The sequence below is a fragment of the Vulcaniibacterium thermophilum genome, from assembly GCF_007923255.1.
GTDB lineage: Bacteria > Pseudomonadota > Gammaproteobacteria > Xanthomonadales > Xanthomonadaceae > Lysobacter_F > Lysobacter_F thermophilum.
Window position 1 is genome coordinate 54,627 of sequence record NZ_VOHJ01000002.1, and the last position, 55,334, is coordinate 109,960.

56 protein-coding genes and 1 pseudogene (2 of these 57 cut by a window edge) are annotated in these 55,334 nt (G+C 71.4%); 22 read left to right on the forward strand and 35 right to left on the reverse strand.

The window, feature by feature from the left end:
* The 11 genes from FQY64_RS01360 to FQY64_RS14980 form a co-directional block, all read right to left on the reverse strand.
* Positions 1-71, reverse strand: partial view of a DNA internalization-related competence protein ComEC/Rec2 gene (locus FQY64_RS01360; protein ID WP_146471912.1) — the 5' portion only. It extends 2,278 nt beyond the left edge of the window; the window shows 71 of its 2,349 coding nt (coding positions 1-71); the start codon lies at positions 69-71; its stop codon lies beyond the left edge, outside the window.
* A gap of 6 nt (positions 72-77) precedes the next feature.
* The gene (gene lolD / locus FQY64_RS01365; RefSeq protein WP_146471913.1) at positions 78-782 is read right to left on the reverse strand and encodes a lipoprotein-releasing ABC transporter ATP-binding protein LolD; all 705 of its coding nucleotides are present in this window, start codon (positions 780-782) and stop codon (positions 78-80) included.
* A complete protein-coding gene (locus FQY64_RS01370) occupies positions 775-2,019 on the reverse strand; it encodes a lipoprotein-releasing ABC transporter permease subunit (protein WP_146471914.1) in 1,245 nt (414 codons plus the stop codon). Before FQY64_RS01370 ends, lolD begins: the two co-directional genes overlap by 8 nt.
* A 23-nt stretch (positions 2,020-2,042) precedes the next feature.
* Positions 2,043-2,522, reverse strand: coding sequence for a hypothetical protein (locus FQY64_RS01375; RefSeq protein ID WP_244942397.1), 480 nt, complete (start codon positions 2,520-2,522; stop codon positions 2,043-2,045).
* Positions 2,458-2,706: an FAD assembly factor SdhE gene (locus tag FQY64_RS01380; RefSeq protein ID WP_146471915.1), complete on the reverse strand. Its 249-nt coding sequence runs from the start codon at positions 2,704-2,706 to the stop codon at positions 2,458-2,460. The genes FQY64_RS01375 and FQY64_RS01380 overlap by 65 nt, the downstream gene beginning before the upstream one ends.
* A complete protein-coding gene (locus FQY64_RS01385) occupies positions 2,703-3,122 on the reverse strand; it encodes an MAPEG family protein (RefSeq protein WP_186760820.1) in 420 nt (139 codons plus the stop codon). The genes FQY64_RS01380 and FQY64_RS01385 overlap by 4 nt, the downstream gene beginning before the upstream one ends.
* 240 nt (positions 3,123-3,362) lie before the next feature.
* Positions 3,363-4,148 carry a succinate dehydrogenase iron-sulfur subunit gene (locus FQY64_RS01390; RefSeq protein WP_146471917.1) on the reverse strand — a complete coding sequence of 262 codons (786 nt, stop codon included), beginning with the start codon at positions 4,146-4,148 and terminating at the stop codon, positions 3,363-3,365.
* A 72-nt stretch (positions 4,149-4,220) separates the two neighbouring features.
* On the reverse strand, positions 4,221-6,014 hold the full coding sequence (sdhA, locus tag FQY64_RS01395) for a succinate dehydrogenase flavoprotein subunit (protein ID WP_146471918.1): 1,794 nt from the start codon (positions 6,012-6,014) through the stop codon (positions 4,221-4,223).
* 3 nt (positions 6,015-6,017) lie between these two features.
* Positions 6,018-6,410 carry a succinate dehydrogenase, hydrophobic membrane anchor protein gene (sdhD, locus tag FQY64_RS01400; RefSeq protein WP_146471919.1) on the reverse strand — a complete coding sequence of 131 codons (393 nt, stop codon included), beginning with the start codon at positions 6,408-6,410 and terminating at the stop codon, positions 6,018-6,020.
* Positions 6,407-6,802, reverse strand: a complete 396-nt coding sequence (gene sdhC / locus FQY64_RS01405; protein ID WP_146471920.1) for a succinate dehydrogenase, cytochrome b556 subunit — start codon at positions 6,800-6,802, stop codon at positions 6,407-6,409. The genes sdhD and sdhC overlap by 4 nt, the downstream gene beginning before the upstream one ends.
* 130 nt (positions 6,803-6,932) lie before the next feature.
* Entirely contained in the window at positions 6,933-7,256 is a 324-nt protein-coding gene (locus tag FQY64_RS14980) for a DUF1674 domain-containing protein (protein WP_244942398.1), read from the reverse strand.
* Between FQY64_RS14980 and ygfZ the strand changes: the two genes are divergently transcribed.
* Complete coding sequence (gene ygfZ / locus FQY64_RS01415) at positions 7,137-8,030, forward strand: CAF17-like 4Fe-4S cluster assembly/insertion protein YgfZ (protein ID WP_146471921.1); 894 nt, start codon at positions 7,137-7,139, stop codon at positions 8,028-8,030. The genes FQY64_RS14980 and ygfZ overlap by 120 nt on opposite strands.
* A 45-nt stretch (positions 8,031-8,075) precedes the next feature.
* Here ygfZ and hisC read toward each other — a convergent pair whose 3' ends face one another.
* The 3 genes and pseudogenes from hisC to serC form a co-directional block, all read right to left on the reverse strand.
* Entirely contained in the window at positions 8,076-9,227 is a 1,152-nt protein-coding gene (gene hisC, locus FQY64_RS01420; protein ID WP_146471922.1) for a histidinol-phosphate transaminase, read from the reverse strand.
* Positions 9,224-10,291, reverse strand: a pseudogene (gene pheA, locus FQY64_RS01425) (prephenate dehydratase); the annotation flags it as partial. The gene hisC and the pseudogene pheA, both read right to left, overlap by 4 nt.
* A 104-nt stretch (positions 10,292-10,395) precedes the next feature.
* A complete protein-coding gene (serC, locus tag FQY64_RS01430) occupies positions 10,396-11,481 on the reverse strand; it encodes a 3-phosphoserine/phosphohydroxythreonine transaminase (RefSeq protein ID WP_146471924.1) in 1,086 nt (361 codons plus the stop codon).
* Positions 11,482-11,710: 229 nt separating this feature from the next.
* On the opposite strand from serC, the gene msrP reads away from it, so the two are divergent.
* Together msrP and FQY64_RS01440 are read left to right on the forward strand one after the other, a co-directional pair.
* On the forward strand, positions 11,711-12,691 hold the full coding sequence (msrP, locus tag FQY64_RS01435; protein ID WP_146471925.1) for a protein-methionine-sulfoxide reductase catalytic subunit MsrP: 981 nt from the start codon (positions 11,711-11,713) through the stop codon (positions 12,689-12,691).
* Positions 12,688-13,341 carry a protein-methionine-sulfoxide reductase heme-binding subunit MsrQ gene (locus FQY64_RS01440; protein WP_229814935.1) on the forward strand — a complete coding sequence of 218 codons (654 nt, stop codon included), beginning with the start codon at positions 12,688-12,690 and terminating at the stop codon, positions 13,339-13,341. Before msrP ends, FQY64_RS01440 begins: the two co-directional genes overlap by 4 nt.
* Here FQY64_RS01440 and FQY64_RS01445 read toward each other — a convergent pair.
* Entirely contained in the window at positions 13,326-14,060 is a 735-nt protein-coding gene (locus tag FQY64_RS01445; RefSeq protein ID WP_146471926.1) for an FHA domain-containing protein, read from the reverse strand. The genes FQY64_RS01440 and FQY64_RS01445 overlap by 16 nt on opposite strands.
* A 71-nt stretch (positions 14,061-14,131) precedes the next feature.
* On the opposite strand from FQY64_RS01445, the gene FQY64_RS01450 reads away from it, so the two are divergent.
* Positions 14,132-14,407, forward strand: a complete 276-nt coding sequence (locus tag FQY64_RS01450; RefSeq protein WP_146471927.1) for a polyhydroxyalkanoic acid system family protein — start codon at positions 14,132-14,134, stop codon at positions 14,405-14,407.
* Positions 14,408-14,411: 4 nt separating this feature from the next.
* Here FQY64_RS01450 and FQY64_RS01455 read toward each other — a convergent pair whose 3' ends face one another.
* Positions 14,412-15,128 (reverse strand): DUF8198 family protein, encoded by a 717-nt coding sequence (locus FQY64_RS01455; protein WP_146471928.1) that lies wholly within the window; start codon positions 15,126-15,128, stop codon positions 14,412-14,414.
* Between the two features lie 101 nt (positions 15,129-15,229).
* Here FQY64_RS01455 and FQY64_RS01460 point away from each other — a divergent pair, with 101 nt between their 5' ends.
* The 3 genes from FQY64_RS01460 (at position 15,230) to FQY64_RS01470 (ending at position 17,735) form a co-directional block, all read left to right on the forward strand.
* On the forward strand, positions 15,230-16,480 hold the full coding sequence (locus tag FQY64_RS01460) for a patatin-like phospholipase family protein (RefSeq protein WP_146471929.1): 1,251 nt from the start codon (positions 15,230-15,232) through the stop codon (positions 16,478-16,480).
* 56 nt (positions 16,481-16,536) lie between these two features.
* A complete protein-coding gene (locus tag FQY64_RS01465; RefSeq protein ID WP_146471930.1) occupies positions 16,537-17,094 on the forward strand; it encodes a phasin family protein in 558 nt (185 codons plus the stop codon).
* Positions 17,095-17,333: 239 nt separating this feature from the next.
* Entirely contained in the window at positions 17,334-17,735 is a 402-nt protein-coding gene (locus FQY64_RS01470; protein ID WP_146471931.1) for a hypothetical protein, read from the forward strand.
* 261 nt (positions 17,736-17,996) lie between these two features.
* Here the strand turns inward: FQY64_RS01470 and FQY64_RS01475 are convergent, their stop codons facing one another.
* Complete coding sequence (locus tag FQY64_RS01475; RefSeq protein ID WP_146471932.1) at positions 17,997-19,976, reverse strand: SDR family oxidoreductase; 1,980 nt, start codon at positions 19,974-19,976, stop codon at positions 17,997-17,999.
* 142 nt (positions 19,977-20,118) lie between these two features.
* Here FQY64_RS01475 and FQY64_RS01480 point away from each other — a divergent pair, with 142 nt between their 5' ends.
* From FQY64_RS01480 to FQY64_RS01490, 3 genes are all read left to right on the forward strand, one after another.
* Positions 20,119-20,376 (forward strand): acyl-CoA-binding protein, encoded by a 258-nt coding sequence (locus FQY64_RS01480; RefSeq protein ID WP_146471933.1) that lies wholly within the window; start codon positions 20,119-20,121, stop codon positions 20,374-20,376.
* A 10-nt stretch (positions 20,377-20,386) separates the two neighbouring features.
* Entirely contained in the window at positions 20,387-21,013 is a 627-nt protein-coding gene (locus FQY64_RS01485; protein WP_146471934.1) for a TetR/AcrR family transcriptional regulator, read from the forward strand.
* Positions 21,014-21,300: 287 nt separating this feature from the next.
* The gene (locus tag FQY64_RS01490; protein ID WP_146471935.1) at positions 21,301-22,272 is read left to right on the forward strand and encodes a tetratricopeptide repeat protein; all 972 of its coding nucleotides are present in this window, start codon (positions 21,301-21,303) and stop codon (positions 22,270-22,272) included.
* Positions 22,273-22,323: 51 nt separating this feature from the next.
* On the opposite strand, the gene FQY64_RS01495 is transcribed toward FQY64_RS01490, so the two are convergent.
* The 6 genes from FQY64_RS01495 to FQY64_RS01520 all read right to left on the reverse strand — a co-directional run bounded on the left by FQY64_RS01495 (position 22,324) and on the right by FQY64_RS01520 (position 30,404).
* Entirely contained in the window at positions 22,324-24,456 is a 2,133-nt protein-coding gene (locus FQY64_RS01495) for a M13 family metallopeptidase (RefSeq protein WP_229814931.1), read from the reverse strand.
* Between the two features lie 137 nt (positions 24,457-24,593).
* Positions 24,594-26,876, reverse strand: coding sequence for a thiamine pyrophosphate-dependent enzyme (locus tag FQY64_RS01500; protein ID WP_146471936.1), 2,283 nt, complete (start codon positions 26,874-26,876; stop codon positions 24,594-24,596).
* 78 nt (positions 26,877-26,954) lie between these two features.
* Positions 26,955-27,623: a glutathione S-transferase family protein gene (locus tag FQY64_RS01505; protein ID WP_146471937.1), complete on the reverse strand. Its 669-nt coding sequence runs from the start codon at positions 27,621-27,623 to the stop codon at positions 26,955-26,957.
* Positions 27,590-28,141, reverse strand: a complete 552-nt coding sequence (locus FQY64_RS01510) for a GNAT family N-acetyltransferase (protein WP_146471938.1) — start codon at positions 28,139-28,141, stop codon at positions 27,590-27,592. Before FQY64_RS01510 ends, FQY64_RS01505 begins: the two co-directional genes overlap by 34 nt.
* A 174-nt stretch (positions 28,142-28,315) precedes the next feature.
* A complete protein-coding gene (locus FQY64_RS01515; protein ID WP_146471939.1) occupies positions 28,316-29,479 on the reverse strand; it encodes an acyl-CoA dehydrogenase family protein in 1,164 nt (387 codons plus the stop codon).
* Positions 29,480-29,600: 121 nt separating this feature from the next.
* Positions 29,601-30,404 carry a glycine zipper 2TM domain-containing protein gene (locus FQY64_RS01520; protein WP_276508303.1) on the reverse strand — a complete coding sequence of 268 codons (804 nt, stop codon included), beginning with the start codon at positions 30,402-30,404 and terminating at the stop codon, positions 29,601-29,603.
* A gap of 161 nt (positions 30,405-30,565) precedes the next feature.
* On the opposite strand from FQY64_RS01520, the gene FQY64_RS01525 reads away from it, so the two are divergent.
* From FQY64_RS01525 to FQY64_RS01535, 3 genes are read left to right on the forward strand one after another with little or no spacing between them, the layout of a single operon-like run.
* The gene (locus FQY64_RS01525; RefSeq protein ID WP_146471940.1) at positions 30,566-30,784 is read left to right on the forward strand and encodes a DUF6116 family protein; all 219 of its coding nucleotides are present in this window, start codon (positions 30,566-30,568) and stop codon (positions 30,782-30,784) included.
* Complete coding sequence (locus tag FQY64_RS01530; protein ID WP_146471941.1) at positions 30,781-31,563, forward strand: TatD family hydrolase; 783 nt, start codon at positions 30,781-30,783, stop codon at positions 31,561-31,563. Before FQY64_RS01525 ends, FQY64_RS01530 begins: the two co-directional genes overlap by 4 nt.
* Positions 31,564-31,592: 29 nt before the next feature.
* Positions 31,593-32,306 (forward strand): hypothetical protein, encoded by a 714-nt coding sequence (locus tag FQY64_RS01535; RefSeq protein WP_146471942.1) that lies wholly within the window; start codon positions 31,593-31,595, stop codon positions 32,304-32,306.
* Here the strand turns inward: FQY64_RS01535 and FQY64_RS01540 are convergent.
* Complete coding sequence (locus FQY64_RS01540) at positions 32,298-33,098, reverse strand: DUF72 domain-containing protein (RefSeq protein ID WP_146471943.1); 801 nt, start codon at positions 33,096-33,098, stop codon at positions 32,298-32,300. The two genes, FQY64_RS01535 and FQY64_RS01540, sit on opposite strands and share 9 nt — an antisense overlap.
* A gap of 478 nt (positions 33,099-33,576) precedes the next feature.
* Here FQY64_RS01540 and FQY64_RS01545 point away from each other — a divergent pair, with 478 nt between their 5' ends.
* From FQY64_RS01545 to xth, 4 genes are all read left to right on the forward strand, one after another.
* Entirely contained in the window at positions 33,577-35,445 is a 1,869-nt protein-coding gene (locus FQY64_RS01545; RefSeq protein WP_186760821.1) for a peptide-N4-asparagine amidase, read from the forward strand.
* Positions 35,446-35,554: 109 nt separating this feature from the next.
* On the forward strand, positions 35,555-36,715 hold the full coding sequence (locus FQY64_RS01550; protein WP_146471945.1) for a DUF1615 domain-containing protein: 1,161 nt from the start codon (positions 35,555-35,557) through the stop codon (positions 36,713-36,715).
* Between the two features lie 283 nt (positions 36,716-36,998).
* Entirely contained in the window at positions 36,999-37,865 is an 867-nt protein-coding gene (locus FQY64_RS01555) for a GGDEF domain-containing protein (RefSeq protein ID WP_146471946.1), read from the forward strand.
* Positions 37,866-37,935: 70 nt separating this feature from the next.
* Entirely contained in the window at positions 37,936-38,835 is a 900-nt protein-coding gene (xth, locus tag FQY64_RS01560; protein WP_146471947.1) for an exodeoxyribonuclease III, read from the forward strand.
* Positions 38,836-39,283: 448 nt separating this feature from the next.
* Here xth and argH read toward each other — a convergent pair whose 3' ends face one another.
* From argH to FQY64_RS01600, 8 genes are all read right to left on the reverse strand, one after another.
* Positions 39,284-40,570: an argininosuccinate lyase gene (argH, locus tag FQY64_RS01565; RefSeq protein WP_146471948.1), complete on the reverse strand. Its 1,287-nt coding sequence runs from the start codon at positions 40,568-40,570 to the stop codon at positions 39,284-39,286.
* 107 nt (positions 40,571-40,677) lie between these two features.
* Positions 40,678-41,628, reverse strand: coding sequence for an N-acetyl-gamma-glutamyl-phosphate reductase (gene argC, locus FQY64_RS01570; protein ID WP_146471949.1), 951 nt, complete (start codon positions 41,626-41,628; stop codon positions 40,678-40,680).
* Positions 41,621-42,229, reverse strand: a complete 609-nt coding sequence (locus tag FQY64_RS01575) for a GNAT family N-acetyltransferase (protein WP_146471950.1) — start codon at positions 42,227-42,229, stop codon at positions 41,621-41,623. Before FQY64_RS01575 ends, argC begins: the two co-directional genes overlap by 8 nt.
* A gap of 2 nt (positions 42,230-42,231) precedes the next feature.
* A complete protein-coding gene (locus FQY64_RS01580; RefSeq protein ID WP_229814969.1) occupies positions 42,232-43,497 on the reverse strand; it encodes an acetylglutamate kinase in 1,266 nt (421 codons plus the stop codon).
* A 50-nt stretch (positions 43,498-43,547) separates the two neighbouring features.
* Entirely contained in the window at positions 43,548-44,639 is a 1,092-nt protein-coding gene (locus FQY64_RS01585; RefSeq protein ID WP_146471952.1) for an acetylornithine deacetylase, read from the reverse strand.
* A 363-nt stretch (positions 44,640-45,002) separates the two neighbouring features.
* On the reverse strand, positions 45,003-46,238 hold the full coding sequence (locus tag FQY64_RS01590; protein WP_146471953.1) for an argininosuccinate synthase: 1,236 nt from the start codon (positions 46,236-46,238) through the stop codon (positions 45,003-45,005).
* Positions 46,239-46,288: 50 nt separating this feature from the next.
* Positions 46,289-47,326 carry an N-acetylornithine carbamoyltransferase gene (locus tag FQY64_RS01595; RefSeq protein WP_146471954.1) on the reverse strand — a complete coding sequence of 346 codons (1,038 nt, stop codon included), beginning with the start codon at positions 47,324-47,326 and terminating at the stop codon, positions 46,289-46,291.
* Positions 47,327-47,581: 255 nt separating this feature from the next.
* A complete protein-coding gene (locus FQY64_RS01600; protein WP_229814967.1) occupies positions 47,582-48,013 on the reverse strand; it encodes a hypothetical protein in 432 nt (143 codons plus the stop codon).
* 116 nt (positions 48,014-48,129) lie between these two features.
* Here FQY64_RS01600 and cysS point away from each other — a divergent pair, with 116 nt between their 5' ends.
* From cysS to FQY64_RS01615, 3 genes are read left to right on the forward strand one after another with little or no spacing between them, the layout of a single operon-like run.
* The gene (gene cysS / locus FQY64_RS01605; RefSeq protein ID WP_146471955.1) at positions 48,130-49,515 is read left to right on the forward strand and encodes a cysteine--tRNA ligase; all 1,386 of its coding nucleotides are present in this window, start codon (positions 48,130-48,132) and stop codon (positions 49,513-49,515) included.
* A 29-nt stretch (positions 49,516-49,544) separates the two neighbouring features.
* Positions 49,545-49,982, forward strand: coding sequence for a SufE family protein (locus FQY64_RS01610; protein ID WP_146471956.1), 438 nt, complete (start codon positions 49,545-49,547; stop codon positions 49,980-49,982).
* The gene (locus tag FQY64_RS01615) at positions 49,979-51,223 is read left to right on the forward strand and encodes an MFS transporter (RefSeq protein ID WP_146471957.1); all 1,245 of its coding nucleotides are present in this window, start codon (positions 49,979-49,981) and stop codon (positions 51,221-51,223) included. Before FQY64_RS01610 ends, FQY64_RS01615 begins: the two co-directional genes overlap by 4 nt.
* Before the next feature lie 356 nt (positions 51,224-51,579).
* Here the strand turns inward: FQY64_RS01615 and dksA are convergent, their stop codons facing one another.
* On the reverse strand, positions 51,580-52,614 hold the full coding sequence (dksA, locus tag FQY64_RS01625) for an RNA polymerase-binding protein DksA (RefSeq protein ID WP_146471958.1): 1,035 nt from the start codon (positions 52,612-52,614) through the stop codon (positions 51,580-51,582).
* Between the two features lie 106 nt (positions 52,615-52,720).
* Between dksA and yidD the strand changes: the two genes are divergently transcribed.
* Together yidD and FQY64_RS01635 are read left to right on the forward strand one after the other, a co-directional pair.
* Complete coding sequence (gene yidD, locus FQY64_RS01630; protein WP_146471959.1) at positions 52,721-52,939, forward strand: membrane protein insertion efficiency factor YidD; 219 nt, start codon at positions 52,721-52,723, stop codon at positions 52,937-52,939.
* 153 nt (positions 52,940-53,092) lie between these two features.
* The gene (locus FQY64_RS01635) at positions 53,093-53,923 is read left to right on the forward strand and encodes a M23 family metallopeptidase (protein WP_146472010.1); all 831 of its coding nucleotides are present in this window, start codon (positions 53,093-53,095) and stop codon (positions 53,921-53,923) included.
* 13 nt (positions 53,924-53,936) lie between these two features.
* On the opposite strand, the gene FQY64_RS01640 is transcribed toward FQY64_RS01635, so the two are convergent.
* Together FQY64_RS01640 and FQY64_RS01645 are read right to left on the reverse strand one after the other, a co-directional pair.
* Positions 53,937-54,875: a hypothetical protein gene (locus tag FQY64_RS01640; RefSeq protein ID WP_229814966.1), complete on the reverse strand. Its 939-nt coding sequence runs from the start codon at positions 54,873-54,875 to the stop codon at positions 53,937-53,939.
* Positions 54,872-55,334, reverse strand: partial view of a GGDEF domain-containing protein gene (locus tag FQY64_RS01645; protein ID WP_186760823.1) — the 3' end only. 1,202 nt of this gene lie beyond the right edge of the window; the window shows 463 of its 1,665 coding nt (coding positions 1,203-1,665); the start codon falls outside the window, past its right edge — the gene reads right to left on this strand; its stop codon occupies positions 54,872-54,874. Before FQY64_RS01645 ends, FQY64_RS01640 begins: the two co-directional genes overlap by 4 nt.

Here is a 55,334-nt window from a genome sequence, read left to right on the forward strand (position 1 = left end):
GCGGTCGTGCCCGCCAGCAGCGCGGCGGCGGTGGCCGGTCCGATCAGCGGCGTCCCTGCCGCCCCCTGCATCGCCGGTTACACCTCGTCGGGCGCGAGCGGGCGCAGTCGCCCCTCGTGCAGCTCGAGCACGCGATCGAGCCGACGCGCGAGCCGCCGGTCGTGGGTGACCATCACCAGGCTCGTCCCATGATCCCGGTTGAGCGCGAGCATCAGCTCGAACACGGTGGCCGCGGTGCGCTCGTCGAGATTGCCGGTCGGCTCGTCGCCCAGCACGCAGGCCGGGCGGTTGACCAGCGCGCGCGCCACCGCCGCGCGCTGGCGCTCGCCGCCGGACAGCTCGCCGGGCTTGTGATCGAGCCGATGACCGAGCCCGACCGCCTCCAGCAGCGCCACCGCGCGCGTGCGCGCCTCGGCCTGCGGGGTGCCGGTCAGCAGCACCGGCAGCATCACGTTCTCCAGCGCGGTGAACTCCGGCAGCAGGTGGTGGAACTGGTAGACGAAGCCGAGCGCGCGGTTGCGCAGCAGGCCGCGCTCGGCGTCCGACAGCGCGCTCATCTTCTGCCCGGCGACGAACACCTCGCCCTCGGTGGGCGTGTCCAAACCGCCCAGCAGATGCAGCAGCGTGCTCTTGCCCACGCCCGAAGCGCCGACGATCGCCACCGTCTCGCCTGCCGCCACCGCGAACTCCAGCCCGGCGAACACCGGCGTGCGCAGCCGGCCTTCGGCGTAGGTCTTGCCCAGGCGTTCGCAGCGGATCACCGCGGCCGTCGTCTCATTCATAGCGCAGCGCCTCCGCCGGCGCGGTACGCGAGGCGCGCCAGGCCGGATACATGGTGGCGACGAACGCCATCCCCAGCGCCACCGCGGCGGTGGCGATCACATCGGCGGCCTGCAGCTCGGTCGGCAGGCCGGTGATGTAGTACACGTCCTCGGGCAGCAACTGCACGCCGAGCACGCGCTCGATCAGCCCGAGGATGCGTTCGAGGTTGAGCGTGAGCAGGATGCCGCCGACCACGCCGAGCCCGGTGCCGATCAGGCCGATCAGCGTGCCCTGCACCACGAACACCTGCATCACCCCGCGCGGGGTGAGCCCCAGCGTGCGCAGGATGGCGATGTCGGCCTGCTTGTCGGTGACCAGCATCACCTGCGAGTTGACCAGGTTGAATGCGCCCATGCCGATGATGAAGGCGAGCAGGATCGCCATCACCGTCTTCTCCATCCGCAACGCGCGGAACAGGTTGGCGTTCTCGCTGGTCCAGTCGCTGACCCGATGCGCGCCGCCGAGGTCGATCGCCAGGTCGCGCGCGACGTCGGCGGCCTGGTCCATGTCGTGCAGGCGCAGGCGCACGCCGGTGACGCCCTCGCCCATGCGCAGCACGCGCTGCAGGTCGGCCATGTGCACGATCGCCAGGCCCTTGTCGAACTCGTTGTAGCCGGCCTCGAAGATGCCGCTGACCACGAACCGCTTCAGCCGCGGCGACAGCCCCGCCGGCGTGCTGCGGAAATCGGACGTCGTCACCAGCACGCTGTCGCCCACCGAAACGCCCAGCCACAGCGCCAGCTCGCGGCCGAGCACGATGCGGTACGCGCCCGGCTGGAGGTCGTCGAGGCGGCCTTCGACCATCTTGTCGGCCAGCACCGACACCTTGCGCTCCTCGCCCGGCAGCACGCCGCGCACCAGCGCCGGCTGGTTGCGCGCGCCGGAGACCAGCGCCTCCTTCTCGACGTAGGGCGCGGCGCCGGCCACGCGCGGATCCTCCATCGCCATGCGCACCGCCCGCGGCCAGTCCGCCAACGGCTCGCCGAACGCGCTCACCGTGGCGTGCGCGGCCATCTGCAGCATGCGGTCGCGGATCTCGCGCTGGAAGCCGCCCATCACCGCCATCGTCGTGATCAGGATGGCAACGCCCAGCGCGATGCCGACGATCGACGCCAGCGAAATGAAGGAAATGAAGCCGTTGCGGCGCTTGGCGCGCAAATAGCGCAGGCCGATGGCGACGGGAACCGGTGAGAACATGGCGGTCGTCTGCGAAAGGTCCGCTATGGTGCCATCGCCGGCGTCGTTTCCGGACGCGAGGCATCCGGTGCCGCCAGCCGGAGTTCACGCCGCGATGCCGCATCCAGCGTGTCCGGCCACCACTGCAGACGTTGCGTGCGCCCGCTCACGCGGACCACCAGGGTCGCCAGCGGACCGCGCCAGCGCAGCGCGACCGCCTCGGCGGCGATGTCGTCGATCAGCACGCCGGTCGGCGCGAACACGATCCGCCTTGGCGGTCGCCGCGCTTCCCGCCACGCCAGCCGGCCGCCGCAGACGACGGCGGCCAGCGCCAGCGGCCAGGCGGCCGCGTCCGGCATCTCGCTGGCGAGCACCGCCCATGCCCCCAGCGGACCGAGCGCCGCGAGCGCCGCGACCAGCAGTCGCGAAGGCCGCCAGTCGATGCGGCAGACGCGCGCGTCAGGCGGACAGGCCGCGGATCCGTTCGACCAGGTGCTGGAGTTCGGCATCGGGAGCGGCCTCATGGCCGAGGAACCAGCGCCAGAGCCTATCGTCCTCGCAATCCAGAAGCCTTAGGAAAACGCCGCGCTCGCGCTCGGACGCCGCCGCCCAGCCGCGCTCGAGCCAGCGTTCGAGAAGCTGGTCCAGCTCGCGCATGCCGCGGCGGCAGCGCCACCGCAACCGTTTCAGTTCGGCCTCTTCTCTCATCCGCGCAGCAATCCGTATCCGAGCACGCCCCACAGCGCCCACAACGCCAGCCCGCCGGCGAGATAGGCATAGAAGCGGTGCATCACCTTGTTGTAGGTGCAGTGGATCGCGCTGTGCACCACGCGCAGCGCGACGAACAGCCACGCCAGCGCGAGCGTAGCGGCGTTCACCTGGCCGCTCAGGTGCGCCACCGTCAGCGCGAAGTAGAACAGCACCGGCAGCTCGAACAGGTTGCGGAAGTTGTCCGCGCGGTTCGATTCGGTCAGGCGCGCCGCCGCCTGGATGGAGGTCGCCACCGCCTGCGGATGGATGCGCTCGCGCTTCATCTGGCCGATGCGCTGGAAGTACATCGCCCACCACACCACGAAGGTGAGCGCGGCCATCGCCAGGCCAGGGAGGAGAATGGCGTGGTTCATGAGCGGCCTCCGTCGGGAACCCGCGCATGATCGCCGGTTCGCGCCGCGGGAGGAATGGGAGCTGAGCTGGGGGCGGCGGTGCGGCGGGCCGATGGGCCCGGCCTGCGCCGGGGCGACGGCGATGTGCAGCGGCGTCGCGATCCGTCGACGGGGCGGCTCGCCTTCCGGCTCGTCATCCCGAACGCCGGGATCCATGTCCTGGCCGCCCGCCCCGACAGCGGGCGCCGACCGCCGCCGCCCTCAGGCGCGCCGCGCCAGCATCAGCTTCTTGATCTCCGCGATCGCCTGCGCCGGGTTCAGGCCCTTCGGGCAGGTGCGCGCGCAGTTCATGATCGTGTGGCAGCGATACAGCTTGAACGGGTCCTCGAGGTCGTCCAGGCGCGCGCCGGTGTCCTCGTCGCGGCTGTCGACGATCCAGCGGTAGGCCTGCAGCAGGATCGCCGGACCCAGGTAGCGGTCGCCGTTCCACCAGTAGCTCGGGCAGCTCGTCGAGCAGCAGGCGCACAGGATGCACTCGTACAGGCCGTCGAGCTTCTTGCGGTCCTCCGGCGACTGCAGGCGCTCGCGGTCCGGCGGCGGCGCGCTCTGCGTGCGCAGCCAGGGCCGGATCGAGGCGTACTGCGCGTAGAAGTGCGTCAGGTCCGGCACCAGGTCCTTCACCACCGGCATGTGCGGCAGCGGGTAGATCGGCACTTCCGCCTTCTCGCACGAATCGATCGCCTTGGTGCAGGCGAGCGTATTGGTGCCGTCGATGTTCATCGCGCAACTGCCGCAGATGCCTTCGCGGCAGGAGCGCCGGAACGTCAGCGTCGGGTCGATCTCGTTCTTGATCTTGATCAGCGCGTCCAGAACCATCGGACCGCACGTCGCCAGATCGACCTCGTAGGTGTCCACGCGCGGGTTCATCCCGTCGTCGGGATTCCAGCGGTAGATCTTGAACACGCGCACCCGCTTGGCGCCCGCCGGCGCCGGGAAGTGACGGCCCTTCTGGATCTGCGAGTTCTTCGGGAGGGTGAATTCGGCCATGGCCTTCTTCCGGGAATCGGGAATGGGGAGTCGGGAATCGGAGACGGATCGCTGCGCGATTCCCGTATCCCGTCAGTACACGCGCGGCTTCGGCGGGATCACGCTCACCTCGTCGGTCAGCGTGTACAGATGCACCGGGCGGTAGTCGATGCGGGTATTGCCCGCCTCGTCCACCCAGCACAGGGTGTGCTTGAGCCAGTTCTGGTCGTCGCGCTCCGGGAAGTCCTCGCGCGCGTGCGCGCCGCGCGACTCGGTGCGGTTTTCCGCCGAGACGATCGTCGCCAGCGCCTGACCGAGCAGGTTGGACAGCTCGTAGGTCTCGATCAGGTCGGAGTTCCACACCAGCGAGCGGTCCGACACCCGCACGTCGGCGAACATGGCGTTGATCTCGCGCATCTTGCGCACGCCGTCGGCCAGCGTCTCGCCGGTGCGGAACACCGCCGCGTCGGCCTGCATGGTGCGCTGCATGCGATCGCGGATCACCGCGGTCGGGGTGCCGCCGTTGGCGTTGCGCAGGCGGTCCAGGCGCGCGAGCGCGGCATCGCAGGCGTCCGCGGCCAGCTTCGGATGCGGCAGGCCCGGGCGGATCTGCTCGGCGCAGCGGTTGGCGACCGCGCGGCCGAACACCACCAGGTCGAGCAGCGAGTTCGAACCGAGACGGTTGGCGCCGTGCACCGACACGCACGCCGCCTCGCCGATCGCGTACAGGCCCGGCACCACCGCGTCGGGATCGCCGTTGCGCAACTGCACGACCTCGCCGTGGTAGTTGGTCGGGATGCCGCCCATGTTGTAGTGGACGGTCGGAATGACCGGGATCGGCTCCTTGGTGACGTCCACGCCGGCGAAGATGCGCGCCGACTCGGCGATGCCCGGCAGCTTCTCGTGGATCACCTCGGGGCCGAGGTGGGTCAGGTCGAGCAGGATGTGGTCCTTGTGCTCGCCGACGCCGCGGCCTTCGCGGATTTCGATGGTCATCGAGCGCGAGACCACGTCGCGCGAGGCCAGATCCTTGTACTGCGGCGCGTAGCGCTCCATGAAGCGCTCGCCCAGCGAGTTGCGCAGGATGCCGCCCTCGCCGCGCACGCCCTCGGTGATCAGGCAGCCGGCGCCGTAGATGCCGGTCGGGTGGAACTGCACGAACTCCATGTCCTGCAGCGCCAGCCCGGCGCGCAGCGCCATGCCGCCGCCGTCGCCGGTGCAGGTGTGCGCCGAGGTCGCGGAGAAGTAGGCCCGGCCGTAGCCGCCGGTGGCCAGCACCACGCCGTGGGCGCGGAACAGGTGCAGCGTGCCCTCGGCCATGTCGAGCGCCAGCACGCCGCGGCAGACGCCGTCGGCGTCCATGATCAGGTCGAGCGCGAAGTACTCGATGAAGAAGCGCGCGTCGTGCGCCAGCGACTGCTGGTACAGCGTGTGCAGGATCGCATGTCCGGTGCGGTCGGCGGCGGCGCAGGTACGCTGCGCCGGCGGGCCCTCGCCGTAGCGGGTGGTCATGCCGCCGAACGGACGCTGGTAGATCTTGCCTTCCTCGGTGCGCGAGAACGGCACGCCGTAGTGCTCGAGCTCGATGATGGCCGGGATCGCCTCGCGGCACATGTACTCGATGGCGTCCTGGTCGCCGAGCCAGTCCGAGCCCTTGATGGTGTCGTAGAAGTGGTAGCGCCAGTCGTCCTCGCCCATGTTGGCGAGCGCGGCGGAGATGCCGCCCTGCGCGGCGACCGTATGCGAGCGGGTCGGGAACACCTTGGTGATGCACGCGGTGTTCAGGCCCTTGGCGGCGAGGCCGAAGGTGGCGCGCAGGCCGGCGCCGCCGGCGCCGACCACGACGACGTCGTACTTGTGTTCGGTGATCTTGTAGGCGGTCGGCATGGTTCAGTTCCCCAGCGCGATGCGGACGATGGCGAGCACGCTGGCGAGTGCCGCGAGGACGTTGACGAAGATGTTGAGCAGCTGCGCGACCACCGCGGTCCACGGCGTGTGCACGTAGTCCTCGATGATCACCTGCAGACCGAGCTTGGAGTGCCAGAACGCGGCGATCACGAACGCGGTCAGCAGGGTGGCGTGCAGCGGCTGCGCGACGGTCGCGCGGATGGTGGCGTAGTCGTCGCCGATCCACGACAGCACCAGTCCGACCACATAGACCGACAGGACGGCAAGCGCCACCGCGGTCACGCGCTGGGTGATGAAGTGCTCGGTGCCGCTCTTGGCCGAGCCGAGACCGCGCGCGGTCTTGAGCGGGTTGCGCAGGCGGAAGCGGACGCTCATGCCCCACCCCGCTGCGTCATCGCGATCAGGAACACCAGCGCGGTCAGCACCAGGCTGCCGATCACCGACGCCCAACTGCTGCGCACGAAGCTCTCGATGCGGTAGCCGAAGCCCGCATCCTGCAGCAGGTGGCGGATGCCGTTGCAGAGGTGGTAGGCGAGCGACCACACCCAGCCCAGCAGCACCAGGAAGCCGAGCGGCGAGCGGAAGAAAGCGACCGCCTTCGCCCACGCGTCGGGCCCGGCAGCGAGCGCGAGCAGCGCCCAGGCGACGAGCAGGGCGCCGAGGCTGAGGACGATGCCGGTGGCACGATGCAGGATCGAGGTCACCATCTGCACCTGCCAGCGGTAGACGCTCAGGTGCGGTGACAGGGGACGTTCGCGTGTCGCCATGGGCGGTGCGTGTCTCGGCTGGGCGGCGGAGCCGCGTGGCAGGGGATGTGGCTGGAATCCGCGCGCTTCCTGCGCGCCGCGCGCCCGGGGACCGGGCCCGCGGTCCCGACGTGCCGGTGACGGACGCGGGTCAAAAATCGATGCAGCGGCCGTTCTTCTCCCAGTCGCCGTAGCGCGTCGGCTCCGGACCGTCGCGGCCGCCGATTTCTTTCGGCAGCGGCGCGGCCGGCGGCGTCGGCGCGGGGCGGGCCTCCGGTTCCGGCGTGTCGGCGGAGGCGTCGTCGGGTGAGGTCTGGCCTATCATCACGACGTTAAATTGTAGGCTTCGCCGTCCATGCCCGACAACCCGCAAACGCGGCCGGACAACGGTTCCGCGTCGGCCGCCCCCTTCTTTCGCCTGCAGTCGGCGCGGATCCTCGCGCTCGCCGGGCGCGATGCGGTCGCCTTCGCCCACGCGCAGTTCATGAACGACGTCGAGGCGCTGCCCGACGGCCACTGGCAGTGGAACGGCTGGCTGACGCCGAAGGGGCGCGTGATCGCCCTGTTCGCGCTGCTGCGGCTGGAGGGCGAGACGCTGTGGGCGCTGCTGCCGGATGCGGACGCCTTCGCGCTCGCCGAACGGCTGCAGCGCTTCGTGTTCCGCCGCAAGGTCGCGATCGCGGTGCGCGAGGATCTGCAGGTCGCCGGCGCGTTCGCGGCGCCCCTGCAGGCGGAGGGCAGCCGCTGGGCCGGCACGCAGGCGGACGGCATCGAGCTCGACCTGGGCGGCGCCGGTGGGCCACGCACGCTGCGCATTGCGCCCTCCGCCGCCGCGGCCGTCGACGAGGACGCGGAGGCGCACTGGATCGCCGCCGACCTGCGGCACGGTCTGCCGCACCTGCCGGTCTCGCAGGCCGAGCACTGGACCCCGCAGCAGTTGTCGCTCGAGCGCCTGCGCGCCTTCAGCGTGAAGAAGGGCTGCTATCCGGGACAGGAAATCGTCGCCCGCACCCATTTCCTCGGTCAGGCCAAGCGCGGACTGGCGCTGTTCGAGGCCGACGCGCCGCTGGCGCCGGGGCACGAGGTGCGCGAGGACGACACCGTGTTCGGCACCGTCATCGCCACCGCGCGCGACGGCGCCGCGCACGTCGCGCTGGCGGTCGGACCGCTCGACCGCGAGCCGGCGCGGCCGCATTGCGAAGGCATTCCGCTGCGCCTGCAGGCGCTGCTGGGCGGACTCGCGCGCTGACCGCCGTCGCACGGCGATGGCAGTCGCCTCGCGCTGCCTACGTCCTCATCGGCGACCGCCGAGCACGTCGTCCAGCGTCCGCAGCAGCCGCCGGTTCTCCTCGGCGGTGCCGACCGTGATCCGCGAGCATCCGGGCAAGCCGTAGCCGCCCATCGGCCGCAGCACCACGCCCTGCTCCAGCAGCGCCGCCTCGATGCGCGCGGTCTCGGGACCGAGTTCCACCAGCAGGAAGTTGGTCTGCGACGGGAACACGAACAGGCCGCGCTCGCGCAGCGCCCGCGCGAGCATCGACCGCTGTTCCGCATTGCGCTCGGCCACCCAGCGCAGGTGGGCCTCGTCGCCCAGCGCCGCCTCGCAGGCGGCGAGCGCGGGGCCGTTGACGTTGAAGCTCTCGCGCACGCGTTCGAGCACGGCGACCAGCCCCGGCGCGCCGGCCAGATAGCCCACGCGCAGCCCCGCCAGCCCGTAGCCCTTGCTGAAGGTGCGGGTGACGACGAGGTTGGGATGGCAGGCGACCAGCGGCAGCGCGCTGCTCCACACCGCCGGATCCGCAAGCTCGGCGTAGGCCTCGTCGACCACGACCAGCACGTCCTCCGGCACGCGGCGCATGAACACCTGGAAGGCGTCGCCCGGGTACCAGGTGCCGGTCGGATTGTTCGGATTGGCGAGATAGACCAGCCGCGTGGCGGGCGTGATCGCGCGCGCGATCGCCTCCAGGTCGTGGCCGAGCGGCATCGCGGCGTCGCGTGGCAGCGGCTCGACCACGCGCGGGACCGCGCCGCTGGCCTGCGCGGCGATCGCGAACACCGCAAAGCCGTAGCGCGAAAACGCCACCTCGCTGCCCGGCCCCGCGAACACCTGCGCCAGCAGCATCAGCAGCTCGTGCGAGCCGTTGCCCAGCAGCAGCCGCTCCGGCGCCACGCCATGCCGTGCCGACAGCGCGCGCTTGAGGTCGCCGCCGCGCGGGTCCGGATAGCGGTGCAGCGCGTGCAGCTGGTCGAGGATCGCCGCGCGCGCATCCGCGGACGGTCCGTACGGATTCTCGTTGGACCCGAGCTCCACCAGCGCGTGCGCGCCGAAGCGCCGGCGCAGCGCCACCAGGTCGTGGCCCGGATCGTAGGCCCGCAGCCGCTGCACGCCGGCGACCGCGCGCGCGGCGAACCAGGCCTCGTCGTGCGTTGCGCCGGCCGCGCTCACGGAATCGCCACCGGATACGAGCCGAGCAGCTTGACGTCCTGCGCGAAGCCCGCCAGTTCCGCCAGCGCCTTCTGCATCGCCGCGTCCTGCGCGTGGCCCTCGACGTCGATGAAGAACGCGTACTGCCAACGGCCGGTGTAACTGGGGCGCGATTCGATGCGGTTCATCGACAGGCCGTGCCGCGCGAACGGCGCGAGCACGTCGTACAGCGCGCCCGGCTGGTCGCGGATGAACACCAGCAGCGACGTGCGGTCGTGGCCCGACGGCGTGAACAGCTCGCGGCCGAGCACCAGGAAGCGCGTGGTGTTGTCGGGCCGGTCCTCGATGGGACCGGCGACGATGCGCAGGCCGTACACGGTCGCCGCGCTCGCGCCGGCGATCGCCGCGGCGTCGTCGGCGTTGCGCGCGCGGCGCGCGGCCTCGGCGTTGCTCGCGACCGGGATGGTCTCGGCCTTCGGCAGATGCTGGCGCAGCCAGGCGCGGCACTGCGCGAACGACTGCGGATGCGAATACACGCGCTCGATGTCCTCCATCCGGCCGCTGCGCGACAGCAGGTGCTGGTGCACCCGCAATTCGACCTCGCCGCAGATCTTCACCTGCGAGGTCAGGAACATGTCGAGCGTCGACTGGATCGTGCCCTGGCTGGAGTTCTCCACCGGCACCACGCCGAAGTCGGCGTTGCCGGCCTCGACCTCCTGAAACACCTCCTCGATGCTCGACAGCGGCAGGCCGTGCACCGAGTGGCCGAAATGCTTGTACACGGCCTGCTGCGAATGCGTGCCTTCCGGGCCGAGGTAGCCGATCTTCAACGGCTCCTGCTGCGCCAGGCATGCCGACATGATCTCGCGGTACAGCCGCACCAGCACTTCGTCGCTGAGCGGGCCCTGGTTGCGGTCCACCACCCGGCGCAGCACCTGCGCCTCGCGCTCGGGCCGGTAGTAGTCGACGGCCGCGGCGAGCTTGCCCTTGGCGCGGCCGACCTGCCCCGCGTAACGCGCGCGCTCGGAGATCAGCTCCTGGATCCGCAGGTCGATCTCGTCGATGCGCGCGCGCAGCGTGGCCAGATCGAGCGGTTCGGTGTCGTTCGCGCTCACGTGCGCTCCCTGTTGGCTGTGCGTACCGTTGCTGTTGCGACCGCGAAGGTCCGATCGGCGCCGGACCTGCGCCTTCACCCGTGCCGGCGCTGGAAATCGCGCATGAACTCGGCCAGCGCGCGCACGCCCTCTTCCGGCATCGCGTTGTAGATCGACGCGCGCATGCCGCCGAGCGCGCGATGGCCCTTCAGCGCCAGCAGTCCGGCCGCCTTGGACTCGGCCAGGAACAGCTTGTCCAGCGCCTCCTCGCGCAGGAAGAACGGCACGTTCATGCGCGAGCGCGCGTGCGGGGCCACCTCGTTGCGGTAGAAGCCGCCGGAGCCGTCGATCACCTCGTACAGCATCGCCGCCTTGCGCGCGTTGCGGCGGGCGAATTCCTCCACGCCGCCCTCGTCGAGCATCCATTTCACCGTCAGGCCGAGCACGTACCAGTTCCAGGTCGGCGGCGTGTTGAGCATCGACTCGCTCCTGGCGTGCGAGCGGTAGTCGAAGATGTCGGCGCGCGGCTGGCCGGCGCGCTCCAGCAGATCGCGCCGCACGATCACCACGGTGATGCCGACCGGGCCGAGGTTCTTCTGGGCGCCGGCGTAGATCACGCCGTATCGCGAGACGTCGATCGGCTCGCTGGCGATCGAGGAGCTGAAATCGGCCACCAGCGGAACCTCGCCCACCTCGGGCGCGCCGCGGAACTCGACGCCGTGGATGGTCTCGTTGGCGGTGATGTGCACGTAGGCTGCGCCGGGCGTGAGCGTCCACGCCTCGCGCGGCGGGATGTCGCGGAAGCCGCCGGCCTCGCTGCTGGCGGCGATGCGCACGTCGACGTAGGGACGGGCCTGCTTGACCGCGGTCTTGCCCCAGTGGCCGCTCAGCACGTAATCGGCGGCCTGCCCAGGCTCTGCGAAGTTGAGCGGGATCAGTGCCTGCTGCGCGGTCGCACCGCCCTGCAGGAACAGCACGGCGTAGTCGGCGGGAATCGACAGCAGGCGGCGCAGGTCGGCCTCGGCCTGCTGCGCGACCTCGATGAACTCCGCGCCGCGGTGGCTCAGCTCGACCAGCGAAGCGCGCGCGTCGCGCCATTCGAGCATTTCCGCCTGGGCCTGCCGCAGCACGGGCTCGGGCAGGGTCGCGGGACCGGCGCTGAAGTTGAAGGCGCGGGACATGGAGGCTCCGTGCGAAGGGGTGAGCGGCGAGTATGCCGCAGCGCAGCATGCGCGACGCAAGCGCGGGCGCCGGAACGCCGCCGTTCCGCGGGCGCGGCGCACCCGCGCCGCCGGACCCGCCTGCCGGCTGAACCGGACCGGCCGGCGCCGGCATGGCATGCCCTGCGGCGCCTCCGCCCGCGCGGCGAGGGCGTACGCTCTCCCCGTCCGCCCTTCGCCGGAGTCCGCCATGTCCCTGCGCGACCTGCGTGCCGCCCTGCGCATCCCGACGGCGGAGATCACCGACGAAGCGGTCTGGCGTGAGCGCCGCCGGCTGCTCGCCGCGCTCGGCATCGCCCCCGCGCTCGCGCTCCCCGGCTGCGCCGGAGGCGAGCCTCCGCCGCCGCCCTCGGCCGCGCGCATCACGCCCGCGCAGGCGCGCGCCGGCTTCGCCACCACCGAAGCGCCGACCCGCTACGAGGACGTCACCGGCTACAACAACTTCTACGAGTTCGGCACCGGCAAGGCCGATCCCTCGCGGGCGGCGAAGACGCTGCGCACGCGGCCGTGGACGGTCGCGGTCGGCGGGCATTGCGCCAAACCGGGGCGGGTGTCGCTGGAGGATCTGCTCGCGGGCCTCGCGGCGGAGGAACGGGTGTACCGCCTGCGCTGCGTCGAGGGCTGGTCGATGGTGATCCCCTGGCTGGGCGTGCCGCTCGCGAGCGTGCTCGAGCGCTTCCAACCGACCAGCCGCGCGAAGTACGTCGCCTTCACCACCCTGGCCGACCCCGCGCAGATGCCCGGCGTCGCCCGCGGCATCCTCGACTGGCCCTACCGCGAAGGGCTGCGCATCGACGAGGCGATGCACCCGCTGACGCTGCTCGCCACCGGCCTCTACGGCAAGCCGCTGCCGCAGCAGAACGGCGCGCCGCTGCGGCTGGTGGTGCCGTGGAAGTACGGCTTCAAGAGCATCAAGTCGATCGTCGCGATCACCTTCGTGGAGCGCATGCCGTTCACGAGCTGGAACGACAGCCAGCCGGAGGAGTACGGCTTCTTCGCCAACGTCAACCCGGCCGTCGACCATCCGCGCTGGAGCCAGAAGACCGAACGCCGCATCGCCGGCAGCCGCGGCAAGTTGTTCGCCGATCGCATCCCGACCCGACCGTTCAACGGCTACGCCGACCAGGTGGCCGGCCTCTACGCCGGGATGGACCTGCGCACGTGGTTCTGAGCACGTCGCGCGGCGTGATCGCCGCGAAGGCCGCGATCCATCTGCTCGCGCTGTCGCCGCTGGGCTGGCTGCTGCTGCAGGTGTGGCGCGAGTGGCGGGCGGGCGCGAGCGCGCTCGGCGCCGATCCGGTGGCCGCCATCGAGCACTTCCTGGGCGAATGGGCGCTGCGGCTGCTGCTGGTCACGCTGGCGGTGACGCCGCTGCGGCAGCTCACCGGGCTCGCCGCGCTGGTGCGCTTCCGCCGCATGCTCGGCCTGTATGCGTTCGCCTACGCGACGTTGCACTTCGCCGCCTATCTGGCGCTCGACCTCGGCGGCTACTGGGCGCTGGTGTTCGAGGAAATCGCCGAGCGGCCCTACCTCACCGTGGGCTTCGCGGCCTGGGTGCTGCTGCTGCCGCTCGCGGCGACCTCGACGCAGGCCGCGATGCGCCGGCTCGGCCGGCGCTGGGGCCGCCTGCACCGACTGGTCTACGCGATCGCGGCGCTCGCCGTGCTCCATTTCTGGTGGGTCAAGAGCGCGAAGAACGACGTTGCCGAACCGGCCCTGTATGCCGGCATCGCGGCGTTGCTGCTCGGGTGGCGTGCCGTGCGCGCGCTGCGATCGCAGCGGCCGCGCCCGCAAGGGACGCCGCCTCAGCGGCCGCCGTAAAGCAGCAAGCCGGCCAGCGCGAGCGCCATCAGCAGGGCCGCCAGCAGCAGCCAGGGCACGCGGCGCGCGCCCGAATGGCGCGGCGCCGGTTCGACGCGCGCCGGAACGTCCGCCGGCGCGGCGCGCGCGGGCCCGGCATCCAGATGCCCCTCGACCACGTAGCGCCGCCCGTCGACGACGATCTGGTCGCCGGTCCTCAGCAGCGCGCGGTGCACCGCATGGCCGTTGACCTGCACGCCCTCGGTGCGCGCGGCATCCAGCATGATGCCGCCCTCCACCGCGGCCAGCCTGACGTCCGCTTCCGGCCACGCCGGCTGGCCTTCGACGGCGGCGCCGAGCGCGAAGCAGCGACCGTGATGCTCGCCGCCCACGCTGCGCAGCCGCACGCCGTCGGCGGCGATCGTGCGGGCGCCGCGCGGCGGCGCGTCCGGTCGGCGGCCGAGCACGGTCATGCCCTCGCCTTCGACGAACACGCAGTCGCCGCCGCGCAGGTGTGCGACGCGACGGACCGGCCGGCCGTTGACGTGCAGCCCGCGCACGTCCTCGCGGATGCGCAGCCACAGGCCGCGGTGATCGACCGAGATGCGCGCGATCGCCTCATGGGCGTCCTCGACCACGGTCGGCAGGCCGGCGCGATCGATGCCGAGCGCATGCACGCCGGGACCGAGTTCGAACTCGGTCGCATTGCGATGCAGAAGGCGGAGGCGGTAGGTGTCCACGCGGGCGGCAATCTAGCATGGCGCTACACTGCGCACGCCGCCGCGCCCGCACGCCCCGACCGGAGAGGTCCATGTCCCAGATCGACATCCGCCACTCGCACTCGCTGTCCCCGGCCCGCGCGCGCCAGGCGGTGCAGGAGGTCGCCGACAAGCTCTCGGAACGGTTCGAATTCCAGTTGCGCTGGGAGGGCGACGTGCTGCATTTCAGCCGTGGCGGCGTGGACGGCGCGATCGAACTGCTGCCGCGGCAACTGCGGGTGACGGCGCGGCTCGGCTTCCTGATGAGCGCGTTCAAGGGGCGGATCGAGGAGGAAATCCGCCGCGTGCTGGACGAGCGCTTCGGCTGATCGCTCAGGCCCCGAACGGGTCCGGGTGTCCGGCGAACAGCCGGCGCGAGACCTCGCGCTCGGCGCGCTCCACCGTCAGCAGGAAGCCATGCGGGTCGCGCATGCGGTGGAACGCCGCGTAGCCGCGTTCCAGGAAGCCTTGCAGCGCCTCCACGCCCGCCGCGTAGGCCGCCGTCCGCGACACCCGCAACAGCATCCCCAGGCCGGGCAGCCGCATCGCTTTCGCCAGTCCCTCGCCGGACTGCACGACCAGATCGATCTGCCGCCCGCGCAGCGCCGGCGTGCCCGCTTCGCGGTACGCGTGCGCGTAGAGCGCCACGTCGAGCGTCGCGCCCGGCGGCGCCAGCCGCTGCAGCGCCTCGGCCACCGCGAGGTCGAGCCGGTGCGTGAGCGTGCCGAGTTCGATGGCATCGGCGACCGTGACCAGCAGGCTCTCCGGCAGCAGCCGCTGCATCTTCGGCAGCACGCGCGCGAGGTCGGCGTCACGGCGACTGAAATCGTGGTCGTTGTACAGATCCGACAGGAAGAACTCGGCCGCCGGCCGCGTGCCCGGATCGGCGAGCAGCGGCGCGAAGCTGCGCTTGAGCCGCTGCGCCTGCCAGCGCCGCAGCGCCGGCAGCCAGGGCATGCGGTTGCGCGGCTCGCGCGCCGGATCGTGCAGCGCCTGGTGCTCGGCCAGGCGCTGGGCGAGCAGGCGGTCGATCTCCTCGGCGCGGCGCATGCGCCCGAAATGGGGTCGCCGGGCCGCGCCCGCAAGCGTCGCGTTCAGAGCGCGGCCCGGGCCCTGGGCTACACTCCGGCGAACCTTTCGCGGTCCACCGCATGCTTTCCCTGCACAGCGCGCAGCAACGCCAGCGCCGCCCCGGCGGCCCCCGCATCGGCATGGCCATCGCCGGCGGCGGTCCGGCGGGCGCGATGTACGAACTCGGCGCGGTGCGCGCGCTCGACGAGGCGCTGGTCGGGCTCGACCTCACCCGCCTCGACGCCTACGTCGGCGTCAGCAGCGGCGCGTTCCTGGTCGCGGGCCTGGCGAACCGGATCGGCACCGAGGAGATGTGCCGCATCTTCATCACCGGCGACAGCGGCGACGTGCGCTTCCAGCCGGAGAAGTTCCTCCGTCCCGCGGTCGGCGAGTACCTGCACCGGGTCTCGCGCGTGCCGCGGGTGCTGGTGCAGACCGGCCTGGACCTGGTGACGCCGCGCCGCGGACGCTGGACCCGCCTGCTCCATCGGCTCGGCGGACTGGTGCCCACCGGCCTGTTCGACAACGCGGAGCTGGAACGCTTCCTGCGCGAGGTCTTCGGCCGTCGCGGCCGCACCAACGATTTCCGCGAGATCGACGCCGCGCTGTACGTGGTCGCCGTCGATCTCGACAGCGGTGAAGCGATCCGCTTCGGCGACGCGGGCTGGGACGACGTGCCGATCTCGCGCGCCGTGCAGGCCAGCGCGGCGCTGCCCGGCCTGTATCCGCCGGTTGCGCTGCGCGGGCGCCACTTCGTCGACGGCGCGCTGCGGCGCACGATGCACGCCTCGGTGGTGCTGGAGCGCGACATCGACCTGCTGCTCGGCGTCAACCCGCTCGTCCCGTTCAGCGCGCAGGACGGCAGCGCGGCGGAGCGCAGCCTCGCCGTCGGCGGCCTGCCCGTGGTGCTGTCGCAGACTTTCCGCACGCTGCTGCAGTCGCGCATGCAGGTGGGCCTGGCGCGCTACGCGCAGCAGTATCCGAACGTGGATCAGCTCGTCTTCGAGCCGAATCCGCAGGACGGCGAACTGTTCTTCAGCAACGCCTTCAGCTTCGCCTCGCGCCGGCGCATCGCCGAGCTCGGCTACCGCAACGCGCTCGCCGACCTGCGTCGTAACGCCGATACCCTGCGTCCGTTGCTGGCCGCGCACGGCATCGGCCTGGACGAGCGCGTGCTCGCCGACGAAGGCCGCTCGATCCTCGACGGTCTGCCGCCGCCGCGGCGCGATACCGACACCACCGCGCGGCTGCGGCGCGCGCTGGACGACGTCGAGCAGCGCATCGCCGATCGCCGCCCCAGGCCCGAGGGGCGGCGTCGTCCGGTGGTGTGAAAGCTCTAGCGGGCGCCGCCATCGTCGCGGCGACATCCGCATCCCGGGAGACGGGCATGGCCAAGTTCAAGAAGACCGCGAACAAGACCGCTGGCCGCAAGGCCGAGGCCCGGTCCTCCGGCGAACGCCTCAACCGCTCGATCAGCGAATCGGCGCAGCAGATCTGGCTCGCGGGCATGGGCGCGTTCGCGCGCGCACAGGCCGAGGGCGCCAAGCTGTTCGAGGCGCTGGTGAAGGAAGGCCTCAGCCTCGAACAGACCGCCCGCCGCTTCGCGGGCGGCCAGGCCGGCGCCGTGCGCGATGCGGTCGAATCGCGCGTCGGACAGGCGCGCGAACGCGCGGCCGACACCTGGGACCGGCTGGAGAAAGTCTTCGAGGACCGCGTGCAGCGCGCGCTGGTCAAGCTCGGCGTGCCCAACCGCGAGGATCTGCAGGCGCTCAGCGCGCGCGTGGACGCATTGACCGCCGAACTGCGGCGGCAGGCGCGCGATGAAGGCGCGCGCCAGGCGCGGACCTCCGCTGCCCGCAAGCCGGCACCCGCGCGCAAGACGGCGGCCAAGAAATCCGCCGGCCCGCGCACGCGCCGCACCCGCGACGCGGCACCGCACGCCTGAGTTCCGCGCGCTGCGCCCCCGCGCCGCAGCGCTTCTTTCCAACCCGCCGACGCAACCCGCCGTGTGCTCCCCTCCCCTTGCGGCTCCGGGTTCGGCGGGTTTCTTTCTGCGCGACCGCAACCGGCGGTGAACGCGGAATGCGACCGGCTTCACAGGGTCTTCATTTGCCTTACGCGCGCGGCGCCTCCTTCCCGCATCCGCCGCGCTATCTTGGCCGCAACGCAGTACCGGGCAATCGCATGCGCCCCATCGTCCTCCTCGTCTGTGGGCTTCTCTCCCCGCTGTGGCTGGCCACCGGCTGCGCCGGCGACAACGCCCAGACATCCACCGCGGCGGTCCGGCGCGCGCCGGTCGCGGTCGCCGAACCGGGCCTGCAGCCCCCGCCGTTCGATCCCGGCCTGGAGCGCTACGAGCGCGAACAGTTGCCGGGCGCCGTGCAGGGCCTCGAGGGCGTGGAGCGGGCGGCCTGGGCCAGCGAATCGACGCTGGTGGTGCATCTCGAAGACAGCAAAGCCGGCGACCGCGCGCACCTGTGCCCGACCGTCGAACGCTACCCCGCGCTGCGCGCCACCCGGCTGCAATTGCAGCCGCCGCCCGGCAGCGGCGGCGCGGTGCGGTTCCTGCAGTGCAGGCCTTACTGACGGGAACCGGGAACTGGGAACTGGGAACTGGGAACTGGGAACTGGGAACTGGGAACTGGGAACTGGGAACTGGGAACCGGGGACCGGGAACCGGGAACCGGGAACCGGGATCGGGATCGGGATCGGGATCGGGATCGGGATCGGGATCGGGATCGGGGATCGGGGATCGGGGATTAGCGGCTCGCATCGGGGCGAGGAGATCGGAGCTGCCGGAGCGGCACCGGGCTTGCGAGTCCGAATCCCGAACCCCGCCCCACGCCGTCACCAATGCACGCCGCGCATCAGTGCGGCGAAGGCGATCTGTTCGTTGCTCGGCTGCGCTTCCTTGCCGCCGCCCTTGGCCGCGGCCGAGTCGGGGAACAGCTCGAACGCGGTGTTCATGATCACCTCGTAGGCCTTCGGCGCCAGCGCGTTGACCACTGCCGCGAAAGTGCCCAGCCGGGTCGAGATGCGGCTCGGCTTCTCGATGATGCCGCGCACGACGAGGTCGGCGGCTTCCTCGGGCGTCAGCGTCGGCACCGCTTCGTAGATCTTGGTCGGGGCGATCATCGGCGTCTTCACCAGCGGCATGTTGATGGTGGTGAAGCTGATCCCCTTGCCGGACAGCTCGCCCTGCGCGCAGCGGCTGAAGGCGTCCAGCGCCGCCTTCGAGGCGACGTAGGCGGAGAAACGCGGCGAGTTGGCGAGCACGCCGATCGAGCTGATGTTGATGATGTGCCCGCGGCGGCGCTCGATCATCCCCGGCAGGAAGCCCATGATCAGGCGCAGGCTGCCGAAGTAGTTCAACTGCATGGTCCGCTCGAAGTCGTGGAAGCGGTCGAAGCTCAGCTCGATCGAGCGGCGGATCGAGCGCCCCGCGTTGTTGACGAGGATGTCGACCGCGCCGTGCTCCTTCAGCACCGTCTGCACGAAGCGGTCGCAATCGGCCATGTCGGACAGGTCGGCGGTGTAGGCGAACACCTTGCCGCCCGCGGCGCGCAGCTCGTCGCGCACCTTGAACAGCTCGTCCTCGCCACGCGCGCACAGCACGGTGATCGCGCCGGCTTCGGCGATCTTGCGCGCGGCGGCAAGGCCGATGCCCGAGGAGCCGCCGGTGATCACGACCACCTTGCCCTTCACCCGGCTCTTGAGCGAGCGATCGACGAACAGATCGGGATCGAGATGGCGCTCCCAGTAGTCCCACAGCCGCCAGGCGTAGCTCTCCAGCGGCGGCACCGCGATGCCGCTGCCGCGCAGCGCGCGCTCGGTCTCGCGGTTGTCGAACCGGGTCGGATAGGTGATGAACTTCAGCGCCTGCTTCGGAATGCCGAAATCGCGCAGCAGCATGGCGATCATGCGCTTCACCGGCGGCAGATTGCCGACCGCCAGGCGCACCGCCGACGGCAGGAAGGCGAACATGCGCGCATCCAGGCGCATCGTCATCTCCGGCGCGTGCGCGGCGCGCGCGAAGGTATTGAGCACCTCGCCCACGCGCTGCGGGGCCGGATCGACCAGGTGGAAGGTGTGCCCGTCGAGTTTCGGCTTGTGCGCGATGTAGTCCATCGCGTCGGCCACGTAGTCGACCGGCACCAGGTTGATGCGGCCGCCTTCGATGCCCAGCGTCGGCATCCACTGCGGCAGCATCGCCCGCATCTTCTTGATGAAGGTGAAGAAGTAGTAGGGGCCGTCGATCTTGTCGATCTCGCCGGTGCGGCTGTGGCCGACCACGATGCCCGGCCGGTAGATGCGCCACTTCAGCCGCTTCTCCTTGCGCACCAGCCCTTCGGATTCGTGCTTGGTGCGAAGGTAGGGATCGTCCAGTCCCTCGGCCTCCTCGAACATGTCCTCCCGAAACACGCCCGGATACAGCCCGGCGGCGGCGATCGAGCTGGCGTGGTGGAAGCATCCCGCGCCCAGCGCTGCGGCGAGGTCGAGCGCGTGGCGCGTGCCCTCGACGTTGGCGGCGTACTGGGCGTCGGCGTCGGCCGTGAGGTCGTAGATCGCGGCGAGGTGGAAGAAGTGCCGCACCTTGCCCTTCAGCGAGCGCATCTGCGCCGCGCTCAGCCCGCAGTTCGCGCGCGTCATATCGCCGGCCACCGCCATCACGCGCTTCGTGTCCCAGCCCATGCGGCGCGCGATGTCGTCGAGTTTCTTCTGCGACTCCTTGCGCACCAGCACGTACACCGTGCCCTTGCGCTCGAACAGCCTGCTCACCAGATGGCGGCCGATGAAGCCGGTCGCGCCGGTAACGAAATAGCCCATCTCCCTCTCCCGCCTCCGACCGCGCGCGCGGCCCCTGCCGGCCTACGGTGCCAGAGCCTTCCGGGGCCGACAATTCCCCTCCGTATTGACCACCCCCGGGACGCGTGCTCTGATGCCCGCGACATCGTGAGGGAGGACGGAGATGTCCGATCTGCAGACCCGCTTCGAACAGGCCGCCAAGGACGTCCAGACGCTGCCCGAGCGTCCCGACAACGACACGCTGCTGCGCCTGTACGCGCTCTACAAGCAGGGCAGCGAGGGCGACGTGCACGGCCCGAAGCCCGGCTTCTTCGATTTCGTCGGCACGGCCAAATACGAGGCGTGGAGCAAGCTCAAGGGCATGCCGCAGGACGAGGCCAAGCAGAAGTACGTGGATCTGGTGAAGAAGCTGCTCGGCTGAGCCCGCAGTCGTGGCGACGCAGACCCGCCAGCGCATCCTCGATGCCGCGCTCGCCATGTTCAACGCGCAGGGCGAGCCCAACGTCACCACCAACCACATCGCCGACGAGCTGGAGATCAGCCCGGGCAACCTGTATTACCACTTCCGCAACAAGGACGACATCATCGAGCACCTGTTCGCGCGGTTCGAGGAGCGCATGGACGCCGCGCTCGCCGAGCCGCAGGACCGTCTGCCGGGGCTGGAGGACATCTGGCTGCAACTGCATCTGGTGTTCGAGTGCATCTGGGACTACCGGTTCCTGTACCGCGACCTGGTGGAGATCCTCAGCCGCAACCGGAGACTGCGCCTGCGGTTCGCGCGCATCCTCCGCCGCGCCGACGGACAGGCGCGCGAGGTGATGGCCGGCCTGCACCAGGCCGGCGTGATGCGCGCCTCGCGCGAGGAACAGGCGGCGACCGCGACCAACATCCTCGTGGTGGCGACGTTCTGGCTGAACTACGCGGCCGCGCGCGGCGAGAAGGACGAGCACGCGGCGATCCGCGACGGCATCGTGCAGGTGATGATGCTGCTGGCGCCGTTCCTGCGCGAGGCGGAACGCGTGCATCTTCACCATCTGATCCGCGCGTATCTGGACTGAGCGGACGCGATGGCGACCGTCGGGCGCGGCGGAGGCCCCGACGGCCGCGTCCATGGCCTCCCCGCTCGAAGTCCGACGCGGCGCGCCCGGTGTGCGAATACACATGCACCGCCCGGCGCGATCGCCCAGAATGCGGCACCCTCGATGGAGAAGCACATGAGAGCTGTGTACCGCGCGACGTGCGCGGCCTCGTCGCGAGCGCCCCGCCGCGCCTCATCGTGCCGACGGCCCTGCCCGTTGCGACGCCAGCGCCCGATCCGCTCCGCCACGCGGGGACGAACATCTCCATGACCACGACCGTGGATGCCGACGACGCGCTGTACGACGCCGCCTACAGCGCATTCGACGACGGCCGTCTCGCCGAGGCCTCTGCGCTGTTCGCGCGGATGCTGGAAGGGCGCCCGGACGCCGCCGAGCTGCATTACATGCGCGGCCTGGCGCACAAGTACCTGCGCGACTGGGCGGTGTCGCTCGCGCACAACCTGCGTGCGCTCGAACTGGACGGGTTCGACGAAGCGGCGGCGTGGAATGCCGGCATCGCGGCGACCGCGCTCGGCGACTGGGACTGCGCCCGCAGACTCTGGCGCGAGTGCGGCATCGCCCTGCCGGAGGGCCAAGGCCCGATCGAGGGCGACTTCGGCCTGGTGAGCATCCGGCTCAACCCCTGGGGTGCGGGCGAAACCGTGTGGGCGCGCCGTATCGACGTGGTGCGCGCGCGGCTGCTCAACGTGCCGCTGCCGGAGTCGGGTTACCGCTTCGGCGACATCGTGCTGCACGACGGCGCATCCACCGGCGGACGGCGGATGGGCGAGCGCACCGTGCCGGTCTTCAACGCGCTGCAACGGCTGCAGAAGTCCGACTTCCGCACGTTCGTCGCGTTCGTGTCCTGCGACTCGGCCGACGCGCTCGAGCCGCTGCTCGAAGCGCGCGCGCCCGGACTCGGGTACGTCGAGGACTGGACCGGCAGCATCGCGCATTACTGCCTGCGCTGCAGCCACGGCACGCCCCACCGCCACGTGGACGACGAGGCGCCGCTGCCGTGGAAGCGCGACCGCAGCCTCGGCATCGCGGCACAGGGACGGCGCACGGCGGAGAAGCTGCTGCGGGACTGGCGGCGTGCGGGCGCCGACCGTTTCGTCGATGGCCTGGAGGCCGTCGACGCGCCGATTCCCGAGCCGGACGACGGCCGCGTCTGGTGGCGCGGCCCCGAGGACGACGGGACGAACGAGGAGACGGAACCCGAGACCGCAGCACCCTAGCCCGCGCAGCGGCGTGCGCCGCGATGCGACCGCATCGCGGCGCCCGTTCGGCTACCAGATCCGCACACGGTCTTCCGGCGCCACGTAGAGCGGATCGCCGGCCTTCACTCCGAATGCCTCGTACCAGGCGTCGATGTTGCGCAACGGCGCGAACGCGCGGATCTGGCCCGGCGAGTGCGGGCCGTTGACGAGCTGCTGGCGCAGCGCGTCGTCGCGCCACAGCGTGCGCCACACCTGCGCCCAGCCCATGAAGAAGCGCTGCTCGCCGCTGAAGCCGTCGATCACCGGCGCCGGCTTGCCGCCGAGCGAACGGCGGTAGGCCTCCAGCGCGATGGTGAGGCCGCCGAGATCGCCGATGTTCTCGCCCATCGACACGCGGCCGTTGATGCGCATGCCCGGAAGCTGCGGGAACTCGTAGCTCTCGTACTGCGCGCCCAGCTTGGCCGCCTGCGCCTCGAACCTGCCGGCGTCCTCCTTCGTCCACCAGTCGCGCAGCAGGCCCTTGCCGTCGGACTTGCGGCCCTGGTCGTCGAAGCCGTGGACGATCTCGTGGCCGATCACGCCGCCGATGGCGCCGTAGTTCACCGCTGGATCGGCATCCGGGTCGAAGAACGGCGGCTGCAGGATCGCGGCCGGGAACACGATCTCGTTCTTGACCGGGTTGTAGTAGGCATTGACCGTCTGCGGCGTCATGCCCCACTCGAGCTCGTCGACCGGCTTGCCGATGCGCGCGCGGCGGAAGTCCCACTCGAACGCGCGGGCGCGCGCGGCATTGCCGAACAGGTCGCCGTTGACCACGGTGAGGCCGCTGTAGTCGCGCCACTTGTCGGGGTGGCCGATCTTCAGCCCGAAGTTCTGCAGCTTGGCGATCGCCTCGGCCTTGGTGGCCGGGCTCATCCAGTCGAGCTTCTCCAGCCGCGCGCCCATCGCCGCCTTCACGTTGGCGACCAGCGCGTCCATCTTCGCCTTCGCATCCGGCGGGTAGTAGAGCTTCACGTAATCGCGGCCGATCGCCTCGCCCATCGCCGCTTCGGCGAAGGCGACGCCGCGCTTCCAACGCTCGCGCTGCTGCGGCTGGCCGTTGAGGAACTTGCTGCGGAACTCGAACTCGGCGTCGACGAAGCGCCTGGACAGCAGCGGCGCGGCATCGTCGGTGGTGTGGAACGCCAGCCACGCCTTCAGGGTGTCGAGATCGGTGTCGGCGAAAACCTTCGCCATCTTCGGGAAGGCGGTGTTCTGCCGCAGCACCACGCGCTGCGCGTGATCGACGCCGGCGGCCTTGAAGTACGCAGCCCACGGGAAGCCCGGCGCGTAGGTCGCCATTTCGGCGAGCGCGACCGGGTTGTAGGTCCTGTCGCGGTCGCGGCTGTCCGCACGGGTCCAGTGCGCCTCGGCGATCTTCGTTTCCATCGCCAGGATGTCGGCCGCGCGCTGTTTCGGGTCGTCCCAGCCGGCCAGGGTCAGCATCCGTTCGAGATAGGCGACGTAGCGCTCGCGTTGCGGCGCGAACTTCTCGTCCAGGTACATCTGGCGGTCGCCGAGACCGAGGCCCGCCTGGCTCAGGTACAGCGTGTAGCGGTCGGGATCCTTCTGGTCGTCGCCCACGAAGGGTGCGAAGAAGCTGCCGCCGAAGCCGCTGTTGCGGCGGCCCATCAGGACGGCGATGTCGTCCTTGCTGCGGGCCTCGCGGATCGCGGCGAGGTACGGCTGCAGCGGCCGGTCGTCGAGCGCCTCCACGGCGGCTTCGTCCATGAAACCGCGATACAGCGCGGCGATCTTGGCGGCATCGCCGCCGGTGGCCGGATCGCCCAGCGGATAGCTCTCCACCAGCCGGCGCACGCGCGCTTCCGACAGCTCGCGCAGCGCATGGAACGAACCGTAGTTGGAGCGGTCGGCCGGAATCTCGGTGATGCGGGCCCAGTTGCCGTTGACGTAGCCGAAAAAGTCGGCGCCCGGCGCGACCGATCGGTCCATGCCGGCGAGGTCGATCCCCCACTCGCCCATCTTCGGCGCCGCGATCGCGGCGCCGGTGCCGCCGCCCGTGGTGTCGTCCGCCGTGTCGAACAGGGCGAGCGTGTCGCAGACGGCATCGAGGCAGGCCGCCTCGGACGGATCATGCGCCGCGGCGGGTGCGGCAACGGCGATCGCCGCCAGCATGGCGGCACTCAGCAGGGTCTTCTTCAAGGCGCTCTCCCATCGAACAGTCGGCCACGCGGCACGGGCCGCGGCGGAAATCCCCCAGGGGATGCGCCGTTCTAGCCCGGCCGTGCGAGGCCGGCCTGTGCCATGGGTTGGGTGCGCCTGAACGGATGCCCCGCCCGTCAGGCGAGCGCGTCGGCGGCGGCGACGATGTCCGCTTCGGACGGGATCACCAGGAACGCGGCGCCCGCCAGCGGCGTATAGGTGTCGGCGCCGACCACGCGCTTCAACGGCAGATGGCCGAGGCCGCCCTCGACCAGCGCGGTGATGATGCCCTCGCCCACGCCGGCGCTGCGGCGCCCCTCGTCGACCACGATCACGCGCTTCGCGCTGCGCGCCTGTTCGACGATGAACGCCTCGTTGAGCGGCACCAGCCAGCGCAGGTCGACCACGCGCGCCTTCCAGTCGTGCCTGCGCTCGATCTCGCGCACCGCGCGCAGGCTCATCGGCACGCCGTTGCCGAAGGTGAAAATGACCAGGTCGTCGCCGGCGCTGCCGTCCTGCGGCGCGTACACCCGGCCCTCGCCCAGCGGAATCGCGCGGTCGGGCGTCGGATAGGTCGTCAGCCAGCCGCCGTCGCCGGCTTCGTACAGGTCCTTCGTCATGTAGAGCGCGATCGGCTCGAGGAACGCGCACACGCGGCCGTCGACCTTGGCCAGCGCCATCATCGTGCGCAGCATCATCGCGGCATCGTCGCCGCGCGACGGGCAGCCGACCACCAGGCTCGGGATGTCGCGCAGCGCGGTGATCGAGTTGTCGTTGTGGAAATGCCCGCCGAAGCCGCGCTGGTAGCCCAGCGAGGCGATCCGCATCACCATCGGGTTCCGGTACTGCCCGTTGCTGAAGAACTGCAGCGAGCACGCCTCGCCGCGGATCTGGTCGCAGGCGTTGTGGAAGTAGGCGAGGTACTGGATCTCCGGCACCGGCAGCAGGCCCATGTTGGCGAAGCCCTGCGCCATGCCGAGGATCATCGTCTCGTCCAGCAGCGTGTTGAACACGCGGCGCGGGCCGAACGCCTTGTACAGGCCCTTCGTGACGGTGTAGACGCCGCCCTTCTGCGCCACGTCCTCGCCGAACAGCAGCGCCTCCGGATACTTCGCGAACAGGTCGTGCAGCGCGTTGTTGATCTGAATGGCGAGATGGCGCGGCGGCTGGTGCTCCGGCAGCTTCGCCTCGCCACCGAACGCCTGCACGCGGCGCTCGGCGTAGTCGGCGCGCGTGGCCTCGGCATTGACCGCCTCCGGCGTGTACGGCGCGAGCGGCGCGACCACTTCTTCCAGAGTCTGCAGCTTCGGGCGGCGGTCGGCCTCCTCGGCGGCGGCGAAACATTTCTTCCGCGTCGCCTCGTACAGCTCGAGGATCTCGTCCTTGCCCATCAGGCCGGATTCGAGCGCGATGGCCGCCGAACGCAGCAGCGGATCGCTCGCCTCCACCGCGCAGATCTCCTCGATCGAACGCCACTCGATCTCGAAGTCGGTGCCGGCGTGGCCCATGATGCGGGTGGTGCGCAGGTGCAGGAACGTCGGCCGGCGCGTGCGCCGGCAATGTTCCACGGCACGCTGCACCTCGCCGTAGCCCGTGGCGAGATCCAGCCCGTCGGCATAGAAGTAGTCGAGCCCTTCCATTGCCTGGAAGCGGCGCGCGATCCAGCCGCCCGGCGTCTTCACCGAGATGCCGATGCCGTTGTCCTCGCAGACGAACAGCACCGGCGCCGGCAGCTTCTGGTACGCGGTCCAGGCCGCGGCGTTGAACGCGGTCTGCGCGGTGGCGTGGTTGGCGGAAGCATCGCCGAAAGAGCAGATCACGATGCTGTCGTCCGGCACCGGAAGCCGATGGCCGATGCGGCGGCCGGCCTCGATGGCCACCGCGGTGCCCAACGCCTTCGGCAGGTGCGAGGCGATGGTCGAGGTCTGCGGCAACACCCACAGCGGCTTGCTGCCCCACACCTTGTGGCGGCCGCCGCTGGCCGGGTCTTCCTTGCTCGCCGCGAACGACAGCGCCGAATCCATGATCGGGTCCATGCCCGGCAGCTTGCGGAAGCGCTCGGCCATGAAGCCGCCGCTGCGGTAGTGCAGGAATGCGGGATCGGTATGGCGCGTCAGCCGCGCCACCATCGCGTTGCCTTCGTGACCGGAGCTGCCGATGGTGTAGAAGACCTTGTTCTGCACGCGCAGCACGCGCGCCATCAGGTCGAGGTGGCGGCTGATCAATTGCGACTCGAACAGCTCGCGGAAGCCCTGCGCATCGAGCGCGCTGCCGTCGAGGATCGCTTCGTGCGCCGCCGGCCGCGCCTCGCGCGGGCCGTCCCACTGCTTCACGAACTCGACGAAATTGGCGTCGCAGACCTCGGCGCGGTTGACGCCCTTCATGCGGGCGGGAATGGGATTGGGAACCTTGGCGAACATGTCGGCTTCTGTAGTGCGGGTCTCGACCCGCCATCGATGTGGGTGATCCGGTAACGAAGCGGCGGGACGAGTCCCGCCCTACGAGCGGTCGATCAGCGCCTGCGCGTCGGCATCCGGCGCGGGCATGGGCACGAAACCGGGCGTGGCCTGCACGCGCGCCAGCCAGTCGCGGATGCGCGGATAGGCGTCCAGCGCGATGCCGCCGTGCGGCGCGACGTGGGTGTAGGCGAACAGCGCGATATCGGCGATGCCGTAGCGCGCGCCGGTGAACCACTCGTGCGTCGCCAGATGGCGCTCCATCACGGCAAGCGCCTGGTGGCCGCGCTCGCGCAGGCGCGGCAGCTCCGCGCGCCGCGGCGAGTCGAGCGGCGTCCAGCCGCAGATGAATCGCGCCACGGCCACGTAGGGCTCATGGCTGTACTGCTCGAAGAACATCCACGACAGCGCCTGCGCGCGCTGCCAGGCGTCGTCGGGCAGGAACGGCGTGCCCTCGGCCAGCCAGAACAGCATCGCGTCCGACTCGGTCAGCACCGCGCCGTCCTCGCGCACGAGCACCGGCACCTTGCCGTTCGGATTGATCGCCAGGAACCCGGCCGTGCGCGTGCCGCCGCGCGCGCTGTCCACCTCGACCCAGCGGTACGGGCGGCCGAGCTGTTCCAGCAGCAAGCGCACCTTGTGGCAGTTGCCGGAAACGGAGAAGCCGTGAACGGTGATCACGCCGCGCTCCTTCCGCGCCGCGCCTGCCATTGGTCGCGGGACTGTCCCCAGATCTCGGTCGCGGCATCCTCGTACGGCGGCGGCAGCTTTCCGGGGCCGAGATTGCGCGAACCCAGGCGCTGCGCGAGCTTCTGCGAGGGCACGTTGGCCGGATCGATGCAGTGGATCACCGCATCCCAGCCGAGCGTGTCGAACGCCCAGTCCATCGCCGCCGTGGCCGCTTCGGTGGCGTAGCCGCGGCCCCAGGCATCGGGATGGAACGACCAGCCGACCTCGTTGCCCGGCCAGCCGTCGGGCTTCCACGGGCCGGTCTGCCCCAGCCAGCGACCGGTGCCCTTCTCCTCCACCGAGAACATCGCGAAGCCCTGCACCACCCACGCGCCCGGCATCTGCAGGAAGCGGCGCCAGGCGGCCGCGCGCGGCAGGTGGCCGCCGATGTAGCGTGCGGCCTCCTCGTCGCCGAGCAGCTCGGCGTAGCGCTCGAAGTCCTCGATGCGCGGCACGCGCAGGATCAGGCGCTCGGTTTCGATGCGGATGTCGAGGGTCACGCGAGGCTCTCCGAGACCTTGTCCGATGAGGCGGTTGCAACGATGCCGCTCCGCCGCTGCCCTCACCCTGTCCCTCTCCCGCAAGCGGAAGAGGGGATGCCGTGGTGGTGAGCCGTCGCCTGTCTCTCCCGCATGCGGGAGAGGGGCTCGGCGGGATCGCCCCCGCGGCCGGGGTCAGAACGCGTTGATGCCGGTCAGCTCGCGGCCGACCACCAACTGGTGCACCGTCTCGGTGCCCTCGTAGGTGATGACCGATTCGAGGTTCAGCGCGTGGCGGATCGCGCAGTGTTCGACGGTGATGCCGGCGCCGCCCAGCAGGTCGCGCGACTCGCGCGCGATGTCGATCGCCATGCGCACGTTGTTCCACTTCGCCAGCGACACCTGCGTCGGCTGCATGCGGCCGGCGTCCTTCAGGCGGCCGAGCTGCAGCGAGATGAGCTGCGCGGCGGTGATCCGGCGCGCCATGTCGGCCAGCTTGAGCTGCGCGGCCTGCGTCGCCGCGACCGGGCGGCCGAACAGGATGCGCTCCTTGGAGTAGCGCAGCGCCTCGTCGAGGCAGGCGATCGCCGAGCCGATCGGGCCCCAGGTGATGCCGTAGCGCGCCTGGGTGAGGCAGCCGAGCGGGCCCTTGAGGCCCTTCACGTTCGGCAGCCGGTTCGCCTCCGGCACGCGCACGTTGTCGAAGTAGAGCGCGCTGGTGACCGAGGCGCGCAGCGACATCTTGTGCTTGATCTCCTGCGCCGCGAAGCCGGGCATGCCCTTCTCGACCACGAAGCCCTGGATGCCGTCGTCGGTCTGCGCCCAGACGATGGCGATGTCGGCCAGGTTGCCGTTGGTGATCCACATCTTGGCGCCGTTGAGGACCCAGTCGCCGCCGTCGCGGCGCGCGTGGGTCTTCATGTTGGCGGGGTCGGAGCCGCCGTGCGGCTCGGTCAGGCCGAAGCAGCCGATGATCTCGCCGCGCGCCATGCCGGGCAGCCAACGCTGGCGCTGCTCCTCGGTGCCGTAGGCGTAGATCGGGTACATGCACAGCGAGCTCTGCACCGAAACGAAGCTGCGGATGCCGGAATCGCCGCGTTCGAGCTCCTGGCAGATCAGGCCGTAGCTGACCGCGTTCAGGCCGGCGCAGCCGTACTGCTCGGGCAGCGAGGAACCGAGCAGGCCGAGGCTGGCGATCTCCGGGATCAGTTCCGTGGGGAAGCGGCCCTGCTCGAAGCACTCGCCGATGATGGGAAGCACGCGCTCGTCGGTGAAGCGGGCGACGGTGTCCTGCACCGCGCGCTCCTCTTCGGTCAGCAGCGAGCGCACGTCGTACAGGTCGTAAGGGTTCAGGGCCATGGCGGGTTAAGGGGACAAGGGCGGCAAAGTGCGCCATTGTAATCCGCCGCCTCCGCCCGCGCCGCCGGAATGGAAAAGGGGCCGGTCGCCCGGCCCCTCGGATGTCCGCTGCGCGCGCGGATCAGCCGCGCGGATCGCTGGACGCCACCGCGGCGGTACGCACCACCACCTCGCCGTCCACCACCGGCAGCCGCGGGCCCGGGCGCTCGTCCATGCGCACCGTCTGCTGCTGGCCCTGGTAACGGTAGGTGACGTCGTAGCCGACGATCTGCTCGCGGCTGCCGAGATGGATGCGGTTGCCCGGCTTGCCGTCCACGCGCATCGTGCCGGTGGTGCCGTCCTCGTTGCGGTAGGTCACGTTGTAGCCGACCACGCGGGTGGAGCGCGAGGTGTCGGTGATCGTGCGGCACTGCCGTTCGGTGCGGCTGACCACGCGGCCGCCGACATGGTTGCGGTCGACGCGGTTGCCGATGTACCCGCCGGCGACCGCGCCGGCGGCGGTGGCCGCCTTGCGGCCGTTGCCGTCGCCGATCTGGTTGCCGACCAGGCCGCCGATGATCGCGCCGGCCACCGTGCCGCCGACGTTGCCGTCGCGCTCCGGCAGCCGCTCCTGCACGACCACGTCCTCGCACACCTCGCGCGGCGCGCTGGTGGTGCTGGTCTCGCGGATCGGCTCGCTGCCGATCACGCTGGCATAAAGCGGCCGGGTTTCGGTGATCGGGCGCACGTCGAGCACGTCGGCGTAGTCCAGACGCGGGGCGGCCAGCGCGTCGTCGCGCGGCGCGTCCACCGCGACGGCGGACGCGGGCGCCGCGGCGGGCATCGCGTTCGGGGCATCGTCGGTGCGGAAGCTGTTGTAGGCGGCGACGGCGACGCCTCCCACCAGCATGGAAGCCAACACGGCGGCGAGCATGTTCCTGTTCATGCGGACTCCTCAGTGGGCGCGTCGGCCCTGCTTTCGACGGCGAGGATTCCAGCACCGGCTGGCTGAACGCGTGCGTTATTTTTTCGTCACGTCTGACTGACGCGTAAACACGTCACATCGCGCGGCTGTTAGCCTTCACGCATCCCGTCGAGGGCGCCGTCATGGCCTATCCGCTGCTCCAACCGTTCCTGCGCTGGGCGAGCCGGTTGCGGCATCCCACGCTGTTCAAGCTGACCGCCGCGATCTTCGTGATCGATATGCTGGTGCCGGATCTGCTGCCGTTCGCGGACGAGGTGCTGCTCGGCCTGGCGACGATGCTGCTGGCGAACTGGAAGGACCGGCGCGCCGCCGCGCCGCAGGTGGAACCGCCGCGCCGCTGATGCTGGTCGACACCCACTGCCATCTCGACGTCGAGGAATTCGACCGCGACCGCGAGGCGGCGATCGCGCGCGCGCGCGATGCCGGCGTCGCGCATCAGATCGTCCCCGCGATCGAGGCGGCGACCTGGCCCCGGTTGCGCGAGGTATGCGCGATGGACTCGGGACTGCATGCGGCCTACGGCCTGCACCCGCTGATGCTCGAGCGCCATCGCGAGGAGCACCTCGACGCGCTGCGCGAGTGGATCGAGCGCGAACGCCCGGTGGCGATCGGCGAATGCGGCCTGGATTACTACGTCGAGGGGCTCGACCGCGAGGCGCAGATGCGCGTGTTCGTGCGCCACCTGGAACTGGCGCGCGAGTACGCGCTGCCGCTGGTGGTGCACGCGCGGCGCGCGGTGGAGGAAACGATCCTGGCGATCCGCCGCGTGGGTGGGGTGCGCGGCGTGGTGCACAGCTTCTCCGGCAGTCCCGAACAGGCCCGGCAGTTGTGGGATCTTGGGTTCGTGATCGGCCTCGGCGGCCCGGTCACCTATCCGCGCGCGAACCGGCTGCGGCGGCTGGCGGCGACGATGCCGCTCGACTTCCTCGTGCTGGAAACCGACGCGCCCGACCAGCCCGACGCCGACCATCGCGGCGAACGCAACGAACCGGCGCGCCTTCCGCACGTGGCGCGGGCGATCGCCGCGCTGCGCGGTTGCGATCCCGCGGAGGTGGCCGCCGCGACGAGCGCGAACGCGTGCCGGTTGTTCGGTCTGCCCGCCGCCCGCACCGACGCGTAAGCTGGAGGCCCGTCGCGCGGAGTCCGTCCATGCGCCTGCTCGCGTTGGTGCCGATCCTGGCGATCCTCGCCGCCTGCGCGGGCGCTCCGCCCCGTCGCGATGCCGCCGACCCGGAGGCGCTGCTCGAGCGCGCCATCGCCGCGGCCGGCGGCGAGCGCGCGCTCGATCGCGCGCGATCGCTGTCCTGGGAAGGCGAAGCGGAGGTGCACGCGGGCACGACCACGATCCCGCTGCGGGTGCGGACGCGGGTGCGTCCGTTCGCCTCCGCGCACTCGACCTCCTGGCGCCGCGACGAGACACCGCCGCGACCGCGCCAGATGCGCATCGACGCGACCGGCGGCGAGCTGGTGCTGCCCGACGGCACGCGGCGGCCGATGCCGGAGCCGATGCTGCGGCACGAGCGCGCGCAGTTCGCGGTGTATGGGCTGATGCGGCTTCTGCCGTTGCGCGAGGCGGGCGTCAGGCGCGCGCCGCTGCCGCCCGATGCGCAGGGGCGGCCGGGCATTCGCGTCGAGCATCCGCTGGCGCCGCCCGCCGATCTCCACTTCGCGCCGGACGGCCGCCTGGCCGTGCTGACGAACCGTGTGCCCGCGGCGGACGGCAACGGCGAGGTGACGCAGCGCTTCCTGTTCGACGGCACGGTCGAGGCCGCGGGCGTGCGCTGGCCGCGCCGGCTGCGCATCGAGCACGACGGCGCGCCCTACTTCGAACTGCGCATCGAGCGGTTCGAGGTTTCACCGTAGCCGCGACAAGGACCGGCGCGGCGCGGCGTCGTCGCGTTCCGGCGGCGCCTCCCGCAGCAGCGCCTTCAGCCGGAGCGCGTTCTCGATCGCGTGCGCATGCGCGGTGTTGTCGAAGATGCACCACACCGGACGACCGCGCCGCGCATGCGCACGCAAGGCTGCGGCGAGCGCGCGCAGGCGGTCGTCGTCGTACGCGCTGAAGTAGATCCGCGGCGAGCCGTGCCATCGCCAGTAGTGCCAGCGGCCGTGGCCGCCGGGCACCGCGGCGTCCTGCGGACGCGGCGGGTCGGCGGCCACGCGGGCGACGGCGTGGCGCGCCCAGAGCGCGTCCACCCGCGGTTCGTACCAGCTCGGATGGCGCGGTTCGCAGGCCACCGGCGTGCGCGGGAAGCGGCGCCGCAGCACCGCGAAGAACGTGTTGGCGACGCGCGCCTCGTACGCCAGGCTCGGCGGCAGTTGCACCAGCAGCCCGCCGAGCTTGCGCCCCAGGCCCGCGACCTCGTCGGCGAAACGCGCCAGCGCATCGCCGGCGCGCACGAGCCGCGCCTCGTGCGTGACGGCCTTGGGGACCTTCACCGAGAAGCGGAAGTGCGGCGGCACCTGCGCCGCCCAGCGCTCGTACGTCTGCGGCCGATGCGGCCGGTAGAAGGACGAATTGATCTCGGCCACGTCGAGGCGGGTGGCGTAGCGCGCCAGCGCGCTGCCGCCGTCGTCGAACAAGACGGCGTGGCGCGTGGCGATCGACCAGCCGGCGCAGCCGATGCGGATCGCCGGTGCGGAACGGGATGGCATGCGACCAACGCTGCGGGGCGGCTCGGCAGCGACGCGTGAAGCCGCCGGCGTGCAAGGACCGTGTCGCGCTGCACCGGGCGACGCTGGAAGCGCCGTCACAGAGCTGACCGAACGACGCGCGCCGCACACGCGTTCGCTCCGCGTCATGCACATGTCGCAGACAAACGTTATGCAAGCGTTATCCGCCATACGCGGTGGCGCATCGCATCCGGACTCGACGGCGTGCGCGATGCGGCCACCGCAGCGGGGGCCGCGTGTCCCGGACACGCGGATCGCAACAGCAGCAGGCGGCGCATCGCCGCCAAGGAACACATCCATGTCTTTCCTGCAGCGCGGAACCCGCGGGCTGGCCCTGGCGGGTCTGTCCGTGGTGGCCCTTGGCGTACTCGCTTTCGCGGGCGCGCCTCGATCCCACCCAGGCACGCACTCCGCGTCGACGGCCGAGCCGCCTCGGGCCTCGTTCGCCGCGTCGCCCGCGATGTCGGCCGGCGCGCAGCCGCGGCCGCTGGCGCTCGATCCGCTGCTCGCCGGCGCGGATCCGCTCATCGTCGAACCGCGGGTGCCGCGCGCGGCGGGCACGCCGTGCGTGGTCGAGCTCGTGCGCAACAGCGGCTTCATCCGGCCGAACTTCGCCGAGCCGTTCTTCTTCCTGCCGCCGGCCGGCTGCCCCGGCCCGTGGGCGAAGGTGGTGCTGGCGGTGGAGCTGAGCGGCCCGCGTCCGCCGGATGCGCCGTCGGCCAACATCGAAATCCGCTTCGACGGCGCGTTGCCGGGCGATCCGTCGCCGGGCTCGATCTTCGTCGGCGCGCCGCAGGAACACGACGGCGTGCCGGTCTGGCGGCTGGAGCGCGACGTCACCGACTACGCCGCGCTGTTCACGCGCGCGCAGACGGCGTACCTCATCGCCAGCGACGACAACTCGATCTACGAGGACGGCTATCTGCCGATCGGCGCGCGCGCGATCAAGCTGCTGTTCTATCCCGCCAGCGCGCAGACGCCGGCGCCGCGCGTGGCCGACGCGGTGTACGCGCTGCCGGCGCAGCACTGGACGGACGGCACCCCGCGCGCCGCGGCGACCCTGTCGTTGCCGCGCAACATCGAGCGCGCGTATCTGGACGTCACCGCGCAGGCGCTCGGCGCGCAGCGGTTCTGGTACGGCTGCGTGCCGCAGGCGATGGCCGCGGCCTACCCCACGCTGCGCAGCAAGTTCGCGCTCGGCGACGCGCGCGCGCGCCGGCGCACGCTGCCGCAGGGCTGCGTGGGCGGCAGCTTCCGCGAGGTGGAGGTGCGCATCGACGGCCAGCGCGCGGGACTGGCGCCGATGTTCCCGTGGCTGCCGAGCAATCTGCACGAGCGCCATCCGGGCCTGCTCGACGGCGTCGCCCCGAGCACGCAGGCGCTCAACTTCCTTCCGTTCCGCGTCGATCTGTCGCCGTTCGCGGCGCTGCTGAGCGACGGCACGCCGCATACGATCGAAGCGGTCGTCGTCGCCTCCGAACCGGCCGGCTACGCGCACGTGTCGGCGCAGTTGCTGCTGCATCTGGATCGCGGCAGCGTGCAGGTCACCGGCGGTGTCGTGCGCAACACGCTGGCCGACCAGCCGGCGCGGCCGCAGGTGACCAGCACGCTCGCCGCCGCCGACGAGACGGTGCAGGGCGAACTTGCGACCACCGCGCGGAGGCACTACGTGATCGAGGGCGTGGTGCGGACCTCGCGCGGACGGCTGCGGCACACGGTGGTGCAGACGCAGGCGTTCGCCAACCGGCAGATCCTGGCGGTCACGGGCCCCGACCCCGATACGCTGTGGTTCGACGACCCCTACAAGCACGACTATCTGCAGAAGATCCGCCTGTCCAGCACGGTGGACCGCGTCAGCCGCAGCACGCGCGACGGGGTCGCGATCAGCGAGGACCGCGAGTACTTCAGCTATCCGCTGCTGCTGGACTATCGCCACGCCGGCCTGCTGGTGCCCGGCGAGTTCGGCGATACGTTCCTCACCTCGATCGTCAGCGCGCGCGCGCACCAGGCGCGCGGCCTGCGCGCCACCCATGTGCGGCCGGGTATCGCGCCCTACCGCACGCAGGTGTCGGATGCGTTCGATGCCAGCCAGACGTGGAAGCCGGTCGACGGCCAGCCCGCCGGACGGCGCACGGGGTGGCAGAGCCGGCGCGATTACCTGTTCACCGACAGCTACGGCAGTTGCTACAGCGCGACGCTCGCCACCGCCGACGGCGCGCTGGTGAGCCGCACCCGCGGGACGAAGTGCCCCGGAGGCCGCAACGCGCTGCGCTGGTTCGCGCGGGGCGACGGCGCGCCCGACGGCCTCGGCTGGGCGCCGGCGAACTGATCCGGCCGGCGGGTCGGCGCCCTCCCGCGCACGGAGGGCGCCGCGGGGGCACGGGCCTGCCGGCGCGCACGCCCTACCGATCGCGGCGTGCAGGCCCTATCTTCGCGCGATGATCCCGTCCCCCCTGCCCCCGGCGCCGGGCCCGCGCCGCCGCGCGCGCCGCACCGGCGCGCTTCGCATCGCCCAGGTTCTGCTGCTGGTCGCGGCCATCCTGACAACCGCCTGCGAACGCAGGCCGAGCGGGCCCTCGCCCGACGAGGTGCGTGCGCAGATCGCCCGCCTGCTGCCCGGCTACGTCGCCGACCGCAAGGGCTGGGCGGTGGACATCTACGCCGCGTTCGCCGCGCTCGACATCGAGCCGAGCGCGCAGAACATCTGCGCGGTGCTGGCCGTCACCGAGCAGGAGTCGAACTTCAACCCGCATCCGCCGGTGCCGGGGCTCGGCCGCATCGCGCGCGCCGAGATCGAGCGCCGCGCGCAGCGCATCCACGTGCCGGCGCTGGTGGTGCGTGCCGCACTGCAACTGGAATCGCCCGACGGTCGCACCTGGGAACGGCGACTGGCCGCGGTGCGCACCGAGAAGGAGCTCAGCGATCTCTACGAGGAGATGACCGACACCGTGCCGCTCGGCCGGCGGCTGCTCGCCGGCGCCAACCCGGTGCGCACCGGGGGGCCGATGCAGGTGAGCATCGCCTTCGCCGAGCGTCACGCCGGCGCCGAACGCTACCCGTACCCGGTGCAGGGCTCGATCCGGCACGAGGTGTTCACCCGTCGCGGCGGCATGTACTTCGGCATCGCCCACCTGCTCGACTACCCGGCGCCCTACGACAGGCCGCTGTACCGGTTCGCCGATTTCAACGCCGGCTGGTACGCCAGCCGCAATGCGGCCTTCCAGAGCGCGGTCGCGCGGCTGGCCGGCGCCGCGCTGGATCTCGACGGCGATCTGGTCCACCACCGCGACCGCGACGTGGTCGGCGCCACCGAGCGCGCCCTGCGCGCGCTCGCGCCCCGGCTGCAGATGACGGAAGCGGAGATCCGCGACGCGCTGGAGATCTCCCACGGCCCGCGTTTCGAGCGCACCGACCTGTACCGGCGCGTGTTCGAACTGGCCGACCGCAAGGCGGGGCGGCCGCTGCCGCGCGCGCTGGTGCCCCGCATCCGCCTGCAGAGCCCGAAGATCACCCGCAGGCTGACCACGGCATGGTTCGCCGAACGGGTGGAGGGCCGTTACCGCCGCTGCATGGCCAAGGCCCGCTCCGGGCGGCGCTGATCCGGGCGTTTTGACACGGTCGTCACGGAAAGCGAATCCGGTTACGCTGGGGCCTTGCAAAAGGAGCGCGCGTCCGGTGTCCCTCCGCCCTTGCCTGACAGCCTGCGGGCTCGCACTGGTCTGTGCGGGCGCCTGGGCGCAGACACCGTCGCCGGGCGCGCCGCCCTCCCCGCCGCCGAACCGCGACGCACCGCCGCCGATCGTCGTCCTGCAGCCTCCGCCCCCGCCCGCCGACCAGCCGGCCCCGGATGGCGAGCCGCCGCGGCGCCGACCGCATCCGGCCGTGGTCGCCGCCGAGGCCGCCGCGCGCGAGGCCGCCGCCGAGGCCGAACGGCGCCGCGCCGAACGCGAACGGCGCGAACGCCTCGCCGCGACGCCCCCGCCGGCGGCTCGCACGCCTCCTCCGGCCGCCAGCCCGGACGCGAACGACGCCAGCGACGGCCACGCGGTCCTGGCCTGGAGTCTCGGCCTTGCGGCGCTGCTGTTCGCCTGGTGGGCATGGCGCCGCGCGCACCGGCTGGCGCGGGAGAAATCGCGCCTGGACCGCGAGCGCCGACGGCTGCGGACCGCGCACGAGCAGCTGCGCGAGCAGTCCGCGCATCTGCAGCAACTGGTGGTCAACGATCCGCTGACCGGCACCCTCAACCGACAGGCCTTCACCAAGGAACTGCGCGAACGCGCCGATCTGTGCTCGCGGATCCGTCGTCCGCTCACGCTGGTGGTGTTCGACCTGGATCACTTCAAGACGATCAACGACCGCCACGGGCACCTGGTCGGGGATGCCGCGCTCAGGCTGGTCGCGGGCGTGGTGCGCCGCCATCTGGACAGCGAGGACCTGTTCGGCCGCTTCGGCGGCGACGAGTTCCTGATCGCCTGTTCCGACCAGGCGCCGGACGAGGTGGTCGCGCTGCTGGATCGCATCCGCCGCGCGGTGGAAACCGAGGCCACGCGCCACGAGCCGCCGCTGCCGGACCTCTCGCTCAGCATGGGCGTGGCCCACGCCGCCGACGAGAACGACTACGTCGCCACGGCGCTGTTCGCGCGCGCGGACGCCGCGCTCTACGCCGCCAAGCGTCAGGGCCGCAACCGCGTGGTGGTGGCCGACGACGCGCTGCCGCGCGTCGCGGCGGACACCGGCCGCCACCTCTGAGCGCCACGCAGGACGCGCCGCTCACCGCCCGGCTGCTACAAGGCCGCGGTCGTCTCCCTGCAGGAACGGGATGTCCACGCTGCGCATCGCCACCTTCAACGTCAACGGCATCCGCCGGCGCCTGCCGCATCTGCTGCAGTGGCTCGCGCGCGAGCGCCCGGACATCGTCTGCCTGCAGGAGCTGAAGGCCACCGACGACGCGTTCCCCGCCGACGAGATCGCGGCCGCCGGCTACGGTGCGCGCTGGCACGGGCAGCGTTCGTGGAACGGGGTGGCGATCCTCGCGCGCGACGCCGAGCCGCTGGAGACGCGGCGCGGGCTGCCGGGCGATCCGGACGACAGCCACAGCCGCTATCTGGAGGCGGTCGCGCACGGCGTGATCGTCGGCTGCCTGTACCTGCCGAACGGCAACCCGCAGCCCGGCCCGAAGTTCGACTACAAGCTGCGCTGGTTCGAGCGTCTGATCGATTACGCCGCCACGCTGCTGGCGACCGGCCACCCGGTGGTGCTCGCCGGCGACTACAACGTCGTGCCGACCGACGAGCTGGACATTTACGACCCGCGCTCGTGGAAGCGCGACGCGCTGCTGCAGCCGGAGAGCCGCGAATGCTGGCGCCGCCTGCTGGCGCAGGGCTGGACCGATGCGCTGCGGGCGCAGTATCCGACGCAGCGCATCTACACCTTCTGGGACTACTTCCGGCAGCACTGGGAACGCGACGCCGGCCTGCGCATCGACCACCTGCTGCTCAGCCCGTCGCTGGCCCCACGCCTGAAGGCGGCCGGCGTCGACCGCTGGGTGCGCGGCCTGGAGGGCGCCAGCGACCACGCGCCGACATGGGTCGAACTCGCCGAGGGCGCCGCGGCGGCGGCGGACAAGCCCGCCGGGACCTCGAAACCCCGCGCCCGACGGGCCACGAAACGCACCGCCGAAGCCGACGCCCCGCGCCGCGCCCGCAAACTCGAGGCATAGGGCGCACCGACGAAGCCCGATGCCCTTGCCGAACGGGGGAGAGGGACGAAAGGGACACGGGCCACATCTGCCACGTCGTCGTGTGCTCCCTCTCCCCCAACGGCCCCGCCGTTTGGGGGAGAGGGTCGGGGTGAGGGGGCCCGCGCGACGCCGCAACCGCCCACGTCCCCGCGCGCCTGCGGCGCCCCCCTCACCCTGCCCTCTCCCCCGCAAGCGGGGGAGAGGGACGAAAGACACGGCCACATCTGCCACGTCGTCGTCTGCTCCCTCTCCCCCAACGGCCCCGCCGTTGGGGGAGAGGGTCGGGGTGAGGGGGCCGCGCGACGCCGCAACCGCCCACGTCCCCACGCGCCTGCGGCGCGCCCCCTCACCCTGCCCTCTCCCCCGCAAGCGGGGGAGAGGGACGAAAGACACGGCCACATCCGCTATGTCGTGGGCAGCCGCCCCCTCAGAGCGCGCGCAGCCGCGTCCGCAACAGGTCGAGCCGGAGGTCGCCCGCCGCGCCCGGCGAGACGCGCGCGCGCAGGCTCGCCTCGGGGTCGCCCTCGGGCCAGCGCGCCGGATCGGCGGCGAGCCGGTAGGCATCGCGGAACGGCATGCCCTGCCGCGCCAGATCGACGGCCAGATCGGTGGCGAACATCGAACGGTCGAGCCCCGCGCGCATGGGGTCCGGCTTCCAATCGAGATTGCGCAGCAGGTCGGGCAGCAGCGCAAGCGCCCCCAGCCCGCGGCCGAACGCATGCACCAGCGCGCCCTTGGTGAACTGCAGGTCGCGGTGGTAGCCCGACGGCAGCGACAGCACCTGTTCGATCTCGGTCCGCGCGGCGGCGACGCTCGCGTAGCTGGCGCGCATCAGTTCGACCACGTCGGGATTGCGCTTGTTCGGCATGATCGAGCTGCCGGTGGTGTACTCGGCCGGCAGCGCGACGAAGCCGAATTCGGCGCTGGTGAACAGGCTGAGGTCCCACGCCAGCCGGCGCAGGTCGAGCAGCGCCATCGCCAGTGCCTCGATCGCCGCCAGTTCGAACTTGCCGCGCGAGAGCTGGGCGTAGGTCGCGGCCACCTGCATGCGCGCGAATCCGAGCCGCTGCGTGGTCGCCTCGCGCGGCAGCGGCAGGTTGACGCCGTAGCCGGCCGCGCTGCCGAGCGGATTGGCGTCGACCCACGCCCGCGTCTGCCGCGCCCGCTCCGCATCGTCGATGAACGCCTCGGCCCAGCCGGCCCACCACATCCCCGCCGAGGACACCACCGCGCGCTGCAGATGCGTGTAGCCCGGCATCGGCAGCGCCTGCTCGGCTTCGGCGCGGGCGAGCGCGACCTCGGCGCATTCGCGGCAGAGCGAGGCGAGCTCGTCCAGCCGCGCCTTCAGCCACAGGCGCGTGGCGACCAGGATCTGGTCGTTGCGGCTGCGGCCGGTATGGATGCGGCGGCCGGCATCGCCCAGGCGCTCGGTCAGCCGCGCCTCGATCGCGGAATGGCCGTCCTCGAAACGTTCGTCCAGCACGAAGCGGCCGGCGCGGAAGTCATCGGCCAGCACATCCAGTTCGCGCTCGAGCGCCTCCAGCTCGTCCGCGCCGAGGATGCCGATCGCCGCCAGGCCCGCCGCATGCGCGCGGCTGGCCTCGATGTCGTGCAGGAAGAACGCGCGGTCGAGCAGCACATCCTCGCCCGCGAGGAAGCGCTGGATGCGCGCATCCACCTTCACGCCGGGCTTTTGCCAGAGCAGGTCGGTCATGTCGTTCTCTCGAAATCAGCCACGGCTCGCACGGCTGGACACGGATCGGGACGAACCGCATGCCTCGGCGTCCGCGTTCATCCGTGTCGACCCGTGGCGCCAAACATTCACACCGCAATCCCGGCGAACTCGTCCAGCCCGAACGCCAGATTGAGGTTCTGCAACGCCTGCGTCGCCGCGCCCTTCAGCAGGTTGTCGAGCGTGGCCACCACCACCAGCCGGCGGCCGTCGGCCGATACCGCGAAGCCACCCAGCTCGGCATGGTGCCGGCCGGCGATGCGGCTCACCCACGGCGCGTCCTCCTGCACCCGCACCAACCGCTCGCCGGCGTAGTGGGCGCGGTAGCGCTCCAGCGCCTGCTCGCGCGTGGTGGGTTCGGCCAGATGTAGGTTCACCGTGACCGTCAGCCCGCGGAAGTGCGGCGCGACGTGCGGCATGAACTCGATGGTCTGCCCGAGCTGATGCGCCACCTCGCGCTCGTGCACGTGGCCGGTGAGCGCATACGGCATCAGGTTGTCGCGCAGCTTGTCCGGATCGTTGCGGTCCGACGGCGTGGTGCCCGCGCCCGACCAGCCCGACACCCCGAAGCACTGCACCGCCCCCTCCAGCGCGTCGCACAGCGGCGCGATCGCCAGTTGCATCGCGGTCGCGTAGCAGCCGGGATTGCTGATGCGGCGCTGGCCGGCGTAGTGCGCGCGGGTGAGTTCCGGCAGGCCGTAGTACCAGGACGGATCGAAGCGGTAGTCGGCGGACAGGTCGACGATCACCGGATGCGCGCCGGCGTCGTCGAACGCCGCCACGCACTCGCCGGCCTTGCCGTTCGGCAGCGCCAGCACCACCGCATCGGCACCGAAGCGCGGCAGGTCGGCGTGCGAGGGCGCGTCGTAGCGCAGCTCGCCGCGGTAGGCGTCGACGTGATCCGCCACGCGCTGCCCCACCCGCTCGCGCGAAGACACGAACGCCAGCTCGAAACGGGGATGGCCGGCGATCAACCGGATGAGCTCGGCGCCGACGTAGCCGCGCGCGCCGACGATGCCGATGCGGATGGGGTCAGCCATGGCGATGCCGCTCCAGCTTGGCGAGAAGGTTCCGCTTCACCACGGGCCACTCGGTGTCGAGGATCGAGAAGTAGACCGAATCGCGCAGCGAGCCGTCGCGATGGCGCATGTGGTTGCGCAGTACGCCGTCCTGCCTGGCGCCCAGCCGCAGGATGGCGGCGCGCGAAGCGTGGTTGTGCGCGCTGGTCTTGAAGCCGACCGCGACACAGCCCAGCGACTCGAACGCGTAGCCGAGCAGCAGCAGTTTCGCCTCGGTGTTGAGCCCGGTGCGCTGCACCCGCTGCGCGTACCACGTGTAGCCGATGTGCAGGCGCGGCGTGCGCGGGTCGAGCTCGTAGAAGCGCGTGCTGCCCACCACCTCGCCGCGCGCGTCGCGCACCGCGAACGGCAGCGCGCGGCCTTCGCGCTGCATCACCAGCGCGGCTTCGACGTAGGCGACCATCGCGTCCGGTTCGGGCACATTGCCGTACCACGCCTTCCACAGCTCGCCGTCACGCACCGCCTCGGCGAGCGCGGGCGCATGCTCGGCACGCAGCGGTTCGAGCGCGACGTGCCCGCCGCGAAGCTGCGGCGGTTCGGACCAGGCGGCGGTCGTGTCCATGCTCAATCCTTCAGGGTCGCCGGGCGCTTCCGGCAGTGCTCGACGCAATGCAGGACCGCGTCGACCGCGCCGATGCCGTACCAGAACACCTTCCATTGCGGCTGCTTGATGCAGCCGTCCGACTCGGCGTAGTAGAACGGATTCACCGGATTGCCGTGGCGCGAACGCCAGAACAGTTGCGGCGTCTCCTCGCGCATCACCTGCCATACCGCGCGGCCGAGGCCCTCGCCCTGCGCCTCGTCGAGCACGGCGAACTTGTCGAGGTACGGAAAGCCGCTCTCCTCGGTCAGGATCAGCGCAGCGCGGTAGTTCTCGCTGACGTAGGCGCGCAGCAGCCGGGTGCGTTCGAAGTAGTCCGGCAGCAGACGGCGGCCGAACGCCGACTCGATCAGCCGGCGCATGCGCTCCAGGTCGAGCTCGTCCCACGACGTCGCGCGCTGCACGCGCTCGCCGCGGCGCACCAGCGTGCCGGATCCCTTGTGGGTGAACAGCTCCTTCGCCAGCTCCGCCGGGCGGGTGATCGACACCGAGGAGGTCAGCGGCAGGCGGTCGAGCAGGTCCTTGATCTGCTGCAGCTTCAGCCGCATACCGCCGCTCACCCACGGCTGCGCCATCAGATGTTCGTACTCGGTCGACAGGTTGATGGAGTCGATCACGCGGCCGTCGCCGTCGAGCAGGCCGCCGGTGCCGGTCAGGAACACGATCTTGTACGGCTGCAGCACCTGCACCAGCTCGTTGGCGGCGAAATCGGCATTGACGTTGAGGATCTGTCCCTGCGGCGTTTCGCCCAGGCTTGCGATCACCGGGATCGAGCCGGCCTGCAGGCTGGCCTCGATCGGCCCGAGGTGCACGCGCTTGACCTCGCCGACCAGGCCGTAGATGTCGCGGTCGAGATAGTCGGCCTCGAACACGCCGGCGACGATCGAGGTCGCGCGCGTGTCGTTCGCCTGCAGCGCTTCCACCAGCTTGAGGTTCTGCGCGATGAACACGCGCCGCACCACCGCCAGCGCCTCCGGCGTGGTGACGCGCAGGCCGTCCACGGTGCGCTTCTCGATGCCCGCGGCGGCCAGTTCCTCGTCGAGCTGCGGCCCGGCGCCGTGCACCACGATCGGCGTCAGGCCGACGTCCTGCAGGAACGCGAGCGAGGAGGTCAGCGCTTCGAGATCGTCGCGCAGCACCGCGCCGCCGACCTTCACCACCGCGAAGCGCTTGGCGTCGAGCTGCGAGAAGCGCTTGAGGTACTGCGAGATCTCCTTCGCGCTGGCCATGCTGGAGAGCAGGCGCACGATGGTCTGGCGGGTCTGGATCTTGTGTTGCGTCACGTGCGTTCACCCAGGATGCGGACGAGCGAGTGCGCGTAGCGTTCGAGCTGGTCGAGCGCCACCCACTCGTCGGCGGTGTGGGCCTGGGCGATGTCGCCCGGCCCGTAGACGATCGCCGTCAGCCCCGCGGCGGAGAACAGCGAGGCTTCGGTCCAGAAATCGACCGCATTGCCGACCGGCAGGCCGAGCTCGTCGGCGAGGTCGCGCGCGGCGAGCCGGCGCGTCTCGGCTTCGGCGACATCGCCGGCGGGAAGCGGCGGGCCACGGAACGTTTCCTCGTACCGCTCGAGCGCCTCTGGCGCCGCGCAGGCGCGGAAGCGCGCGTGCAGTTCGTCGATGTCGTGCGACGGCAGCGGACGGAACCCGAAGCGCACCTCGGCGCTGGGCGCGATCACGTTCGCCTTGATGCCGCCTTCGACCTTGCCGATGTTGAAGCGCAGGCTGGTGAGACCGCCGAAGCGGCGATGCGCCTCGGCTTCGACCGCATCGAGCGCGCGCGCGCCCCAGCGTATCGCGTGGTGCAGCGCGTTCGCGCGCAGCGCATCGGCGCCCGAGGCATGTCCCGCCTGCCCGCGGAAGCGCAGCAGCACCGAGCTGATGCCGCGGTGCGCCAGCACGGCCTCGCCGCGCGTGGGTTCGGCGACGATCGCCTCGCGGAAGCCATGATCCTGCGCGAGGAAGGCCGCGATGCAGCGCGCGTCGTTGGCTTCTTCGTCGGTCGAGAACAGGAACGCGGCGTCGCCCTCGGTCGCCGCGGCGGCCGCCAGCAGGCCGGCGGCGGCGCCCTTGATGTCGCAGGCGCCCAGGCCGATCGCGCGGTCGCCGTGCACGCGCAGGCGCAGCGGGTCGGCGGTCCACGCTTCGGACGACGGCACGGTGTCCAGGTGCACGTTGAACACCCGCGTCGGCGCACCGCGCACGGCGAGCAGCGATACCGCGCCGGCACCGTGGTCGCGCAGGTCGAAGCGGAAGCCCGGCAGGTGCGCGCGCAGGTAATCGAAGATGCCGCCGGTGCCGATCGCCCGCGGCGGATTGCGGGTGTCGAACGCCACCAGCGCTTCGAGATGGCGGAGCACCTCAGCCCGCATGGCGGACGCTCCGTGGCAGCGAATACTTCGACCGCCCGCGTGCTTGAACAAAGCGGCCGAGCGAGCGACGGGACTTCCCGCCGCGCACGAACACCCCCTCTCCCCCAACGGCCCCGCCGTTGGGGGAGAAGGTTGGGGTGAGGGGGCCACGCGACGCCGCCACCGCCGACGCATGCACGCGCGCCTGCGGCGCGCGCCCCCTCACCCTGCCCTCTCCCCCGCACGCGGGGGAGAGGGGAACGAAGGGGCTGCCCGAACGACGGGACTTCCCGCCGCGCACGAACACCCCCTCTCCCCCAACGGCCCCGCCGTTGGGGGAGAGGGTCGGGGTGAGGGGGTCACGCCAGGCCGCAACTCGCCCGCTCATTTGCGGTTGACCTCCGCCCACAACGTCGAGCTCATGCCGTACAGGCGGATGAAGCCCTCGGCCTCGGCCACGCCCCAGTCCGCCGCCTGCGCGTAGGTGGCGCCGCGCGCATTGAGGATGTGCGGCGAGCGCACTTCCACCGCCTGCACGCTGCCGCCGTGCGTCTCCAGCACCACCTCGCCGTTGACGCAGCGCTGGCTGGAGGCCAGGAACGCTTCCAGATCGGCCTTGAGCGGATCGTGGAAGAAGCCCTCGTACACCAGCTCCACCCACTTGCGCGCGACCTCCGGCTTGAAGCGGTTCTGCTGCTTGGTCAGCACCGCCTCCTCCAGCGCGCGATGCGCCACCAGCAGCGCGGTCAGGCCCGGCGCCTCGAACACGATCCGGCCCTTCAAGCCGATCGTGGTGTCGCCGGTGTACAGACCACGGCCGACGCCGTACTGCGCGAACATCGCATTGAGCTTCGCCAGCAGTTCGTGGCCCGGCATGCGCAGGCCGTCCAGCGCGACCGCTTCGCCCCGCTCGAACGTCAGCACCGCGCGCAGCGGCTGCATCGGCCATTCCGCGCGCGGCTTGCACCAGCCGCGCGCGCCCTCGCCCGGCGCTTCCCAGCGGTCGATCTCGCCCCCGGACATGGTCACGCCCAGCAGGTTCTCGTTGATCGTGTACGCCTTCTGCTTGGCGCGCACGCCGAAGCCGCGCTCTTCCAGGTAGCGCTGCTCGTAGGCGCGCACCTCGGTGTGTTCCTTCTGGATCTCGCGGATCGGCGCCACGATCTCGTAGTCGCCCAGCGCCTTCACCGCGAGGTCGAAGCGGACCTGGTCGTTGCCCATGCCGGTGCAGCCGTGCGCGATCGCGCGCGTGCCGAGCTCGGCGCAGCGCGCCAGCGCCGCCTCGACGATCAGGTAACGGTCCGACACCAGCAACGGGTACTGGCCCTGGTAGCTCTCGCCGGCCCACACGAACGGCTTGACGAAGCCGTTCCAGATCGACGGCCCGCCGTCCACGGTGACGTGCGAGGCCGCGCCCAGCTCCTGCGCGCGCGCTTCGATGTAGGCGCGCTCGTCGGCATCGACGCCGCCGGTGTCGGCGAACACCGTGTGCACGCGCCAACCGCGCTCCTGCAGGTACGGGATGCAGAAGCTGGTGTCGAGGCCGCCGGAGAAGGCGAGGACGATGTCGTTGTGGACGGGAATCGGGGATGGGGAATCGGGAATCGGAGTGGAAGACATGGGCAATCTCTGGAGGAAGTGTCAGCGTGGGGCGGGGGCCGGGGTGGCTGTCATCGACTCCCCATTCCCGATTCCCGTTTCCCGGCTTGCGAAGCAAGCCAAGCCATCACCGCCTTCTGCACGTGCAGCCGGTTCTCGGCTTCGTCGATGGCGATGCACGCCGGCGAATCCATCACCGCGTCGGTGGCCTTGACGTTGCGGCGCAGCGGCAGGCAGTGGCTGAAGACGGCATCGTTGGTGAGCGCCATCTTCCGCTCGTCGACGATGAAGTGCCTGTGCGCGTCGCGGATCGGCTTCTCGTCCTGCCAGCGGCCGAAGAACGGCAGTGCGCCCCAGCTCTTGGCGTAGACCACGTCGGCGCCGCGGTAGGCGTTCTCGATGTCGTGGCTGACGGTGAGCGAGCCGCCGCTCTCGGCGACGTTCCGCGCCGCCCAGTCCATGTAGCGCTCGTCGAGCACGTAGTCGGGCGTCGGGCACAGCAGGGTCACGTCCATGCCGAGGCGGGTGGCGATCGTGAGCGCGGAGTTGGCGACCGCGGTGTTGAGCGGCTTCGGGTGGTAGGTCCAGGTGAGCACGTACTTCTTCCCGCGCAGGTCGGTGGTGCCGAAGTGCTCCTGCAGCGCCAGCGCGTGCGCCAGTTCCTGGCACGGGTGGGTGATCGTCTCCATGTTGATCACCGGCACCGGCGAGTACCTGGCGAACGCGCGCAGCACCTTGTCCTGCCGGTCCTCGGCCCAGTCGACGAACTTCGGGAACGCGCGCACGCCGATCAGGTCGACGTAGCGACCGAGCACGCGCGCCACCTCGGCGATGTGCTCCTCGGCCTCGCCGTCCATCACCGTGCCGGCGTCGAACTCGATCGGCCAGGCGTCCTTGCCGGGCTGCAGCACGATCGCGTGGCCGCCGAGCTGGAACGCCCCCAGCTCGAAGCTGGTGCGCGTGCGCATCGAGGGATTGAAGAACACCAGCGCGATCGCGCGGCCCTTGAGGTCGTTGCCGAACGGCGTGCGCTTGAACGCGGCGGCCTGCGCGAGCAGCGCGTCGAGCTCGGCGCGGCTCAGGTCCTGGGTGTTGAGGAAATGCTTCATGGCGGCTCCGGACTTCGGGATCGGAAGCGCCGGGGTCCGCAGAAAACGCGAACGCCCAGCGCGAGGGCTGGGCGTCGGAAGTGCAACGACGTGCGGCGAGCGCCGCTTACCCAGCCGGTGTGCGGCTGCGTCGGCGCGCGCGCGAGGTCATGCCCGCCGCCATCCAGGCGGAGGTGACGATCTCGGCGTCGGCGTAGTGGGCGTTCATGAGGGCGGCGATGCTCGCATGCGGACACGCGCGATGCAAGCGAGGCCTCACCGCGGCACCGGGGTGACCGACACGCGGATGCGCAACCGGTTGCCGGGGTCCTCGGCCAGCCGCGAACGGAACTTGACCCCGCGGTAGACGTAATCGACGTCGTAGGCGATCGGCCGGCGGTACTCGCGTTCGACCGGCACCTGCTTGCAGGTGCGCCGCTTGCGTTCCTCGCGCGCCAGCGCGTTCTTGACCCGGTCGACCACGCGCGAGAAGCGCGATTCGTCGTCCTCGCCCGCCGGCGGATCGCAGCGCTCCTCCATGGCGGTGGCGCGCAGCGTCTGGTAGACCGGGGTGACCCGCATCACCTGCGCGTAGTCGTATCGCACGTTCTCGGCGGGCACGACCGTGGTGCCCGTGCTCTGCGCGGCCGCGTCTCCGCCCCACAGGCAGGACAACGAAACCACGAGGGCGATGCGGTGGCGGATCATCCTGGCGCCCGGACGAAGTGTTCAGAAATTGTAAGTGACGCCGGCGCGCGGGTCTGAACCCCGGCTGTGCAGGGGACGGTTGGCTACAATTCACGCCCCTCACGCGATGCCCCCGGATGGCCCTGCATCTCTACAACAGCCTGACCCGCCGCATCGAGCCGTTCGCGCCGCAGGACCCGGGCCGGCCGACGATGTACGTGTGCGGGCCCACGGTCTACAACTACGTGCACATCGGCAACGCGCGCGGACCGGTGGTGTTCGGCGTGCTGGCCGCGCTGCTGCGGCGCCGCTACGGAGCGCTGGTCTACGCGCGCAACATCACCGACGTCGACGACAAGATCAACGCCGCGGCCGCGGAAGCGGGCGTGCCGATCTCGACCATCACCGACCGCTACGCGGCCGCCTACCGCGAGGACATGGCCGCCCTCGGCGTGAGCGGCGCGTTCGCGCCCGACGTCGAACCGGCCGCCACCGCGCACATCGCCGAGATGATCGCGATGATCCAGCGTCTGATCGACCAGGGGCATGCGTACGTCGAACAGGGCCACGTGCTGTTCTCGGTCGCCTCGTTTCCGGAGTACGGCAAGCTCTCGCGCCGCGACCGCGAGGAAATGCTCGCCGGCGCACGGGTCGAGGTCGCGCCGTACAAGCGCGACCCCGGCGACTTCGTGCTGTGGAAGCCGTCCACCGACGACCTGCCGGGCTGGGATTCGCCCTGGGGCCGCGGCCGCCCCGGCTGGCACATCGAATGCTCGGCGATGGCGGCACGGCACCTCGGACAGACCATCGACATCCACGCCGGCGGCGTCGATCTGCAGTTCCCGCACCACGAGAACGAGATCGCGCAGAGCGAGTGCGCGCACGGCCAGCGCACGTTCGCGCGGTTCTGGCTGCACAACGGCATGCTGACCTTCGGCGGCGCCAAGATGGCGAAGTCGGTCGGCAACATCCAGCGCGTGCACGACCTGGTGCGCGCGCACCCGCCGGAGGCGCTGCGTTATGCGCTGCTGTCCGCCCACTACCGGCAGCCGCTGGACTGGTCCGATGCGCTGATCGAGCAGTCGGTGCGCACGCTCGACCGCCTGTACGGCACCTTGCGCGATCTGGCGGACGTCGCCGTGCCCGCGGTCTCCGGCGCGGACATTCCTCCGGCGATCGACGCCGCGCTGGACGACGACCTCAACACGCCCGCCGCGCTCGCCGAGCTGTCGCGCATCGCCGCCGACGCGCGCAAGGCGGAGCGCGCGGACGACAGGGCGCGCCTGAAGCGCGAACTGCTCGCCGGCGGCTTCGCGCTCGGCCTGCTGCAGCAGGACCCGGCGGCGTGGTTCGCGCGCGGCGCACAGGACGACGACGCCCGCATCCAGGCGCTGATCGACGAGCGCGCCGCCGCCAAGAAGGCGCGCGATTTCGCCCGCGCCGATGCGATCCGCGAGCAGCTCGCCGGCGAGGGCATTCTCCTCGAGGACACGCCGCAGGGCGTACGCTGGCGTCGCGCATGAACGCATCGTCTCCGCGCTGCGCATCCACGATGAACGACACGCCGTTCCCGCTCGAACCGAGCGCCGCCGAGGCGCAGGCGGCCATCCGCGACGAGTTCGCCTTCTTCGGCGACTGGGCCGAGCGCTATCAGTATCTGATCGACCTCGGCCGCAAGCTGCCGCCGTTCCCGGAGGCGTGGAAGATCGAGGAGAACCGCCTGCACGGCTGCCAATCGCTGGTGTGGATCGTCACCGAGGGCGATGCCGCACGCCTGGTGTTCCATGCGATCAGCGATTCGGCGATCGTGTCCGGCCTGATCTATCTCGCGCTACGCGTGTACTCGGGCCGCAGCGCGCAGGAGATCCTCGCCACCGAACCGACCTTCGTCGCCGACATCGGACTGGCGCGCCACCTCTCGCCCACCCGCAGCAACGGCCTGGCCGCACTGTTGCGCCACATCCGCGAGCAGGCCCAGGCGCGGCTGTGAGCGAGGCCGCGACAGCCGCTCCCGCCCTCTCCCCGCTCCGCAACCGCGGCTTTCTCGGACTGCTGGGCTATCGCCTGCTGGCGATGCTGTCCTACCAGATCGTCGCGGTGACGGTGGGCTGGCACATCTACGAGCTCACGCGCGATGCGCTGTCGCTCGGCCTGATCGGACTGGCGGAGGTGATTCCCTACATCGGCTGCGCGCTGTTCGCCGGTTACGCGGTCGACCACCTGCCGCGGCGCAAGCTCGGCATGGCGGCCTGTCTGGGCCTCGCCGCGACCGCGCTGCTGCTGATGGCCACGGCGGCCGGCCTGGTGCCCGCCTTCGGCACGTTCACGCTGTACGCCGCGATCGCGCTCAACGGCGTGGTGCGCGCGTTCCTGGCGCCGGTCTACACCTCGCTGTTCGCGCGCGTGCTGCCACGTGCGCAGTTCGCGCGCGGCGCGGGCATCGGCAGTGTGGTGATGCAGAGCGGGCTGGTGGCCGGCCCCGCGCTCGGCGGCGTCCTGATCGCATGGGGCGGCAAGACGGTGGCCTATGGCGCCGCGGCCGCGCTGGCGGTGGCGGCGGCGGTCGCGATCGTTTCGCTGCGGGTGACCGAGCCGCCGATCCCCCTGCAGCGCGCTCCCGTCTTCCGCAGCATCGGCGAGGGGCTTCGCTTCGTGTGGAACCAGCCGGTGGTGCTCGGCGCGCAGGCGCTGGACATGTTCTCGGTGCTGTTCGGCGGCGCGGTCGCGCTGCTGCCCGCGTTCATCCGCGACGTGCTGCACGCGGGCCCCGAGGCGCTCGGCCTGCTGCGCGCCTCGCCCGCGGTGGGCGCGGTGCTGGTCGGCCTATGGCTGGCCCGGCATCCGCCGCAGCGGCATGCCGGGCGTCTGCTGCTCGGCGCGGTAGCCGGCTTCGGCCTGAGCATCATCGGCTTCGCGCTCTCGCGCGAGCTGTGGCTGTCGATGCTGCTGCTTGCGCTATCCGGTGCGTTCGACGGCGTTTCGGTGGTGATCCGCTCGACCATCCTGCAGTTGGCGACGCCCGACGAAATGCGCGGTCGCGTCGCCGCCATCAACGGCATTTTCATCGGCTCTTCGAACGAACTGGGCGCCTTCGAATCGGGCGTGGCCGCCCGCCTGCTCGGCCTGGTGCCGTCGGTGGTGTTCGGCGGCTGCATGACGCTGCTGGTGGTGGCCGTCACCGCCTGGCGCGTGCCGCGCCTGCGCCGGCTCGATCTGCGCGAGCTGCATTGAGCGCAGCGCCGGCCCGGCCATCCTGAGCGCTGCGTAAGCGCCCAGCGGCACGAAAAAATGGGCCGCGGCTTTCGCCGGGGCGACGGCGATGCGACTTCCGCCCGACTCCCGACTCCCGACTCCCCACTCCCGACTCCCGACTCCCGACTCCCGACTCCCGACTCCCGACTCCCGACTCCCGACTCCCGACTCCCGACTCCCGACTCCCGACTCCCGATTCCCGATTCCCGATTCCCGATTCCCGATTCCCGACTCCCGACTCCCGATTCCCGATTCCCGATTCCCGATTCCCGACTCCCAAAAAACCAAAGCCCCGCCATGCGGCGGGGCCTCGGGTGTGCAGCGCAACGCGGCGCTCAGTCGCCCATCTGCTTCTGCAGGTGCTCCCAGCGCTCCTGCGCGTCGATGGTGCGCTCGGCGGTGGGGCGCGCTTCCAGGCGGTCCAGACCGATCTCCTCGCCGGTGTCGACGCAGTAGCCGTAATCGCCGAGGTCGATGCGCTTGAGCGTGGAATCGATCTTCGCGATCAGCTTGCGGTAACGGTCGCGCGTGCGCAGCTCCAGCGAGTTCTCGGTTTCGCGCGTGGCGCGCTCGGCCTCGTCGCCGACGTCGCGCACCTCGTCCTTGAGATTCTCGATGGTCTGCTTGGACTCCTCGACCAGCTCGGCGCGCCAGTTCAGCAGCTTCTGGCGGAAGTACTCGAGCTGCAGCGGATTCATGTACTCCTCGTCCGCGCTCGGCTTGTATCCGGACGGGAGGATGGGACGGCCGGTGGCCTCGTCGATTTCGTAGGGCACTACCTTGTACTTCGTCTTGGGTTGCGGTTCGGCCGGTCGGGCGGCGACCGCCACCGCGACACGGCCGTTGGTGGGGACGCCAGCCGCAGGCTTGGTCGCCACCGCGGGCGCGCTCGGCGCCTTGGCGGGCTGCGCCTTGGCCGGCGCGCTCCGGGCGGCCTGGGCCTCGACCTTGCGCGGCTCGGCGGCCTTGGATTCGGTCGGCGCCTTCGCCGGCGCCGGCGCGGCCGGGCGGCTCGCGGACTTGGCCGCCGGCGTCGGCCGGGCGGCCTTGGCGGCCGGTGCCGCGGTCTTCTTCGGTGCGGGCGCCGGTGCAGCCTTCGCAGCGACGACGGCCTTCTTGACCGTCTTCGCCGGCGCGGCCTTCTTCGCAACGGGCTTCTTGGCGGGTGCGGCCTTCCTGGCGGGTGCGGCCTTCTTCGCCGCCGGCTTGGCCGCCTTCTTCGCGACCGGCTTGGACACCGCCTTCCTGACCGCCGGTTTGGCGGCCGGCTTCTTGGCTGCGGTCCTGGCAGGAGCCGCCTTCTTCGCCGCCGGCTTGGCGACCTTCTTGGCGGCCTTCACAGGCTTCTTTGCGGTCTTCTTGGCTGCCACGAGAGGCGTTTCCTCTTTGTTCCCTTGTGACGGGAAAGCGCGCTGTTATACCCTGCCGCGGCACCTGCGGCAACCGCGATCAGAAGCTTGGCGGCATGAACGAATCGTGATCGGGCGACTGCTCATTCTTCTGCTTCGCGCCTACAAGCGCGCGCTCAGTCCGCTGCTCGGTCCGCGCTGCCGCTTCCACCCGACGTGCTCGGAATACGCCATGCAGGCGATCGCCCGTTTCGGCGCGCTCAAGGGCGGTTGGCTGGCGACGCGCCGCGTCCTGCGTTGCCATCCGCTGCATCCGGGCGGGCACGATCCCGTGCCGCCTCCCTGAGGCCGACGCATGCCGTCCGCATCGCGCGCCGAACGCCTGCAGCCCGACGGGCACGCTTCCCGCCACGTCGACGCGGTTTGCGCGGGCGAGCGTGGCGACGCGATGCGTGCCTTGCGGGCCCGAAAGAATCCCGTGCGCGCGCCGTTCGCCGCGATGCTGGCGGTAGGACTCGCGGCCTGTGCGAGCGTCGCGCCCGCCCCTTCCACGCAGGTTCCGACCTCGGCTCGGCCGGTGGCGACCTTGCCCGACGAGGCGCCGCAGGGCGCGCTGGTGGTCGGGCGCGCCGCACCCGGCAGCCGCGTGCTGCTTGCGGGACGGCCGCTGCGGGTGGGCCCGGACGGCACGTTCGTGTTCGGCGTGGCGCGCGATGCCGTCGAACCGCTGAGCGTCGTCATCGAACCCGCCGACGGCGCGCCGCAGCGCATCGACGTTGCCGTGCGCCCGCGCGAATGGCCGGAAGAGCGCGTGGACGGCGTGCCGCCGCAGACGGTCGAACCGCCGCCGGAGATCGCCGCGCGTATCCGCGAGGAGCAGGCGCGGGTGGCGGCGGCGCGCGAGCGCGACGACGACCGGCTCGACTTCCTGCAACCGTTCGTGTGGCCGGTCGAGGGCCGCATCAGCGGCCGGTTCGGCCACCGCCGCGTCTACAACGGCGTGCCCGGCGCGCCGCATTCCGGGATGGACATCGCCGCCGCCGAAGGCACGCCGGTGCGCGCGCCGGCAGCCGGCATCGTCACCTTCGCCGATCCCGGGCTGTATCTCACCGGCGGCACCGTGGTGCTCGACCACGGTTTCGGCGTCAGCTCCAACTTCCTGCACCTGTCGCGGATCGACGTGCGGGTGGGCCAGCGCGTCGAGCAAGGGCAGACGCTCGGCGCGGTCGGCGCCACCGGCCGCGCGACCGGTCCGCACCTGCACTGGGGCATGAACTGGTTCGAGGTGCGGATCGATCCGCTGCTGGTGCTGGAGCGCGGCGCGCGCTGAGCGCGCCTTGCGCTCAGCCGACCGCGTCCGCCGGCACCGGCGATGCCGCTCCGCTCAGGCGGCCGATGCGCATGAGAGACGGCGAACTTGCCAGATCCAGCGGCGTGACCAGCTTGGGATTCGGATTCGGCACCGGCAGCGGCGGCGTGGCTGCCAGGATCGGCGTCGCGGCGGATGCGGACAGGCCCAGGCGGGCGCGCGCGGCCGCGAGGCTGTCTGCCAGTTCGTCGTCGGCCGGTGCGAGGTCGGCCGCGGTCGCAACACGCTCCGCCGCCTCGCCGCCGGTCTGCGCGGCCACCGCCGCCAGCGCCTGCCTGCGCTTGGGATGCAGCAGCGGCCACACCTCGTCCCACAGCGCCTTCCAGTCGATTTTCGGAAACGGCGCGGTGCCGCGCGGTTCGAGCACCACGGTCGGCGCCAGCCGCCCGCGCGGTTGCGCATCGCACTCGGCGAAGCTGCGGTAGACCACTTCGCTGCAGACCATGTGCGAGGGATCGTTGCGCACCAGATGATCGAGCGCCTCGCGCACCACCAGCCGCGCGAGCCAGTGCGAGGGCAGCTTGCCGCGCACGGCGACCAGCACGCCGAGCGTGGCGAGGCGGTCGAGCGGATACGGCACGCCCAGCAGCGAAACGGCGTGCGCGAGGACCGCGGCGCGATCGCCATCCGGCAGCGGCCGGCCGTCCGCGTCGTGAGGACGGAACAGGTCCACGAACGGGTAATTGTCGTGGTCGTTCAGGCGCTGCATGAGCGGATAGCGCCGGACCCCGTGCGCCGCGGCCTCGATCAGATCGCCATCGTCGGCCACCAGCGCGGCGTGGCTGTAGATGCTGTCGCCGCACCAGGCGATCAGCGCCGACAGCGGGCCCTCGCCCAGCATCAGCAGCACGTCGCCGGGCATGGGATCGCGGGACGAGGCGGCGGGCGCTTCGGGATTCGGGCAGGACGTCATGTCGCTTCTCCGGTGGCTTCCAGGGATTCCTGCGCGCTGACGCGGTTGCGCCCCGCGCTCTTGCTGCGATACAGCGCGCCGTCGGCGCGTTCGAGCAGGCGCTCGACGCCCTCGCCGGGGACGTACTCGGCCACGCCGATGCTGAGCGTGCTCGGCAGCCGCAGGTCGTCCAGCGCCAGCGGGCGGCACGCCACCGCCTCGCGCATGCGTTCGGCGATGCGCCCCGCTTCCGACAGCGTGGTGTCCGGCATCAGCACCAGCAGCTCGTCGCCGCCGTAGCGCGCGAGCACGTCGCTGCCGCGCAGCACGTTGCGGATACGCAGGCTGACGTAGCGCAGGCACTGGTCGCCGACGTTGTGGCCGTGGGTGTCGTTGATGCGCTTGAAGTGGTCGATGTCGACGAAGGCCACGCACAGCGGTCGGCCATTGGCCTCGGCATCGGCCACCTCCTGGGCGAGG

Coding starts and splice junctions, on each gene's coding strand:
- lolD (WP_146471913.1), bottom strand. CDS start 782: ATGAATGAGACGACGGCCGCGGTGATCCGCTGCGAACGCCTGGGCAAG.
- FQY64_RS01370 (WP_146471914.1), bottom strand. CDS start 2,019: ATGTTCTCACCGGTTCCCGTCGCCATCGGCCTGCGCTATTTGCGCGCC.
- FQY64_RS01375 (WP_244942397.1), bottom strand. CDS start 2,522: ATGAGGCCGCTCCCGATGCCGAACTCCAGCACCTGGTCGAACGGATCC.
- FQY64_RS01380 (WP_146471915.1), bottom strand. CDS start 2,706: ATGAGAGAAGAGGCCGAACTGAAACGGTTGCGGTGGCGCTGCCGCCGC.
- FQY64_RS01385 (WP_186760820.1), bottom strand. CDS start 3,122: ATGAACCACGCCATTCTCCTCCCTGGCCTGGCGATGGCCGCGCTCACC.
- FQY64_RS01390 (WP_146471917.1), bottom strand. CDS start 4,148: ATGGCCGAATTCACCCTCCCGAAGAACTCGCAGATCCAGAAGGGCCGT.
- sdhA (WP_146471918.1), bottom strand. CDS start 6,014: ATGCCGACCGCCTACAAGATCACCGAACACAAGTACGACGTCGTCGTG.
- sdhD (WP_146471919.1), bottom strand. CDS start 6,410: ATGAGCGTCCGCTTCCGCCTGCGCAACCCGCTCAAGACCGCGCGCGGT.
- sdhC (WP_146471920.1), bottom strand. CDS start 6,802: ATGGCGACACGCGAACGTCCCCTGTCACCGCACCTGAGCGTCTACCGC.
- ygfZ (WP_146471921.1), top strand. CDS start 7,137: ATGCCCGACAACCCGCAAACGCGGCCGGACAACGGTTCCGCGTCGGCC.
- serC (WP_146471924.1), bottom strand. CDS start 11,481: ATGTCCCGCGCCTTCAACTTCAGCGCCGGTCCCGCGACCCTGCCCGAG.
- msrP (WP_146471925.1), top strand. CDS start 11,711: ATGTCCCTGCGCGACCTGCGTGCCGCCCTGCGCATCCCGACGGCGGAG.
- FQY64_RS01450 (WP_146471927.1), top strand. CDS start 14,132: ATGTCCCAGATCGACATCCGCCACTCGCACTCGCTGTCCCCGGCCCGC.
- FQY64_RS01455 (WP_146471928.1), bottom strand. CDS start 15,128: ATGCGCCGCGCCGAGGAGATCGACCGCCTGCTCGCCCAGCGCCTGGCC.
- FQY64_RS01460 (WP_146471929.1), top strand. CDS start 15,230: ATGCTTTCCCTGCACAGCGCGCAGCAACGCCAGCGCCGCCCCGGCGGC.
- FQY64_RS01465 (WP_146471930.1), top strand. CDS start 16,537: ATGGCCAAGTTCAAGAAGACCGCGAACAAGACCGCTGGCCGCAAGGCC.
- FQY64_RS01470 (WP_146471931.1), top strand. CDS start 17,334: ATGCGCCCCATCGTCCTCCTCGTCTGTGGGCTTCTCTCCCCGCTGTGG.
- FQY64_RS01475 (WP_146471932.1), bottom strand. CDS start 19,976: ATGGGCTATTTCGTTACCGGCGCGACCGGCTTCATCGGCCGCCATCTG.
- FQY64_RS01480 (WP_146471933.1), top strand. CDS start 20,119: ATGTCCGATCTGCAGACCCGCTTCGAACAGGCCGCCAAGGACGTCCAG.
- FQY64_RS01490 (WP_146471935.1), top strand. CDS start 21,301: ATGACCACGACCGTGGATGCCGACGACGCGCTGTACGACGCCGCCTAC.
- FQY64_RS01500 (WP_146471936.1), bottom strand. CDS start 26,876: ATGTTCGCCAAGGTTCCCAATCCCATTCCCGCCCGCATGAAGGGCGTC.
- FQY64_RS01505 (WP_146471937.1), bottom strand. CDS start 27,623: ATGGCAGGCGCGGCGCGGAAGGAGCGCGGCGTGATCACCGTTCACGGC.
- FQY64_RS01515 (WP_146471939.1), bottom strand. CDS start 29,479: ATGGCCCTGAACCCTTACGACCTGTACGACGTGCGCTCGCTGCTGACC.
- FQY64_RS01520 (WP_276508303.1), bottom strand. CDS start 30,404: ATGAACAGGAACATGCTCGCCGCCGTGTTGGCTTCCATGCTGGTGGGA.
- FQY64_RS01525 (WP_146471940.1), top strand. CDS start 30,566: ATGGCCTATCCGCTGCTCCAACCGTTCCTGCGCTGGGCGAGCCGGTTG.
- FQY64_RS01535 (WP_146471942.1), top strand. CDS start 31,593: ATGCGCCTGCTCGCGTTGGTGCCGATCCTGGCGATCCTCGCCGCCTGC.
- FQY64_RS01540 (WP_146471943.1), bottom strand. CDS start 33,098: ATGCCATCCCGTTCCGCACCGGCGATCCGCATCGGCTGCGCCGGCTGG.
- FQY64_RS01545 (WP_186760821.1), top strand. CDS start 33,577: ATGTCGGCCGGCGCGCAGCCGCGGCCGCTGGCGCTCGATCCGCTGCTC.
- FQY64_RS01550 (WP_146471945.1), top strand. CDS start 35,555: ATGATCCCGTCCCCCCTGCCCCCGGCGCCGGGCCCGCGCCGCCGCGCG.
- xth (WP_146471947.1), top strand. CDS start 37,936: ATGTCCACGCTGCGCATCGCCACCTTCAACGTCAACGGCATCCGCCGG.
- argH (WP_146471948.1), bottom strand. CDS start 40,570: ATGACCGACCTGCTCTGGCAAAAGCCCGGCGTGAAGGTGGATGCGCGC.
- argC (WP_146471949.1), bottom strand. CDS start 41,628: ATGGCTGACCCCATCCGCATCGGCATCGTCGGCGCGCGCGGCTACGTC.
- FQY64_RS01575 (WP_146471950.1), bottom strand. CDS start 42,229: ATGGACACGACCGCCGCCTGGTCCGAACCGCCGCAGCTTCGCGGCGGG.
- FQY64_RS01580 (WP_229814969.1), bottom strand. CDS start 43,497: ATGGCCAGCGCGAAGGAGATCTCGCAGTACCTCAAGCGCTTCTCGCAG.
- FQY64_RS01585 (WP_146471952.1), bottom strand. CDS start 44,639: ATGCGGGCTGAGGTGCTCCGCCATCTCGAAGCGCTGGTGGCGTTCGAC.
- FQY64_RS01590 (WP_146471953.1), bottom strand. CDS start 46,238: ATGTCTTCCACTCCGATTCCCGATTCCCCATCCCCGATTCCCGTCCAC.
- FQY64_RS01595 (WP_146471954.1), bottom strand. CDS start 47,326: ATGAAGCATTTCCTCAACACCCAGGACCTGAGCCGCGCCGAGCTCGAC.
- FQY64_RS01600 (WP_229814967.1), bottom strand. CDS start 48,013: ATGATCCGCCACCGCATCGCCCTCGTGGTTTCGTTGTCCTGCCTGTGG.
- cysS (WP_146471955.1), top strand. CDS start 48,130: ATGGCCCTGCATCTCTACAACAGCCTGACCCGCCGCATCGAGCCGTTC.
- FQY64_RS01610 (WP_146471956.1), top strand. CDS start 49,545: ATGAACGACACGCCGTTCCCGCTCGAACCGAGCGCCGCCGAGGCGCAG.
- FQY64_RS01635 (WP_146472010.1), top strand. CDS start 53,093: ATGCTGGCGGTAGGACTCGCGGCCTGTGCGAGCGTCGCGCCCGCCCCT.
- FQY64_RS01640 (WP_229814966.1), bottom strand. CDS start 54,875: ATGACGTCCTGCCCGAATCCCGAAGCGCCCGCCGCCTCGTCCCGCGAT.